The 57,671-nt window shown below is 33.5% G+C and carries 36 protein-coding genes (1 of these 36 running past the window's edge); 25 read left to right on the top strand and 11 right to left on the bottom strand.

Annotated elements, in window-relative coordinates:
• From F0000_RS15005 to porU, 5 genes are all read right to left on the bottom strand, one after another.
• Positions 1 to 62, bottom strand: the 5' portion of a protein-coding gene (locus F0000_RS15005) for a pyruvate dehydrogenase complex dihydrolipoamide acetyltransferase (protein WP_149625543.1). Its footprint begins 1,546 nt before the window's first position; only the first 62 of its 1,608 coding nucleotides appear in the window; it begins with the start codon at positions 60 to 62; the stop codon falls past the left edge of the window.
• A 3-nt stretch (positions 63 to 65) separates the two neighbouring features.
• Entirely contained in the window at positions 66 to 1,067 is a 1,002-nt protein-coding gene (gene pdhA, locus F0000_RS15000) for a pyruvate dehydrogenase (acetyl-transferring) E1 component subunit alpha (protein WP_149625542.1), read from the bottom strand.
• A 160-nt stretch (positions 1,068 to 1,227) separates the two neighbouring features.
• Positions 1,228 to 1,710, bottom strand: coding sequence for a cytidine deaminase (locus tag F0000_RS14995; protein ID WP_149625541.1), 483 nt, complete (start codon positions 1,708 to 1,710; stop codon positions 1,228 to 1,230).
• A 174-nt stretch (positions 1,711 to 1,884) separates the two neighbouring features.
• Positions 1,885 to 3,060, bottom strand: coding sequence for a type IX secretion system outer membrane channel protein PorV (gene porV / locus F0000_RS14990; protein WP_149625540.1), 1,176 nt, complete (start codon positions 3,058 to 3,060; stop codon positions 1,885 to 1,887).
• A gap of 41 nt (positions 3,061 to 3,101) precedes the next feature.
• A complete protein-coding gene (gene porU / locus F0000_RS14985; RefSeq protein ID WP_255452761.1) occupies positions 3,102 to 6,932 on the bottom strand; it encodes a type IX secretion system sortase PorU in 3,831 nt (1,276 codons plus the stop codon).
• 215 nt (positions 6,933 to 7,147) lie between these two features.
• Here porU and gldJ point away from each other — a divergent pair, with 215 nt between their 5' ends.
• The gene (gene gldJ, locus F0000_RS14980; protein WP_149625538.1) at positions 7,148 to 8,821 is read left to right on the top strand and encodes a gliding motility lipoprotein GldJ; all 1,674 of its coding nucleotides are present in this window, start codon (positions 7,148 to 7,150) and stop codon (positions 8,819 to 8,821) included.
• 85 nt (positions 8,822 to 8,906) lie between these two features.
• Positions 8,907 to 10,184, top strand: a complete 1,278-nt coding sequence (murF, locus tag F0000_RS14975) for a UDP-N-acetylmuramoyl-tripeptide--D-alanyl-D-alanine ligase (protein WP_149625537.1) — start codon at positions 8,907 to 8,909, stop codon at positions 10,182 to 10,184.
• 20 nt (positions 10,185 to 10,204) lie between these two features.
• On the opposite strand, the gene F0000_RS14970 is transcribed toward murF, so the two are convergent.
• Complete coding sequence (locus F0000_RS14970) at positions 10,205 to 11,278, bottom strand: DUF2652 domain-containing protein (RefSeq protein ID WP_149625536.1); 1,074 nt, start codon at positions 11,276 to 11,278, stop codon at positions 10,205 to 10,207.
• A gap of 282 nt (positions 11,279 to 11,560) precedes the next feature.
• On the opposite strand from F0000_RS14970, the gene F0000_RS14965 reads away from it, so the two are divergent.
• From F0000_RS14965 to F0000_RS14930, 8 genes are all read left to right on the top strand, one after another.
• The gene (locus F0000_RS14965; protein WP_149625535.1) at positions 11,561 to 12,424 is read left to right on the top strand and encodes a family 16 glycosylhydrolase; all 864 of its coding nucleotides are present in this window, start codon (positions 11,561 to 11,563) and stop codon (positions 12,422 to 12,424) included.
• Positions 12,363 to 15,311, top strand: a complete 2,949-nt coding sequence (locus tag F0000_RS14960; RefSeq protein ID WP_255452764.1) for a glycoside hydrolase family 2 TIM barrel-domain containing protein — start codon at positions 12,363 to 12,365, stop codon at positions 15,309 to 15,311. Before F0000_RS14965 ends, F0000_RS14960 begins: the two co-directional genes overlap by 62 nt.
• Positions 15,312 to 15,333: 22 nt before the next feature.
• The gene (locus tag F0000_RS14955; protein ID WP_149625533.1) at positions 15,334 to 16,419 is read left to right on the top strand and encodes an SGNH/GDSL hydrolase family protein; all 1,086 of its coding nucleotides are present in this window, start codon (positions 15,334 to 15,336) and stop codon (positions 16,417 to 16,419) included.
• Positions 16,416 to 17,360 carry a hypothetical protein gene (locus F0000_RS14950; RefSeq protein ID WP_149625532.1) on the top strand — a complete coding sequence of 315 codons (945 nt, stop codon included), beginning with the start codon at positions 16,416 to 16,418 and terminating at the stop codon, positions 17,358 to 17,360. Before F0000_RS14955 ends, F0000_RS14950 begins: the two co-directional genes overlap by 4 nt.
• Positions 17,361 to 17,369: 9 nt before the next feature.
• A complete protein-coding gene (locus F0000_RS14945; RefSeq protein ID WP_149625531.1) occupies positions 17,370 to 19,184 on the top strand; it encodes a beta-agarase in 1,815 nt (604 codons plus the stop codon).
• A gap of 340 nt (positions 19,185 to 19,524) precedes the next feature.
• Positions 19,525 to 20,256: a tol-pal system YbgF family protein gene (locus F0000_RS14940; protein ID WP_149625530.1), complete on the top strand. Its 732-nt coding sequence runs from the start codon at positions 19,525 to 19,527 to the stop codon at positions 20,254 to 20,256.
• Positions 20,257 to 20,275: 19 nt separating this feature from the next.
• Entirely contained in the window at positions 20,276 to 23,785 is a 3,510-nt protein-coding gene (locus F0000_RS14935; protein WP_149625529.1) for a CHAT domain-containing protein, read from the top strand.
• Positions 23,786 to 24,751: 966 nt separating this feature from the next.
• Positions 24,752 to 27,919 (top strand): CHAT domain-containing tetratricopeptide repeat protein, encoded by a 3,168-nt coding sequence (locus tag F0000_RS14930; protein WP_149625528.1) that lies wholly within the window; start codon positions 24,752 to 24,754, stop codon positions 27,917 to 27,919.
• Positions 27,920 to 28,037: 118 nt separating this feature from the next.
• Here F0000_RS14930 and F0000_RS14925 read toward each other — a convergent pair whose 3' ends face one another.
• From F0000_RS14925 to F0000_RS28525, 4 genes are all read right to left on the bottom strand, one after another.
• Complete coding sequence (locus F0000_RS14925) at positions 28,038 to 29,222, bottom strand: glycosyl hydrolase (protein WP_255452760.1); 1,185 nt, start codon at positions 29,220 to 29,222, stop codon at positions 28,038 to 28,040.
• Positions 29,223 to 29,282: 60 nt separating this feature from the next.
• On the bottom strand, positions 29,283 to 30,815 hold the full coding sequence (locus tag F0000_RS14920) for an alpha-L-fucosidase (RefSeq protein WP_149625526.1): 1,533 nt from the start codon (positions 30,813 to 30,815) through the stop codon (positions 29,283 to 29,285).
• Between the two features lie 257 nt (positions 30,816 to 31,072).
• Positions 31,073 to 31,762, bottom strand: a complete 690-nt coding sequence (locus tag F0000_RS14915; RefSeq protein ID WP_149625525.1) for a hypothetical protein — start codon at positions 31,760 to 31,762, stop codon at positions 31,073 to 31,075.
• Positions 31,763 to 31,794: 32 nt separating this feature from the next.
• Complete coding sequence (locus F0000_RS28525) at positions 31,795 to 34,494, bottom strand: T9SS type A sorting domain-containing protein (RefSeq protein ID WP_188112133.1); 2,700 nt, start codon at positions 34,492 to 34,494, stop codon at positions 31,795 to 31,797.
• A 405-nt stretch (positions 34,495 to 34,899) separates the two neighbouring features.
• Between F0000_RS28525 and F0000_RS14905 the strand changes: the two genes are divergently transcribed.
• The 13 genes from F0000_RS14905 to F0000_RS14845 all read left to right on the top strand — a co-directional run bounded on the left by F0000_RS14905 (position 34,900) and on the right by F0000_RS14845 (position 53,878).
• Positions 34,900 to 36,471, top strand: coding sequence for an alpha-L-fucosidase (locus F0000_RS14905; protein ID WP_149625524.1), 1,572 nt, complete (start codon positions 34,900 to 34,902; stop codon positions 36,469 to 36,471).
• Positions 36,472 to 36,578: 107 nt separating this feature from the next.
• Positions 36,579 to 37,586: a zinc-binding alcohol dehydrogenase family protein gene (locus F0000_RS14900; RefSeq protein ID WP_149625523.1), complete on the top strand. Its 1,008-nt coding sequence runs from the start codon at positions 36,579 to 36,581 to the stop codon at positions 37,584 to 37,586.
• 29 nt (positions 37,587 to 37,615) lie between these two features.
• On the top strand, positions 37,616 to 39,268 hold the full coding sequence (locus F0000_RS14895; protein ID WP_149625522.1) for a UxaA family hydrolase: 1,653 nt from the start codon (positions 37,616 to 37,618) through the stop codon (positions 39,266 to 39,268).
• Between the two features lie 42 nt (positions 39,269 to 39,310).
• Complete coding sequence (locus tag F0000_RS14890; protein ID WP_149625521.1) at positions 39,311 to 40,783, top strand: tagaturonate reductase; 1,473 nt, start codon at positions 39,311 to 39,313, stop codon at positions 40,781 to 40,783.
• A complete protein-coding gene (locus F0000_RS14885) occupies positions 40,780 to 41,610 on the top strand; it encodes an amidohydrolase (protein ID WP_149625520.1) in 831 nt (276 codons plus the stop codon). The genes F0000_RS14890 and F0000_RS14885 overlap by 4 nt, the downstream gene beginning before the upstream one ends.
• Before the next feature lie 15 nt (positions 41,611 to 41,625).
• The gene (locus tag F0000_RS14880) at positions 41,626 to 42,417 is read left to right on the top strand and encodes an SDR family oxidoreductase (protein ID WP_149625519.1); all 792 of its coding nucleotides are present in this window, start codon (positions 41,626 to 41,628) and stop codon (positions 42,415 to 42,417) included.
• A gap of 51 nt (positions 42,418 to 42,468) precedes the next feature.
• Complete coding sequence (gene fucP, locus F0000_RS14875; protein ID WP_149625518.1) at positions 42,469 to 43,797, top strand: L-fucose:H+ symporter permease; 1,329 nt, start codon at positions 42,469 to 42,471, stop codon at positions 43,795 to 43,797.
• A gap of 3 nt (positions 43,798 to 43,800) precedes the next feature.
• Positions 43,801 to 44,142, top strand: coding sequence for an L-rhamnose mutarotase (locus F0000_RS14870; protein ID WP_149625517.1), 342 nt, complete (start codon positions 43,801 to 43,803; stop codon positions 44,140 to 44,142).
• Between the two features lie 51 nt (positions 44,143 to 44,193).
• On the top strand, positions 44,194 to 46,689 hold the full coding sequence (gene galB / locus F0000_RS14865; protein WP_149625516.1) for a beta-galactosidase GalB: 2,496 nt from the start codon (positions 44,194 to 44,196) through the stop codon (positions 46,687 to 46,689).
• Positions 46,690 to 46,733: 44 nt separating this feature from the next.
• Positions 46,734 to 48,137, top strand: a complete 1,404-nt coding sequence (locus tag F0000_RS14860; RefSeq protein ID WP_188112132.1) for a glycoside hydrolase family 28 protein — start codon at positions 46,734 to 46,736, stop codon at positions 48,135 to 48,137.
• Positions 48,137 to 49,633, top strand: a complete 1,497-nt coding sequence (locus tag F0000_RS14855) for a glycoside hydrolase family 28 protein (RefSeq protein ID WP_149625515.1) — start codon at positions 48,137 to 48,139, stop codon at positions 49,631 to 49,633. The genes F0000_RS14860 and F0000_RS14855 overlap by 1 nt, the downstream gene beginning before the upstream one ends.
• Positions 49,578 to 51,110, top strand: coding sequence for a sulfatase-like hydrolase/transferase (locus tag F0000_RS14850; protein ID WP_149625514.1), 1,533 nt, complete (start codon positions 49,578 to 49,580; stop codon positions 51,108 to 51,110). The genes F0000_RS14855 and F0000_RS14850 overlap by 56 nt, the downstream gene beginning before the upstream one ends.
• 200 nt (positions 51,111 to 51,310) lie before the next feature.
• Positions 51,311 to 53,878 (top strand): T9SS type A sorting domain-containing protein, encoded by a 2,568-nt coding sequence (locus F0000_RS14845; RefSeq protein WP_255452759.1) that lies wholly within the window; start codon positions 51,311 to 51,313, stop codon positions 53,876 to 53,878.
• A gap of 336 nt (positions 53,879 to 54,214) precedes the next feature.
• Here the strand turns inward: F0000_RS14845 and F0000_RS14840 are convergent, their stop codons facing one another.
• Complete coding sequence (locus F0000_RS14840) at positions 54,215 to 55,843, bottom strand: S8 family peptidase (protein WP_149625513.1); 1,629 nt, start codon at positions 55,841 to 55,843, stop codon at positions 54,215 to 54,217.
• Between the two features lie 622 nt (positions 55,844 to 56,465).
• Between F0000_RS14840 and F0000_RS14835 the strand changes: the two genes are divergently transcribed.
• Both F0000_RS14835 and F0000_RS28135 read left to right on the top strand, forming a co-directional pair.
• Positions 56,466 to 57,110 carry a hypothetical protein gene (locus F0000_RS14835; protein WP_149625512.1) on the top strand — a complete coding sequence of 215 codons (645 nt, stop codon included), beginning with the start codon at positions 56,466 to 56,468 and terminating at the stop codon, positions 57,108 to 57,110.
• Between the two features lie 332 nt (positions 57,111 to 57,442).
• Positions 57,443 to 57,671 (top strand): hypothetical protein (locus tag F0000_RS28135; protein WP_223148907.1); only part of this gene is annotated, 229 nt, incomplete at its 3' end.

The raw sequence follows: 57,671 nt of genomic DNA, 5'->3' as shown, positions 1-57,671 counted from the left end.
TTCGCGACAACACCTTCTTCCATGGTATCGCTCAATCGCGGCATATTAATTACTGTAGCCATAATTTATTGTGGTTTGTGTGGTAAAAATGGGTAATCATCCTGCTCATATACAACATCGTACATCACATTCTTTTCTGGAAATGGCGATTCTTCTGCAAATTTTTGACATTCTGCAACTTTATCTTTTACTCCTTTATCAATAGCAGCAATCTCTTCATCTGTAGCATACCCATTTTCTTTAATCACATCCAAAACTTGTGTAATTGGATCGATTTTTTGATATTCTGCTACTTCTTCTTTTGTACGATATTTTTGAGCATCACTCATAGAATGTCCTCTATATCTATATGTTTTTAATTCCAGAAAAGTAGGACCTCCTCCTGTCCTCGCTCTGGTAATCGCCTCATCTAAAGCTTCTGCAACTTTAATTGGGTTCATAGCATCTACGGGACCGCAAGGCATCTCATACCCTAATCCTAATTTCCATATATCCGTATGATTAGCAGTACGCTCTACAGAAGTTCCCATTGCATATCCATTATTCTCTACACAAAATACAACCGGAAGATTCCAAAGCATTGCTAAATTAAAGGATTCGTGTAATGATCCCTGGCGCGTAGCACCATCTCCCATAAAAGTTAGGGTTACAGCATCTCTCTTATGATATTTGTCAGCAAATGCCAAACCAGCTCCTAATGGGATCTGACCTCCAACAATACCGTGACCTCCATAAAAACGATGTTCTTTAGAAAAGATATGCATTGAACCTCCTAATCCTTGAGAAGTACCGGTACCTTTACCAAATAACTCAGCCATAACTCTTTTGGGGTCTACTCCCATACCTATGGGCTGAACATGATTACGATATGCAGTAATCATCTTATCTTTTGTCAGATCCATTGCATGCAATGCTCCTGCCAAAATAGCTTCCTGACCGTTATATAAATGCAAAAATCCTCTTACTTTTTGTTGGATATACACTTGAGCCAGCTTGTCTTCAAACTTTCTCCAGAAAAGCATATCTTCGTACCACTGCAGGTAAACTTCTTTGGTTACTTTTTTCATTTAAAAAATGTAATGATATTTTCAAAATTAAGCCAGCTTTATTACTGACCTCTCTAACAATTACAGAACTTTTCTGCTTATTTCTCAATTAAGCGAAAAACAAAAATAATATATTCAGTACTAAGGAAAAAGGAGTTTCGAGATAAAATATACGAAAACGTTATAAATATGAATTATCAAAAATAAGAGGAAGTAAATTAGCCAAAGAATAGGATTTCACCACTTTTCCAGTCTCTCCCGTAAAAAATATCTCGATTGATTTTTTTTGTTTTAACTCATACTCTGCAATAGCCTGCCGGCAAGCTCCACAAGGTGGTGTTGGTGTAGTCAATCGATACTTCAGTGACTTGGCCGACAATGCCATTTTCAAGATAGGTTCATTCGGATAATTTGCTCCTGCATAATAGATAGCTGTTCTTTCTGCACATAACCCAGATGGATAGCACGCATTTTCCTGGTTATTTCCCAAAACTACCTTTCCATTTTCTAGTAACAATGCAGCTCCCACCAAAAATTCTGAATATGGGGCATACCCTTTATCTCTAATATCAAAAGATTGTTGCATCAATTGCCGGACATCTTCTGGTAATTCTTCTAATGAGTCATATACTTGTAATGTAGATTTAATCTCTAATTCTTTCATCTAAATCCTATAATTTATATACCCTTAACATCCCAAAATTACTCATTTCATATAAGCATTTTTTCTGAAGACAAAAATGAGAATAATTATCAAACCAATGTACTTTAAACAAAAAAAGTATCAAACATTAAGGATGCCTGATACTTTTTTTGTTCTTTTTAAAGAAATATTTTACTATCTGTCGTAATAGTCCTCACCAAAATTGAATGAAAGACCAAAACGCAATGTCCCTTCTAACGGACTTCTTACTGCCGAGGTAGAGAATAGATATGATAAATCAATATTAACGATCGTATATTTAAAACCAGCTCCTAAAGAAACAAATTTACGTGCTCCTTTTTCTTCAGCTTCATTAAAATAACCTGCTCTGAAAGCAAATACATCACGATATACATACTCTGCTCCTAAAGCATATGTAAATTCTTTTAATTCCTCACTAAAACCATCAGGAGCATCACCCCAGGAAGAAAATATAGCTCCAAATTCACTAATTTCATTATACTCCTGAATTGCTAAATTTTGTTCTTCTGATGTAATTTCTCCATCTCCATTAGTATCCGGATCCAGTGGTGTAGGCACTAATAATTTTGCCAATTCTAATGTTGGTGTAATTCTATTATACTCATCTAATAAGAAATCAAAACCAACCCCAGCTCTGAAAGTAGTAGGAAGAAAGTCCTCCTGACCTGCATCATCATACTTTATTTTGGGACCAATATTAGAAATATTCAGACCAGCTCTCCATCTACCATTAAATGAATTATAAGCTGTTTCCTCACTCTGGTAATATCCAGAAATATCAACTCCAAAGCTTGAAGCTGCAGTCGCCTCTGAAACTGCATCCAGTTTTAAATCAGAACGCAAATAACGCCCTGTAATACCCATTGAGAAATTAGGATCTAACTGTAATGCATAAGAAACATCAAAAGTCAATTCGTTTGGCTTTTGGATTAATCCCAAATCATTAGCATCTGTTCTAAATTCTATTTCTCCCAAACTAAAGTATTTAAAACTCGCAGAAATTGCACTTCTACCATCTTCTCCAAAACGATTGTAATATGTTAGGTTTCCCAGGCCTATATCATTTACAAGACTACTTAAATATGGTGTATAATTAACACCAACCCCCTGCTGTTTACTGACAAAAGCATATTTTGCCGGATTCCATTGTTGTGAAAATGCATCAGGAGCTGTTGCGACTCCTTGATCTCCCATTCCGGCAGCTCTTGCATCAGCAGCAATCAATAAAAATGGTACTGCTGTAGTTATTGCTCGATTTTGTTCTTGCGCTTGTATTTTAATATTAGATAGCGTTAAAAATACAAACCCAATGATTATGATCTTTCTCATATTGAAAATTGATTTTGACAAATATAAAGTTATTTAGTTTATTATAATATAACGAGTTTTTCGAATTTCTCAACCCGCTGATTTGTTAACGTCGATTTTACAGAAATCTTGTATACATACACACCTTTTCCTAATTTATCACCAAAATCATCTCTTCCATTCCATTGTATATCTTCTCGATAACTTGTCTTTCCCGAAAGAGCTTGATTCCTGGTCCAAACTACTTTTCCTGAAACCGTAAACACCTGAACCTGAACTTCCAAAAGATCACTTACAGAACCCGAATGCTCAAACCAAAACTCAGTTTGACTTATAAAAGGATTTGGATAATTAAGCACATTGCTTAAAGTAAAGCCTGCATCTTCGGCAACAACAAATTGTATCTCTTGTGTTGATGAATTATTATATACATCCCAGCCTTTAAATGTAAGCGTATGCAAACCAGGTTCTAAATCTCTGAATTTAAAATTAACAACTCCTCTGGTAAAATCATCTAATTCTGTTTCATAAAAATCATTCATAATAAACGGATTAGAATCATCGCCATCTAATATAGCAGAAATATCGTGACCAATCCCACTAGCTGTATTAATTCCGTTTTCATCCTGAAGTTTTGCTATAAGTATCGGTTCATCATTCGTGACTCCTCCTGACATAAAATTTTCATCATTCATAAACAATTCTATCTGAGGACCTTCATTATCTTCTGGAGCATTTTCATTAACATCGCCTACAAGAATTGTTTGGTCTGCTCCAGACTGGTTTTCCAAAGCTCCATTTTTTGACGAGTAAAAGCTTAACCGACCATTGCCTACAGGAATCCCTATATCTCGAGGGACAATGAACTCGAATTCAAAAAGTCCATTGGTAACAGAAGATTTCCCTCTAAATATTACTTCACCTAAGGACTTATAGTCTAATTTAATAATTTCATTAGCACTATTTCTCGTATTATCATTCGCTAAGGTGACTCGATCTATCTCTTTGTCATATATAGTAGTCTCTAATACTCCGTTATAATCTGATAGTAATGAGCCTGATTCATTCACTACCTCTCCAGAAATTTTAACCCTACTTAATGCCTTTAGCGTATCTATTTCCTGCGTAATAGGAACATCATTAACCTTTGTAAGCCTCACATTTGGTTTAGGAATCGCCATTCTCATTGCTGGATCACCAAAAAAGAAAACAACTCTTCTACTATTAGTTGTATAAGAGTTTTTCATTTGACGCACTGCCTCAGAAACGGTAAGATAATTGGATCCATCAGGAAATAAAAACCCAGACAATCTATCGTTTACTGAAATTCCGAAAGTAACGATGACATCCCTCGTTGTACTAATCAATCCTACAGCACCTCCTGTAGGATTCCAATACGTAAGTTCTCCTGCTGTATCTCTACAAGGATTATCAAACTTGGTAAACTCGCAGGTTACTGTTATAAAAATCGGGTATTTATTGGTGTTTTTAAGTTCGACAGCACTTGATTTGGTATATATAAATTCTTTTGCCAATCCATCTTCTCCTCCGTGACCAAAATAATCAATAGCGACTGCACCTGCTTCTATTGCATTAGAGACGGCTTCATTCACCCTGGGATATCTACTCCCTGATGCCGATGATTCCTGCTGAAAAGCATCTGCATAAATCTTGGTTAGATTAAAAAAAGGTTTTCTTTCGATAAGCTCATCTCCTAATTCATCAAGATTACGCTGAATAGTTTCTTCCCAATCCACATCTACATCATCTGCTATCAATAGAATGGAGTTTCGCCATCTTCCAAAAGACTGCTCACTATCATAATTAATAATTTTTGAAATCATTGCATCTGCCAACTGTGGTGAATCTGCTAATATTCTTCCCACTGCAATATCTAATTGATCACTTCCCACCATTGCTCCTTCCTCGGGATCCATTGATCCAAAGAAATCATCCGTCGCAAAAGAACTTACCAGAGAAAAGCTATTCAGACTTTGAAAAGTAGGAACTATATTGCTAAAACCACAATTCTGGTTTAACAATAATCCTCTATAATCAACAGATCCGTCTCCTAAGAGGCATAAATATTTTAGTTTTTCTGAAGGGTCCGAAGCATTATCGTATACATATCTTACTAAATTTCTGATAGCAACAATATCTTGTTTCCCACTACTAAATTCTTGATATATTTGATCCAATGGGACAACTTTTACATTATAATTATTTAATGTCCTATGATGATCTGCTAATCTGTTTGCTGCTCCCAACAAATCATTATTCGTAATAATCAGATAATCTATATCTTCAAATTGCCCTTGATTATTAAGAAAAATCGTTCCTTTAATATCCTGATTACTCACCCTCGTATTCTGATCTGTAAGAGGATCAAAATAATTAGCAGGTACGACTGTTATGTATTTTCTTGACTCTCCCAACGTAGCTTTAAAACTAAGAGACGAAGCATTATTACTATTCACTGATGATATAATCGCTGGATTAGTTACATCCCATATTTGGGATATTGAACTTGCATTAGACACATTGTATTGTCCAATACCGCTAGAAGTCGCAGCCTCTTCATAAAAGAATTCCATTTGTCCACCAACACCAGCAAGCGCTCTTTTTGCTTTAACACTTATAAAATCTAAATATGCAGTAGCAGAAGGGTTTCCATTATTGTTATACGAAAGCGTTACATTTATTTGATCAGAATTTGAAGTTACTGATTCTGTAATACTTCTTTCTGAACCAAAAGTCGTCCCTGTTATTGGTGAAAAATTAAGCGTTCCCACTTCTCCTCCATTAAAAGTTATACTCATACTAGAAGCTGCATTAGAGGTAGCCGCAGAAAAAACTCTTAATTCCACTTCTTCTGATGTGATCAAATTAGGGAAATCAAATGTGTAATTTCTAGTATTTTGGATATCAAAACGATCTCCAAACCATCGCCTACCAACTTTTACAATACTAAATTCATCCACTTCGTAGAATTGATAATCAGTATAGGAATTAATTTGCACTGTTGCAGCTCCGGACGGTTCTGTGTAATTAGTAATCCTTCTTCCGTTTGTTCCTCCTGCCGTCACATAATAATAAGACTTATCGTCATACAAGTTAATATTTGTTAAATTCTCCGGGCTATATCCTCTGGTCCCTTCTCCGTAAAACAAAATATAATCGTCTCCCGAAAAGACACCATCTCCACCACCTACAACCTGAATTGCATTTTCTCTTAAATCAAACTCCATATTATCCTGATTCACTAATGGCATCATTTGTCCACCATTACCATAAATTTTTATCGTGGCGGGATCTATTGTTGATACATCCATCCCTAAACTACTTAGAAATCCGGGTGTAATCCTAAAAACACCAGTCTTATCTACATAAAACCGAAACCATTCTCCTGTAGCCAAAACAGAATTAGTAATAGGAAAATTTTTAGAAATAGATTTTCTCCCTCCAATCTGATAAACAACATCAAATGAAATAACTTTCTTAAAAACATTTCCACTACGTATTATTGGGGACATCGTTAAAAAACCAGATTTTTTATTTCTGGCACTCGCAGATTTTATTTTAAAGCTTAAGTCTTTAGGGATCAGATTAGTATTCAGGTCTTTTAGTTCTGATCTAGACATATCCTGATATACAACATTCGCCAACTTTGCTGTCGCAGAATTAATATTTCCGGATTCTTCCCACCTCATTGTATAAAAAACACCCAGATTATCCTGATATTCAAAATTCTCTTCATTAAAACCAGGAATAGTAAAAATGGTGTTTGACGTGCTTATTTCCACATCTTTCCAGTCGATGGCAACCTTTATTGTTTGCTGTGCTGAGGCTAATACAGCACTCACAAATGCACATAAAATTATAATTTTCTTCATCATAGTGTATAACGGATTTAACACACTTTTAGTGTTCCGTTTTATTTTTGATTTTTATTCAAAAATAATAATAAACATAAAAATATTGCGTTAAACCAAAGTCAATAACAAAAACATTTTTTTGCTAATTGATATTATTTTAAAAATATTAGGGTAAATTTAACGTTAATTATTATATTGCAAGCCCTAATTTCTACTTTAACGAACTTAAAATTATGAGAAACGCGTTAGTTTTTAAGTCACTATTGGTTCTTACCATTAGTACTATGCTGATTAGTTGTAGCAAAACGGATTACAACAACAGTTCTAGAGCCACAGGCTGGAAATACAACTCCAAAGACGGTGGATTTCAGGTAAACACTAATTATAAAGAGCAAGAAACAGGACCTGGTTTGGTTTTTGTTGAAGGTGGTACCTTTACCATGGGACGTGTACAGGATGATGTGATGCATGATTGGAACAATACTCCAACACAGCAACACGTTCAATCTTTTTACATGGACGAAACAGAGGTTACCAATATTATGTATCTGGAATATCTGGATTGGCTCAAAGGTGTATATCCTCCTACTGAACTAAAATACAAGAACATATATCACGGAGCACTTCCTGATACGCTGGTATGGAGAAATCGTCTCGGTTTTAATGAAATGATGACAAATAACTATTTACGTCATCCTGCATATGCTAACTACCCAGTAGTTGGAGTGAACTGGATTCAGGCTGTAGAGTTCAGTAAATGGAGAACTGATCGTGTAAACGAAAGAATTTTAGAAGAAGAGAAAGTTATAAAACAGAATGCTCCTTTTGAGGATGTATCTGCAGAAAGTACATTCAATACAGAAACTTATTTAAACGCACCTTCTCAAACTTACGGAGGAAATGATGAAGCAACCCGAGGAGGTAGCAAATCAGAGCAGTATGCCAAAAGAAATGATTCTACCGGATTATATATCCAGCGTAAGGATGGTTTACTTTTACCTCAGTACAGACTTCCTACAGAAGCAGAATGGGAATATGCTGCTTTAGGTCTTGTAGAGCTTAGAAGTTACAATATTTACAGAGGTAGAAAAAAGTATCCTTGGAAAGGTCAATATACGCGTTCTGGAAAAAGAAGATCTCGTGGAGATCAATTAGCCAACTTTAAGCAAGGTGATGGTGATTATGGAGGAATTGCAGGATGGAGTGATGATGGAGCTGATATAACTGCTCCTGTAGCATCTTACAATCCAAATGACTATGGTCTTTATGATATGGCTGGAAATGTTGCCGAATGGGTAGCAGATGTTTATAGACCGATCGTAGATGATGAATACAATGATTTTAATTACTATAGAGGTAATGTATATACAAAAAATGCAATTAACCCTGATGGAACAGTAAAGATTGTTACTACAGATTCTATTATTTATGACACCCTGAGTAACGGTAAAATTGTTGCCAGAGTATTACCAGGAGGTATATTACAAACCCCAGTTGATGAAAACGAAACATATTTGAGAACTAACTTTACTCAGAGTGATAACATAAACTTTAGAGATGGAGATAAGAGTTCTTCCAGATATTATGAAGGGTTTCAAGACGAAAGCATTCCTAATAGAAGAATGTATAACGATCCTATTCATCAAGTAAGACCTAATGAAGAAGATAGTACTAAATTAGACAGAAGATACGATGAATCTAGTAAGAGAACTACGCTTGTAGGTAATGATAAAAGAGTTTACAAAGGTGGTTCCTGGAAAGACAGAGCATACTGGTTAGATCCTGCACAAAGAAGGTTCTTCCCTCAGGATATGTCTACAGATTATATTGGATTTAGAAACGCAATGTCTCGTGTAGGTGAGAAATCTAAAGTTAAGAAGACGCCTAAACATACAAAGCCAAAATAGAAATCAACTAATAAAGTTCGTTACAAAAACAAGCCCTGGCAGTATGCTCAGGGCTTTTTAATAAAAACTATCTCAGACATTGCATATGGATATTGCTAAAATACATCAACTATTTTTAGAAAGTAAAGGTGTTTGCACTGATACCAGGAAAATAAAAAAACAAACACTGTTTTTTGCCCTGAAAGGAGAAAATTTTGACGGAAATAAGTATGCTAATAATGCCTTAAAAGACGGAGCATCATACGCCATTGTTGATGACAAGGAACTTACGCTATCAGAAAACCATATTCTTGTTTCAGACGTCTTAGACACACTACAAAGCTTAGCTTCTTATCATAGAACGTATCTAAACACGCCTATAATTGCTCTTACAGGAAGTAATGGCAAAACAACCACCAAAGAATTAATCAACTGCGTTTTATCAACCAAATACAACACAACAGCTACCTCAGGAAATCTTAACAATCATATCGGCGTCCCTCTCACCTTACTATCAATGAATGAGGAAACCGAAATAGGTATTGTAGAAATGGGAGCTAATCATCTTAAAGAAATAGAGTTCCTATGTAATATCGCTAAACCCGATTATGGTTATATCACCAATATTGGCAAAGCACATCTTGAAGGTTTTGGAAGTTTAGAGGGCGTGTTACAGGGTAAAACAGAATTATATAGATACTTAAAGAAAAATGACAAGCTTATTTTCCTGAATGCAGAGGACAAAAAATTATCAAATAATTCTATTGGAATAAAAAAAATTTCGTTTTCTACAAAGAGTGAAAGTGATATCTCTATACAATTAGAAGAAATTGATCCAATGGTAAAAGTCAATTATAAAAACACTAATATTAATAGCAACCTAATTGGATCTTATAACTTTACCAATATTGCTGCAGCAATTACCATAGGTGCATATTTTAATGTTTCTCCAAAAAAAATAAAAACTGCGATTGAATCGTATACCCCTGCCAATAATCGTTCTCAGATCATAACCAAAGGCAAACTCACAATCATTCTAGATGCTTATAATGCAAATCCTACAAGTATGAGTGCGGCAATTGATAATTTTGAACAATTAGGTTATAATACTAAAACAGTATTCCTGGGAGACATGTTCGAGTTAGGCAAGGAGGCTTTTACAGAACATCAAAAAATAGTCGACCGTATCATTAACACCTCTATTCATACAATCTATTTGATTGGAGAAAACTTTTTACACACTTCTTGCGATGATCCTCGAGTAAAGAAATATAAAACTTTTACAGATCTTTCAGAAAATTGGATTTCAGAACAAAACCAAACTGCTATCCTTATCAAAGGATCCAGAGGTATGCAATTAGAACGTATTCTCAATTTAATGTGAAACGATACATCACTCTGATCTTAATCTTTACTGATATGTTTTTCTAATAGATCCAGCGCTTCTTTAGTAGATTTTTTCAACACCTTTTTGAGAAATAATGACGCAATTATTTTTTTGATAATCGACTTGGTTCCTGGATATATTTCTACAACAAGCTGGCAAGAGTTTTCTGAAATAGAGGTAATTATAAAAAACTGATACAAAGAATCAATAGGGACATCTTTAGTCAATTCTCCATATATTAATTGATCTGGATTAGCCTTTTTTGTAACTGTAGTAAAATTAAGTCTTTTTCCATCAATAACACATACATGTTCTGTACCCAATCTGGTTACTTCATCTGGGTCATATTCTAATTTATCAAGTCCTTTTACCCAATGATGACGATGCTTATAATTAGTTATATACTCTAATAACTCTTCTGCGGAAATATTGAATTTTTTCTCGATTACAATACTGGGAGAACTCGTAAATGTCACCTCATAAGGTGTTTCGTATGAAGTAAGCTTTAGTTTATCCTTATCTATTTCAGAGAAGATGTATTTAATACTTTCTCCATCATAGATGTCATCATTAGCAGAAAAGTTGAATAATTGACTCTTATAGCTATCCAAAATACCAATAATATTACTTACACGATCGCTAAGTAATACATAATTATCACTCGAAATTGAGTTTTTCAATAATCTATGGGCTTGTATAACTGATTGTCCAAATGGTTTTCGTTTTTTTTGCACAGTAATAAACTGTAACTCCCCACAATGCACAATAATTTTTAACTGAAGGTTTGAAGCCGTAGCACAAGCATTACAAGGACAAACACGATTTTTTTCTAACAGTTTCAAGTGGCTATAAAACCCTGTATACATAGTCTCTATCTGTGCCAATAATTTTTCTTGAGAAGGAATTTCATTTTCTTTAAAAAAAAACAAAGCATCACCCTCTATCTCCGCAAGATGTAATTTTTGAGTATTTGCCTTTATTAGAACTTCTAATAGTTCTGCTATAACATGTTGACTATGCTCCACTTCTGTAGTTTGCACAAATTGAGTATATCCCGATATATCTGGTATAAATAATAATGATTCGAACATAGTCATAAGATTATCAATGGAATGCTTAAAGCTAACAATTTCTACTCGGGCAGGAGTCTTTTCACAAATTAATTTTTTGTATACCCATAATTAAAAAAATGATTAACCGCATGTAGTACTTGTACAAAAAGGTTAAACCATTATTTTCCTAAACTAAAAGGTCAAAAGAATACAATACATCTTTCATATAAAAAACATTTGTTATACTCAAAAATACAATAGAATCTGTTTCGTACTCATAAATAGATAATTTTACTAAAAAAATCTAATCTATATAGGTATATGAATATTCTCAAAGCTCTTTTGATTGTATTAGTTATTCATTATTCTGGCTTTGCACAGGATTTGACCATCCCGCCAAAAAAATATATTGATTCTATAAAAATAGAAAATAGTATAGCCCGAATTAATAGTAACTACCCATTATCAGATCAAAAAAACAGAAAACAGTGGGAGTTTCTCAAAAAACATTCGGATGAGTTTACAACAAACATACTGGATACCAGCAAATGGTATGAAAATAATCCAAAATGGAAAGGAAGACCTCCCACCTATTTTCATCCATCTAATGTGAGCATAGAAAACGATGAATTAGTCATCCGGGTGAACCAGCATCAAAATGAAAAATTACCAAAAAACTTTACTCATACAACTGGCTTTATCAAAAGTAAAGAAAAGTTCTTGTATGGATATTTTGAAGCATCACTTAAACTGATGGATGCTCCCTGGGTTTCAGGTTTCTGGATGACTAATGTGGGGAAAGATTGGTGGACCGAAATCGACATCTGTGAAAATGCTCCCGGATTGACATATAATAGAAATGATCTGAATTCTAATTTACATGTATTTAGAGCCCCAAAAGGCAAAGGAGATGTGAAAAATCATTTCTCAAGAACCAAAAAATACTATTTCCCACAAGAATTACAACAAGATTATCACGTCTGGGGTTTAGAATGGACTCCCGAATTTATAAGATTTTACATAGATGGAATACTATTCAGAGAGGCAAAAAACACGCATTGGCACCAACCCCTGGAAATTAACATCAATTGTGAATCCAACAAATGGTTTGGAGCATTACCGGATGACAATCGCCTCAACGGGGAATATCACGTACAATATGTTAGAATATGGAAAAAAAAGTAGTAGAACACATATGAACAATGTACATTTTATACTATTCATTTTGGGGGTGTTTTCATGTGCTGTGCAGGGACAGAATCAGAATATGCTACAAGGTTATGCTACCACCAACAGGATAAAAACCAACCTTAATAATGGCTGGAAATTCCATCGAGGCGAAGTCCCTGAAAATCCTGAAAAAACTGAGTTTGATGATGCTAATTGGCAAAAGGTATCAATCCCACATACACTACAACTAGTATCCTATGAAATGGATAGTATTGGTGAAAATTGGGTTCAAAAAAAATATCTTAGAGATTTTGGTTGGTATCGTAAAAGTATTATGATTAACGCCTCCTCTTCTGAAAAAGTCTTCCTGGAATTTGAAGGAGTTCATAATGCTACTGAGGTATGGATCAATGGAAAACCTGTTGGCAATTATAACATAAATGGATACACTCCTTTCCATTTTGACATCACAGATTATGTGAATTTTGGTAAAGAAAACCTAGTTGTAATTAAAGCTGACAACCGTTTTGATGCTACTATTCCTCCTGATCCACATAGAACAGATTATGTCAAATTTGGAGGATTGTACCGGGATGTTTATCTCGTAACTACTAATAAATTACACGTAAACTACAATTGGGAAAAATTTGATGCAGGTGTTCATATTACAACTCCTACTGTGCATAAAAGAAATGGAACCGTATCTGTCAAAACAACTGTTACTAATGAGAATACTATTGCTAAAAACTGCAAAATTGTAACCAAAATAATTAACAATCAGGGATACGTTCTAAAAACACTAAATCAACAGGTTGATATCCCTGCTAATACTCAACATACATTCAGACAAACAACAACTATAGAAGATGATTTTCATCTCTGGTCACCAAACAACCCATACCTATACAGAGCCTATTCTATTATTTATGATGAAAATACACCAGTAGATTTTGTCGAAAATAAATTTGGTTTCAGAGAATTTAAACTGATACCAGGAACAGGTTTTGTTCTTAATGGAAAGCCAATTTTTTTAATTGGAGTCAACAGGCATCAAAACTATCCGAATATTGGAGATGCTGTTCCTAATTCCTTTCATTATAATGAAGCACTACAATACAAAAAAGCAGGAATTAACATTATCAGGTTATCGCATTACACACAAGATGATGCTTTTCTCAATGCCTGTGATGCATTAGGAATATTAGTGTATGAAGAACCTTCTACCTGGATTGAATGGGGCGATGATGTATGGTTCTCCAAATTAGAGTCAGCAACCAGAACAATGATCAGAAATCACAGAAACCACCCATCTATTATCTTTTGGGGAGCAGGAATTAATCATCGAGGTCCCGTACCGAGCATGCAACAGGTAGCAAAAGAAGAAGATCCTTTTAGGCTGACCGCCTCTGCATCCAGCCCGTGGAATGGTATTACCAATGCAGGGATTACAGACGTATATGCTACTATGGATTATAGAAGAACCGAATTTACTGAAAGTGATTTTGAAATGGTAATGGAACATGGGAGCTCTATCGATGCCGAGGTAAATCAATTTCATATTTCCAGATATAAAGGAAGTAAACAAAATATAGCAGCTATAGCCTGGTTAGGTGCTGACTACAACCATCTATTACCTACAGACAATCGCTGGAGTCGAGATTATATGACCAATTATGCAATACTGAGCCCTTACAGAATTGCAAAACCAGCATACTATTGGTATCAATCAGAATTGGTACCAACTCCTATAGTGCATATTGCCGATCAAACTGCCTCTAAAAATGGAAAGGTAAGAATCTATAGTAATTGCCAGGAGGTTGCGTTGTACCATAATGATATACTAATCAGTATTCAAAAATCAGATAGTGATATCACCAAATCCAATTTGGAACACCCATCATTTACATTTCTTTTTAATTGGAAAAAAGGTGCTCTAAAAGCTATAGGTTATAATAATGGTATACAAATAACAGAGCACAGCCGTAAAAAAGAAGAAACTCCGTATCAGATTAAAGTAGATTTCAATATCAATGACAAACCTTTGTATGCTGGAGGTTCTGATATGAGAATTGCTCACGCGTATATTCTAGATAAAAACGGAGAAATCGTAACTTCTGCCAAAAATAAAGTTTTATTTACTGTTTCTGGTGATGGAGAAATTGTAGACAATGGTAAAATTGGTGCAAATCCTGCTACAGTATATAGTGGTGTTGCTTCTATTTATATCAGAGCCAAAGATAAAGCAGGTACAATTACACTAAAAGCTACTTCAAAAGGACTTAAAGCTGGTAATGCCGCTATTGACACACAAGTATTTAATACAAACGAAATAGAACGAAATGCGCAACCTATTTTTGATTACCCTATTCTAAAAGTAGATATAGGAGGTGGTGAACAACTCATAGAACATAACTGGATCCCCTGGACAGGAGCATCAGATAAAAATCTTACCTATAAAAATAAAGTTTATGGAGGTTTTGAAATAAAAATAAGTAGTAGTGATTCCATCCATTGGCACAAAACGAGTGCTGTAACCGGAGCGTTAAGCTTTGTTTCTGCAGATGGAATATATACAAATAACAAAGAACTTACACTACAACTATCTGCCTTACAAAAAGGCAATTACATTCTGGAAACCTACCATCACGCCGTCAAAAAAGATAGTAAACTGATTAATGATATAGAGGTTCGTATAAAAGATAGTGATGGAGAGTTACTAAAAAAAGTAGATGATCATATTGTCGATTATTATAAAAATGCATCTACTGGTGAGAGAAAACCATTATATATACGATCAAAAATTAGTTCTAATGGTACAGACTCCATTATTTTAAATTTCAAAAATCTCAATAAAGAAGGAAATATGTGGATTAATGGGTTTATTCTCAAAAGAATACATTAATTTTTAAAAAGAAACAATACTTATGAGAAGATCATTCTATATAAAACTGTTAGTGATAAGCTTACTTCCAGGTTACATTACTCCTTCACTTGGGCAAACAACACTAGTCTCTTTTGATGATACTCATATTACTTATGAAGGGAGAATAGGAAAAAAAGAAACCACATCAGAAATTTATTGGTCTGGATCTTCTATACATATCAATTTTGAAGGAACGGCTATTAAGGCAACGCTTGAGGACGAAAATGGCACTAATTATTTCAATATTATAATTGATGGGCAAGTAGCAGTACTAAAACTTAAAAAAGGAAGACAATCCTATACACTTGCAGAACATCTGGACTCTGGAAAACACTCACTTTTATTAACTAAAAGAAATGAGTGGACTTATGGTATGACTTCTTTTTATGGTTTCGAAATAGATGATTATAAAGCCCTCCCACCTCCCAAAAAGAAATCAGTATTTATTGAATTCTATGGAGACTCTATCACCACCGGGCATGGCAATGAAGATACTTCTGGCAATGATAAACCCGACGGTAGTGTCACTAATAATTATAATACATACGCCGCCATGACAGCGAGATCTTTTCACGCAGACTATACCTGCATTGCCAGAGGTGGGATTGGAGTTATGGTAAGCTGGTATGATATGATAATGCCGGAAATGTATAATCGTTTAAACCCTAAAGATCCAAAAAGCATCTGGGATTTTAGTCAGAAAATCCCGGATATTGTAGTCATCAACTTATTTCAGAATGACTCCTGGATTGTAAATAAACCAGATAATCCAGAGTTTAAGAGAAGATTTGGAACTAAAAAGCCTACTAAAAATTTTATCATCACATCCTATCAATCATTTATAAAAAAAATTAGAAAACAGTATCCAAAAGCAAGTATTATTTGCTTGCTAGGAAATATGGATAGTACCAAAGATGATTCTGAGTGGCCTGAATATGTAGATACCGCTGTAAGATCCATGCAGGATGATCATATTTATACCTGCATTGTACCTTTTAAGAAAACAAAAGGGCATCCTAATGTTGAAGAACATAAAGTTATTGCAGAAAAATTATCAGAAATAATTAAAACAAAAATACAGCTATGAGGTTTTTAGTCACGTTGATTATTGTATTTCATTCACTTATTATATCTTCTCAGGAAGACAAATTAATTTTTGCAAAAGAAATACCAATTAAACTAAAAAGTCAATCTTCTTACTCGTTCCTTATTGGTTATGAAGTAAAAGAAAACAGCGACATTGCATTAGATTTTTCTGGTGGTCCACAAAAATTCTGGGCAGGAAAAACAATCCCTGTCACTAAAGGAAAAGGCATAATAACGTTTCAGATAAATTCTAAAAACAAACCAAAAATTGGTACTGATTATAAAGTCATTGTTGCTATTAGAAAATCAGGAGGTGACTGGAAAACAAATAAACTTGCACTCGTTATCAAAAATATCGAAGTTACCAAAGAAGAGCTACGGGTTCTTGATGATGCCAGTTTTTCACCTTTGACACCTGTAAAACAAGCTAGCAAAGATGTCTTTAGTTTTGAGATAAATTATATTGCTAGTCAGGAGCGAAAAATTAGTGTTGCCATTTATAATCAAAATCAATGGATTGGTGCCAGCAAAAATATCAATGTAGTTAAAGGCAAAGGAACCAAAAAAGTTCAAGTTCGTGTGAAATCACCTCCAGAAGGTAAGAAATACAAATATGTACTTTATTATGGCTCAGGAGATGGTTTTCCTGATAAAAATATTACCAGTAAAGAAATTAGTGGCGTTACTTTTACTGCGCCACAAAAGACATTAAGTCTCCACGAACTAAGAGAAAAAAGCATCATTCTTTCTTTAAATAAAACTTCGAATATTCTTACACTTCCCGGAGCTTTAGTCTATAACAGTATTCAAATCATTACTCCAAATGGCGAGATCATAAGAGAAGTAAAAAACACAAATTCTATAGAAATAACTGATCTCCAGAAAGGAGCATATTTTGTTGTTACAGGTAAAAATGAATATTATCAATTTGTAAAAATTTAAAAACAGATGATGAAGTATAAAATATCAATGATCGTTGCTTTTAGCATACTATCTACGGTTTTTTCTCAGGAAAATACAGTTACCATAGACCTAACTACACAAAAATATATCGGAGAGGAAAGCACCCTGAAGCGAGAAAAATATTTTAGCTATCACGGTTCTTTTGATTGGGAATTGGCATCAGAATCAACTTACCTATTCGATCAACTAGGAATTGAGTTTGGCAGATCGTTTGCAGGTCCAGCTCCTTTCAGAAAGTCTAAAACGACCATTCCCTCTCCTTCTGAAGCCCAAAAAAGAGGCGAAAACACTCTGAAATCTAAGCAAAATAGCTCCTTATACAAAAAGTACAAAACAGCTGATTTTATAATTACAGATCACCCTCGCAGTGCCTTTCAGCTAGATATGGATTATGATAAAATAGCGGCATACAATGTAGCATATATAAAAAGTGCATTCTCTGAGATACCAAAATATTATGAAGTAATGAATGAGCCATTTGTACATGCAAAAGATTATGTAGAAAGCTGGGATCAAACGGGTATGGTTATCTTAGAAATGTCTAAATTACATAAAGTTGTGGCAGACAAAATCCATGCAGAAATCCCGGGAATGATGGTGGGAGGTTACTCCTCTGCCTGGCCAGAAGTAGACCGAGAAAACTTTGACCATTGGAACAGCCGCATGAAATTATTTATGGATACTGCCGGGGAACACATGAAATTCTTTGCCACTCATTTGTATGATGGCAGAAATGTTACTGGAGATTTTAATTACCGATCCGGAAGTAATTCTGAAGCTATTTTGGACCTGATAGAAGCATATAGCTATAAAAAATGGGGAATTGTAAAACCCCATTTGATTTCTGAATATGGATACACAAGCAAAGGCTTACTGGGCAAACCATATTCTCCAACACTAAATGGTATCACTCTAACATCTTGTAATAATATACTAATGTCACTATTAGATAAACCAGATAGGTTATTAAAAGCGATACCCTTTATTGTAGGAGAAGCAAACTGGTTTTATAAGGATACAACTAAAAATCCTGAAGGGCATCCCTATCCCTGGGTAATCGTAAGAAGAACAAAAGATGGAGGAAAAAAATTCACACATCTTAAAAAATTTTATGAACTATGGAAAAACGTAGCAGGAGATAGAGTAGCCATCCATTCAAAAAATCCAGATATACAAGCCCACGCTTTTGTAAAAAAAAACAAAGCCTATATTGCAGTAAATAATTTACACGATAAAGCGCAAAAAATCAATCTGGATTTCCTGAATACCAGCAATACTTTTATAAAAAACATAACCTTACGTAGGTTGTACACAAATGCATCTGGCATTCCCAAGTTGATATATTTTACCAATTATGACCTTACAGAAAATATTACACTCAAAATTGGAGAAACGATCATTTTAGAATGTGATCTTAACGAAATCGCATTTAGAAATACCTTAACAGAAAACAACTACTATTCAAAGACATATTTACAAAAAATTGAAGCAAATAAGCCATTAAACTTTTTGATAGAAAAAGTGCAAACAGGAGCCAATGGAAAGGCTTTTATAAAAATGGGAATTGGTAGAACACATACACTAAGTAAAAAACCTATAGTGTCAATTAATGGTAATACAGTTGAGGTTCCTGATAACTGGGCAGGATATGATCAAGCTAATCGAGAACAGTTTTTTGGAGTTATTACTATTCCATTTGATATCAAACATACAATTCCCGGAGAGAACAAAATACAGCTTACTTTTCCTGATACCGGAGGATTTGTTAGTTCAGTAATTCTGAACATAGAACTTTTACAATAATCATATCAACACTACCAATTTATATTTAAAATAATCTATTCAGCTATGCTCATTTTCTTTTATCCTTTTCAAAATAAAAATTAAGCTTAGGCAAAAACATCCAGTTTTTTTGTTATGAATCAGGAATAACAACTCATTGTAATACAACACAGCTATTCACTTATAAAAAAAGTGTATTATCGATTAATTATAACATTTTACATCCCGAATTAGACAAAAGAGCCTTATTTATTAAAAAGCATTATTTGAGTTAAACGTTGTTGCAAGATTTTTGTCTCAAAAAGAAATATTTTTTTGTATCGAAACTGGGTTCATAGAAGTATAAAGCAATTTTTAAATAATGGACAAAGACACTGCACTAATTAATAAAATTGTCGATCTGGCATTATCAGACACAGAGTTATCCGCACTAAAAGAACGTTTATATCTTGATCCGGATTTCAAAAAAAAGGTATCCTGCTATTTAGAAAGTGAAGCGATTGTCAATCAGCATTATGAAACAGCCCAAAATCACGAACAGATCGCAACATGGAAAGAAATACTTGATATAGAAATTACATCAACAAGGAAAAAAAATACCTGGAAATGGATTGGAGGGATTGCTGCAAGTTTCTTACTCTTTTTTGGTATCTTGCAAACAAGCTTGAATATAAAAAATCCTGAATTAACTGTTATTTTAAAAGAATCCTGGAATAAAAAAATAGGACTGGATTATAACACTTTGAGAGGTGCTGATAAAAATCTTCTCAAAACAAGAGTACTCACCGCTTTTAGATATTATGAAAATAAGGAATATGATAAAACAATACAAGAGTTAAGTGAATTAAAAACAACAATGCCCTATTATGAGGATGCTCTATTATTAAGAGGACTTTCATTGTTTAAAATTGGAAATATCGATGAAGCATTAAAAACTCTGGATACCTTATCAAGATATCCAACGGGTAAAAAGAACAAAGAAGCCTTATGGTATAAAGGGCTTATCCATTTAGAACTAGGGAATATAAAACTGGCTAAACGATTTCTAAAAATACCAGATAAAAAGAATACAGAAATAAAATTAAAGAAATAAAAATCGATCATACAACTTCATGTTACAAAAACATTTTTTTTATTTACTTATAATATTTTTTATCCCTTCTTTAACTTTTTCAAAGACTTTAAATGACACCTTAGTAGCCTCTCAATATTATCATACAGGAGATTCTTTATTGACAAACTGGGAATTTGAACCCTCTATATCCTTTTTTAAAAAAGCTCTTTTTATTTATGAAAAAACGTGTACTTGGGAGAAGGCTGCAAAATGCTACAATAAGATTTCTGAACTTAAAAGACATGTAAATGAATATGAAAAATCAATATCGTTTGCTCATAAGGCATTAAAAATAGATACTAAGGATTTTACAAAAAACAAAAGAGAAGACGCAAATGCTTATGATAACATTGGAAGTTATTATGAAACCTACAAATCGGATTTTAAAACCGCATTGCATTATTATAAAAAAGCTTTTGTAATAAGAGAAAGAGAAAAGTATGATACCGAAATTATAATTTCGTACCTGAATATTGGCAAAATAAAGCAAATACAAGGACTCTATAGTCAAGCATTAAAAGATTTTGAAACTGCTCTTGATATTAGCATACAGTCTTTTGATAAAGATCACTACAGCAATGCAACCATATATCTCGAAATTGGAAATAATAATTTACATAATTGGAAGTTTGACAACGCTTTAAAATATTATCAAAAGGCTTTTGATCTGCGTTCTCAGAAATTTGGTGAGGACAATCTAAAAACACTTGAAGCTTATGATAAAATTGGAATTATCCATTATCAAAAAAGAAAAAATGATATTGCCTTACAATTTTTTGAGAATACGTTAGCTCTTAAACTAAAAAAATTAGGGAAAAACCATTCTATAGTAGCGACGACTTATTCGACCATTGGAGATATTTATAAAGAAAAAGGAGATTATAACAAGGCATTGATATATCAAAAAAAAGCGTTAGAAATAAAACAAAAAATATTAGGAGAATATCATTTTGAACTTTCTGAAATTTATTTCGCATTAGGAATTATATACTATCGAACCGGAATTTATGACAAAGCCCTGGAATTCTATTACAAAGACATTTTAACTAAGAAAAAAGTACTGGGAGATAACAGCCTGAAATTAGCCACCACATATAATAATATCGGATTAGTATTGGTGCTAAAAAACTTATACAAAAAAGCAGAATCATACTTTAAAAAATCCTCTTCAATAAAAGAACGAATTTATGGAGAAAATCACATAGCTATTGCAGATTCGTATAACAACCTGGGACTCACATATAATAAGCAAGAAAATAAAGAAAAAGCATTGTTTTATTATAAAAAATCTTTAAACACACATGAACAAACCTACTCAAAACATGAATTACTAAGAAGTAATTCCCTTAAAGAAATAGGGCGTATTTATTTAGCAGAAAGGAAATCAGATAGTGCTCTGTACTATTTTAAAAAAACATTAAACATAAAAGTAAAACTATATGGTAATGACCACCCTGGCACCTCAACGATCTGCAACCTAATTGGTAATGCTTATCACAATAAAAAGGATTATCAGAATGCACTGTATTATTACAATAAAGTTCTAAAAATACAGGGAGAAATTTCAGAAAAAAACGATCTTATTGTCGCTAGTTCTTATAATTTGATGGCTAACACATATACGAAGATAAAGGATTATAAAAAAGCACAGCTATATTATGAAAAAGCAGTAAACATAAATATAAAAAAGGATCAATATAATACTAATATATTTGATCCGACCAAGTATTCTTATCCAGAAATTCTGATGGATACTTTTTATAATAATGCGAAGATGCTGCAAACTTTTCATTCAGAAAACCAAAATGCCAGCCTCTTAAAACAGAGTATCATTCTTTACCAGAATATAGATATCCTGATTAACTATATCCGAAATTCTTACCAAAATTATCTCGATAAAGTATCTTTTTCAAAGAAAGCAAAAGAAATTTATGGCGATGCTATAAAGGCGCAATTATCAATGTATTTTGAAACTCAAGAAAAAAGGGAATTAAAAAAAGCATTTTACTACTCAGAGAAAAGCAAAGCCAATACGCTCAAAGAATTATTAAATGATGCTAATGCTAAAAACTTTGGTCAATTGCCTAATACATTATTAGATGTTGAGAAAAATATAAAAAAAGATCGTGCTATTTATCAATCGTTACTTACCAATGAAAAGTCAAAAAAAACTACTGATCTCACAAAGATAAGACAATACGAAAATTTATTATTTGATATTAATCAAAGACAAGATTCTATTATATTATTATTTGAAAAAAAATCCCAAAAATATCAACAACTTAAGTATCAAAACAAGGTAGTATCTGTATCAGAAATTCAACAAAAGTTAGATAAGAAAACCAGCTTATTGGAGTATTTTGTTATTGATAACATCACTTATATTTTTACTATATCTAAAAATAACATTACGATAAAAAAATTACTAATACCAGAATTGACAGATAAGATCAAACGGTTACAAGAAGCTATAACTATAGAAAACAATGCGAGCTATAAAGACCTGGCATATACATTATACCAAAAACTAATCCATCCAATTGCCAGTGAAATCAGAGGAGATCAACTGATTATTATTCCAGACGGATCATTATGGCATCTTAATTTTGATCTTCTATTAACTCAAAAAGAAAACAACACTACTAAGCCCAAAAATTTATCATACTTATTAAGAAACTATGTAATTTCATATGCTAACTCTGCTACATTATTATTCAACCCTCTGAACAATTATACGAAACCATCAGATGTTCAAAATAAATGCCTTGCTTTTTCTTTTTCGGACACTACTAAAACCTTTACTACGAACACCCAATCATTAACCACATTAAGAAATAGTGGAGATGATCTACCTGGAACACGTGAAGAGATAAAAGCCATTGCCAACATTATTGACGGGCAATTTTATTCTGGAAATCAAGCTATTGAAACTAACTTTAAGCAGCAGGTAAGTAAATATAACATTCTCCATCTGGCATTACACGGAGAGGTCGATAATGAAAATCCGGAAAACTCCAGACTTTATTTTACTAAAACCAGGGATTCTATAGAAGACAATCTATTATATAGTCATGAATTGTTCACCCTAAATATACCCGCAGAATTAGCGGTATTAAGTGCTTGCAATACAGGTGCAGGCAAAATTGCTAAAGGAGAAGGTATTATGAGTTTAGGAAATGCTTTCCAATATGCTGGTACAAAAAGTTTACTACTCAGTAGCTGGGAAGTCTCTGATAAGGCGACTCCAGAACTTATGAAATACTTTTATACCAATCTTAAAAAAGGCATGAACAAAGCCAAAGCATTACAACAGGCAAAACTTCAATACCTCCATACAGCAGAAGTTTTTTATACCAATCCTTTTTATTGGGGAAGTTTTTATCTGATTGGCGATACAGCTCCCATTGACTTTCAGAATAAGACATACACTATCTATTGGAGTATTGGGCTGATTATTATAGGATTTCTGGGCTTGTTTTTCTTTATAAGAAATTCAGATCAGAACTGATAATATTGCGTGCTAATGATTTAGATGCGAAAATATCAGTTTTTTTGTTATGAATAAAGAAATACTACTCATAGTAATATAATACATCTATTTAATCATAAAAAAGTGTATTAGAGATTATAACATTTTACATTCTAAATTAGACATAAGAATCTTATAATTCTTAGATGAAATCATCGTAAGCTGAATCAAATTATTTTTTAATTCTGACGAGAAAGAAAAATTCATAGATAGCAGCGCTATCGATGCTTTTTATTTCGAAGTGTGAAACAAAAGAAATTATTTTAACAAGTAATTTATTTTGAAAATTGAATTATTAAAAAAATTCTATTTGAGAGTAAACTACCTCGGGGCAAGCCCATGAGGCATTTATTGGAAAAAACATGTTGATTTCGAGGCAAGCCTCGGAGCATTTATATCTCGATTATCGAGTAATACGATTTGTGATTAAAAAATTCGTATAAATTCATTGAATTATTTTTTCTTTATGCAAGGCAAAAAAATCAAGCATAGCTATAGCTACGGTTTATTTTTTAAACAAAGTAGAAAGGAAAAAGAAACGATAAATATGCGAAATTTTTAGTTATAAATCGTATAAAACATTATTGGACTTTTGTCTCTAAGAGAGCTATTATTAATCAGAATTATGAAACAGCACAGGATTGTGATCGCATCACAAAATGAAAAAAAAACACTTACTATAGAAATTACATCAACAAACAAAAGGGATCCCTAGAAATTAAGTGGGACTATTCTCTCAAATTTCTTATACTTTTTTGGCACATTAAAAGCAGAGCTGGTTTCAATACCATGAAAGGTGCTGATAAAGACATTCTTTAAATCAACAATGCACTATTATTAAGAGCATTTTTTATTATATAAACCGGTAGAACAATATCCAAAAACACCTGCTATCAGAGATCTAACAATAAAACTTAGAGCATAAAACCCAAAAAATGTATATTTATGATGTTGCGAAAACAATTTTTAATTATATTTTTTTTTAGTATTCATTTGATTTTTTCACAAACTCCAAGAGATACCTTAGTAGCTCAACAATACTTCAAAAAAGCAGATTCTTTATCTGAAATAGGTAAAAAACATAAAAAATCTATTGTATTTTTTAAAAAAGCATTATCCATATACAAACAACATAAACTGTGGAAAAGAGTCGCTATTTGTTACAATAAAATATCAAAAAACCAAAGACATATTAGACAGCTCGAAGAATCAATTGATAATGCTCAAAAAGCGCTAACTATTTCTAATAAACACTTAAGTAACAATAATAACCAGAAAGCAGATGCCTATGACAATAAAGGGCTTTATTATGATTTGATTCCGGAATATGACAAAGCATTTTCTCTATTTCAGAAAGCACTGGTCATAAGACGTAAAATAGACGATGAAGATAGTTTAAGAGTAGCTATCTCTTATGGGAGGCTCGCAAATGTATTTTATGGCAAAGAGATGTATGATGAGGCTTTAACGTATTTTGATAAAGTGATGCATATTAAACTAAAAAAATATGGCGAAAATGATAAAAAACTTTTGGCTACTTATAACGGATTGGGGATAGTTTATAAAAGAAAAGGTAACTATGATAAATCCTTACTTACCTATAAGAAAGCTATTGACATAGTTAAAAAGCAACCTATAAACAATAAAAATCAATATATTATCGCTGCTCTTTATTTTAATACGGGTAATGTACTATCGGAGAAAAAAGAGTATGAAAATGCTTTACAATATTTTAGAAAATCAATGCGAATTACTAAGCATTTATATGGCGAAAATCATATTAACTTATCACTCATTTTATCAAGTATTGGAATAATTTATGGCTCCAAAAATGATTTTAATTCATCAATAAAATATTTTAAGGAATCATTATTGCTTAAACAAAAATTACTTCCCAAAAATCATCCTTTGCTAGCTTTAAGCTATACTAATATTGGCGTAAGTTTATTGAGAGAGGAAAAATACAATGAATCATTAAAGTATTTACAAAAGACATTATCAATAGAATTAAAAAAACCAGAGAAAAAGAGTCTTAGTCTCGCCTCTGCATATACTAATATTGGTCGTGTTTTTTTTAAGAAAAAAGAAAATACAACTGCACTTCATTACTATCAGAAATCATTAGAAGTATATAAGAAAGCTTTAAGGAAAAAAAAACACCCATTACTTGCCAAAGCCTATAATGAGATTGGTGACATTTATTTAATCAAAAAAAAATATGAGACCGCTCTGTTGTATTACAAAAAAGCATTAACATCTAACAACACAGTAATTCTCAATCAACACTTTGATTTTACTAAATACATGGATTGTAATGTACTTTTGTATTCCTTAAGAAAAATTTCAAAATCATATCATGATCAATACATAAAACTTGGCCATAATAATCTTTTAATAAACAGTCTGAAATACTATAAAACAACAGATAGTCTGATCGATTATATGAGACAAAATTTAAATTATCTTAATGATAAAATATTTTTAGCAAAAGAGGCTAAAGAAATTTACACTGAAGCTATCAAATTACAGTTACTTCGATATAAGAACACAAGAGATAAACAGGATTTAGAGCTAGCTTTCTACTATTCTGAAAAAAGCAAGGCTAATGTATTAAAAGAGTTATTAAATGAAACTAATGCTGAAAAATTCTCAGGGATTCCCAGTTCAATACTAGAGCTAAAACAAAACCTTAAAACAGATCGTGCTTTCTATCAGTCAAAAATTAATGAAAAATATTCTAAACAGAGTATCGATTCTCTTGATTCTGATATAATTTCTTATAAAAATAAGCTTTTTAAAATCAATACACGACAAGATTCTATATCTAACATACTACAAAATGAATACCCAAAATATGATCTATTAAAATATAAAAATCAAGTTATTTCTATTTCAGAAATTCAAAAAAAAATAAATGAAAAAACAAATTTATTGCAATTCTTCACTTCTGATAGTATCACTTTCGTTTTTGTAATCTCAAAAAATAATACTATAATAAAAGAGCTAACCATTCCAAACTTAAAAAATAAAATAAAAAAACTACAGGAAGCAATCACTATTGAAAATAGTATTCATTACAAAGAATTGAGTTATACCCTATATAAAAAACTAATCCACCCAATTGCTAATGAAATTAAAGGAGATCAACTGATTATTATTCCGGACGGATCATTATGGCATCTTAATTTTGATCTTCTATTAACTCAAAAAGAAAGCACTACGACCAAATCCGAAAATCTATCATACTTATTAAGAGATTATGCAATTTCATATGCCAACTCCGCTACATTATTGTTTAATTCTTTAAAAAGTAATATACAGCCAAAAACACAAAAGCAGTGTCTTGGTTTTTCATTTTCTGACAATACTAATAATAGTAACACTCAATCTATATCTTTTACTAAATTAAGAGATACAGAAGATGATCTTCCTGGAACACATAAAGAGATAAAAGCAATTGCCAATATTATGGATGGACATTTTTACTCTGGAAATCAAGCTATAGAAACAAACTTTAAGCAACACGCAAATAAATACAATATTCTGCATCTGGCATTACACGGAGAGGTCGATAATGAAAATCCGGAAAACTCCAGACTTTATTTTACTAAAACCAGGGATTCTATAGAAGACAATCTATTATATAGTCATGAATTGTTCACCCTAAATATACCCGCAGAACTAGCGGTATTAAGTGCTTGCAATACAGGGGCAGGCAAAATTGCTAAAGGAGAAGGTATTATGAGTTTAGGAAATGCTTTCCAATATGCTGGTACAAAAAGTTTACTACTCAGTAGCTGGGAAGTTTCTGATAAGACGACTCCAGAACTTATGAAATACTTTTATACCAATCTTAAAAAAGGCATGAACAAAGCCAAAGCATTACAACAGGCAAAACTTCAATACCTCCATACAGCAGAAGTTTTTTATACCAATCCTTTTTATTGGGGAAGCTTTTATCTGATTGGCGATACAGCTCCCATTGACTTTCAGAATAAGACATACACTATCTATTGGAGTATTGGACTGATTATTGCTGTGTTTCTAGGAACCTTCTTCTGTAAAAGAAAAACAATTTCAAGTTTCTTTATCCGATCAAATAGCACATCTTGACTTTTTGTTCTGCAACTACTAATTAATATCATTCCTGGTCCTATACTTTTTTAGAACAACAGACTCATATGGAAATCTCTATGACTCGAATAGAATTACCACATATATAATAAACTCTCTAATCACTTTTTATGTGCTTTAAATCAAAGCGCTTGATATATTGCCAATCACGACTTTTATATTGATGCGTAAGTCCCCATTTTAAGACACTTAAGGGATTCTTATTATTATCTACTGATTGATCTAAACCTGCTGCTGGAGGACCCCATTTTATATGCGATTTAATTTCAAAATTAATACCATCGGGAGACCATTGTATTGTATTTCTTTCTGGTCCGTCTGTAATGATCAATGCCCCAATACCACCTTTATAAGGCCAGACACATAATTCATGTCCACTATTAGTAATAGGGTTATATGCTGATTTTATATACGGCCCCTCTAATTGATCAGCTATAGCAACTCCCCATTTTATTTCTCTTCCTCCAAAGGTTTTATGTTCGCCCATACGTTCACCTTTATAGTACAAGTAAAACTTATCCTTAAAATATACTAAGGTAGGATCATGAACTTTATGACTGTCAAAAGATCCTTGTTTTTTAACATTGAAGCGGTTATCTTCATCACCCAACCATTCACCATCATCAGCAGGAGATAAGATTGGTTTCTTAAGTTTTATAAATGGTCCTTCAGGGTTATCACTAATTGCCATTCCCACTTGATTCTTCACACGATTATTGTATGGAGCCTTTACTGTTTGATAAACCAATACATATTTTTCTTGATATTTCATTACCTGCGGAGTAAAAACAGAACGGTCGTCATAGGATCCAGAATCCCCTCTACCAACAGCTAAACCTTCTTCTTTCCATGTCCAGCCATCACCAGAAGAAGCATACCAAACTTCTGTCTTATCCCAGGGAAAAACCTTCTTTTCTGGATCACCAGTCCCAAAACCATATGTTTTTCCAATCGCTTTAGAATAATACACATAATACGTACTGTCTACCAATATGATATCACTTGGATCCCTACGGGTAACACCTTCTTCATAGACAAAATCTCCTTTCAATTCTTGTGTTTTGAATTCTCCATACCATTCGGGACCTTGTGCATAACCTCTTTCTAAAGCACGCTCGGAAGCAGCACTTAATTTACCTCCCTTAGGAATTGCTAAAAAATCATAAACACTATCCGGATATTTTTCTTTTTCTGAGATTCGTGGATCCTCATTAGATATAGACACTATGGGGTCAGATTTTACAACTGTATTACAAGAATTTAGGCATAGTATCGCTAACATCAAAATTATGTAAAAATTTTTAAGCATATTTTTAAGCATTATTATTAATAAAATTCATTTTTAATTCTTTAGGTAGATACCTTCTGGAGCCTTTTCTAATTCAATTTTGAAAGCAAAAGCATAGTCTCCCTTTTTTTTCTTTGGAGATTTAATAAGTAGCCCTTTATGATTTCTTTTCCAATCAATTTTTTCTTTAGAACCCAACAAAGAAATATTCTTAATAGGATCACTAATTGAAGCCAAAAGAGTTGAAAGAGATGTTATTAAAATATCCTCTGTAGGCCAATCCAAAACAAAAGCATAAATTGTGTTGTCTTTTGAGGTAAACCTAATATCTTTTTGTGTCATTTCCTGAGTTACATACTCTGTATGATCACCTGTTTTTGATCGATTTACTCCTTCTCCATACAATATCCAGGGACGTGTTTTATATATCGCCTCTCCGTTTACCGATAACCACTTCCCTATTGTCAATAATACTTTTTGCTGATCTTCTGGTATGGTTCCATCTGATTTGGGACCGACATTTAATAATAAGTTTCCATTTTTACTTACAATATCTATCAATTCATCGATTAGCTCTCCAGCAGGTTTATTTTGCCAGTCTCTTACATATGACCAGGAATTGCGCCCAATAGACGTATCTGTTTGCCAGGGTAATTTTCTAATTCTATCAAGTTTACCTCGCTCTATATCCAGCACGGCAGCACCCTTGGGAATTGGATTCCATCCCATTCTTTTATAATTTAAAACCACTTCTTTATTCCATGTAGTAGCCAAGTTATAATATTCACTAAGTATTTTTAATCTGTTTTCTTCATACTCCGGAGCACAGAACCCGAAATCAAACCACATCAGGTCTAACTGATACTTAGTAATCATTTCCATGGTTCTTTTATAAAAATGTGTTAAAAACTCCTTTGTTGGTGCTTCAAGGTATGCATGAGGTTTTAGATATAATCCTTCATATTGAGGATCGGTAGTATCAAACTTCTTATCATAAGCCCACCATTTATATCCAAAAGCCAAATGTGATGAACTTCCTACCTTTAATCCACGTTTACGTGATTCTAGAGCGAGTTCACCCAAAACATCCCGTTTTGGTCCCATCTCTACAGAATTCCAGTTGGTTTGTGAAGATTCATACATGGCAAAACCATCACAGTGTTCACCCACTGGTACTATATATTTAGCACCAGATTTCTCAAAAAGATTGATCCATTCTTGAGCATTGAATTTTTCTCCTTTAAACATCGGAATAAAGTCTTTATATCCAAATTTTTCAGGACCTCCATATCTTTTTTGATGATATAAATAGGTAGGATTATCTTCTTGATACGTTTCTCCAGTGAGATGATTTGTTTTTTTCTCTCTATACATATGAAATCCATACCATTCACTCCCATATTCTGGAACAGTATATACTCCCCAATGAATAAATATCCCCAATTTAGCATCTCTAAACCAATCTGGGCACTTATATTGTGACAGTGACTCCCAGGTAGCTACGTATTTTTTTTCTTGTGGATAAAGCCCCCCTACACCAAAAAACAAACATATTGTAATAATTAAGCACCTAAAATATTGACTCATAAGTTTTAGAATTCTAAACTCAACCTGACTTTCTTCGATAAAAGTAATATAAACCAAATAAAAAGACTGTCTGAAAATTTTTATAATCCCAACAAATAACTATCGTATACTATATAATGTTTAGGTTTGATTTAACACAAATAATAACACCTAATTCTCAACCTTTAAAGTATGAAAAACATTATAGTTTCAGGATAACAGACAGTCCTAATTTTGTTTATGTTTACATAAAAAATGTGTTCTTTATTATTTACTTTTTAATCAGTTTTAAATTCAAATACAGATGATTTCGTCGAATTACTATGATGATCTTTAGTAATTACCTGCCAATAATAAACTATATCTGATTGTAGTTGGACATTGGCAATACTAGTATCAGTAAGGGTATTTAGCAGTGTAGTTGGCGGCGTATCGGTTCCCATATATATTTCATACTCTTTTATATCGTTATCTACATCACTTCCTTTCCAGATTAAATCTATAGTATTCCCTGAAACCGTTAACCCCATTGGCGGACTAATAAGCTCTGCAGGAAATGGAGCATAATTCTCTATGCCCGGACCCGCATTATAGAAGTTCCAAGTCTCACTTTCTGCTATTTGTGAAGAACCATTTACCCTGGAAATTACATTCCATGAATACGGTACTCCTCTTTGTAAAGTAATAGCAACCTGGGTTGTATTACTATTAAAATTTTCTTGAGTATTTGTAATAAGATTAGTTAATGAAACAGTATAACTAACTGCACTCATTGCCTCATTCCATTCAAAAGTAACTATACTTTCAGTTTCAGATACTATTTCACCTTGATTACATTCAGCATCTTTTAACGGAAAAACTAATGTAGCCGCATTAGCAACAACAGTACCACCATCATCACTACTACTACAGCTACATAAAAAAATAGCTGCAGAAACTATCAAAATAAATATTTTATTATTTTTCATACGCTTATGTTTTCTAAAATACTCTAAAAATATTATTCTTTAATTAACTGTTTATATACTATTGTCTCAGGGGTTGTAATTTTAATAAGGTAGCTTCCTGAAGTAAGAATAGAAGTATCTGCAATGACACTACTTCCTGCAAGTTTCTGTTTCCCTTGTTTTACTAATTTGCCTTGATATGAAAAAACTTGCCACAACACATCTCCTGACTTCGTATTAGAAATATCAATAGCTAATTGATTATTAAAAGGATTAGGATATATATAAATTCCATCTTCTATATTAATATTCTCTGTATATTTTCCTTGACAATCTATATTAGTGCTAACTAGTAAGTCATTTTTACCATCTTTAAGTTCTAAAGTAATTGTATTTTTATCTGTAACTGTAAGCACTCCATTGAGCTGTATTCTATACAGTTCTCCCCCACTTAAATCTAATTCGATTTTCTTGGCAGAAGCATTGACTATTGAAGAAACCGTTAGGTTTTCGGGGGCAGTTACTACCAGTTCAAAACATTGTTTATAAGAAGGCTCTTCTGCAATTGTTATACAGACAACATAGGTGCCTTCTGATAATTGATCAAAAAGAGTTTCTGTAGTAAAAGCTTGTGTCAGGTTGTTTCCTTGTATGACTGCTGTATAATTTTGATTTTCATTGGTTTTTATAAAGATACTCCCATTTTTGGCATCTCTGCAGCTTTCTCCAGTAACAAGCACGATAAAATTATCAGTAGGTAATGTAAAAACAGTGCACCCATTACTATCTACGGTATCATTCACTGGAGTATCAGGGCAAATATCATTTGCATCACTTACACCATCATTATCTGCATCCTCTTCTGGCAACAAAATACAATCTTCACCTGGCAATCCATAACAACCTTGACCTGTAGGACCTAGTAGTGGATTCCAGCTAATACCCGCAAACCAATCATACCCTTCAAATTCATAAGCACCTACATCAGGATTTAAACCTGTATAATCATCTGTAATTCCAATAATAATTCTACCTGCATCTATTGGGGATGACCCTGCTCTTAATGTAAAATCTCCATTCGTTGTATTAGAAAAAGCTTCAGAACCTACCACCAGATTATTCTGTTTATCAGATTGTGGTTCCCACTTATCATTGTCTCCCAGATTGTTCCATACTTTTACATTAGTAAATGAAGTCCCTTCTTTATGCCAGGCTCCCATAACTTCAGAATTATTCCAGAATGTATTATTAAATACGTCTATATCTTTACCATCCCAATTGATTTGTACTCCTGTCCATTCTGTATTCCATACCACATTGTGATGTACAGAAAAAGCTTCTGCATCATTATCTAAATAAATCCCTGCTGCCTTAAATTTATCTCCTCTTGAGGCAATATCATGAAACCAATTATGATGTATTTCGGTATTCTGAGGGCCTCCTACTGTATAAAAAGTCCCACAATCATCATTAATCAAATTACTTTTATAAACATCATTGTAAGCAATTTCACAGCGATTCCCAAAAAAACTAATACCATCTCTTCCTCCATTGAATATTGTATTTCCTGTAATTTTATTATCATCCCCTCCTCTAGCCATCAGTGGAGCATCATAAGATCCTAAATAATCAAAATCATGTATCGAAGAATTTTTTAATTCATTAAAACTACCTCCTAACCTAACTCCTGTAGCTGCCCCAAAGGCTATTTCACATTTTTCAATCACATTTCTGGTACCGTTTACTTCGATACTGGGTTTATTAGCAGAAAAGCCTGTAAAAACTCCTTGCGTATGATTGCCATAAAAGGAAGAAACCCCATATATGGTATTATTATTAGAATTTGTTTTTAATTCTATACCTCCACCAAAGACAGCCATATTTCTTATTTCAATATAACTTCTATTATTAAGGTCTATCGTTAATCTCCTTCTGCGCATTTTTACCAGATCATCCTGAGGCATCGATCCATTAGGCAATTGTACAAAAAGTTCATTGGTTGTAGTATCGTACCACCACTCATTTTGATAGTCTAATGCACCTTTGACACCTTCCAGGTAAAAATCTCCAAGATCTTTGGGGGAATGGAATGTTCTAATCCAACTTGGATTTTTATTCAATTCAAAAGTGACTCTTCCTACAGAACTATTAGATATAAGAGCTTTCCAGGCTATCCATCCTGCACCAGATTTATCTCCGTAAAAAAACACAGCTCCACCGGTCCAATCTATATTCGGTATTTCTGAAGATTCTAAAAATGCATTATTTATCACATCAGGACCACTCCCTCCTGTATTCCTCCTGGAATTAAGTGTGAAAGGTTTTTCGTCATCATTATTAGGCCATCTAGCCAAGTCTAATGCCACGTTTCCATTCATTACAAAATTATCTTGCTCCAGAGAGGGGAAATCAATTACAGTTTTGTAAATAGATCCCGAATCATTGACCCATCCATTAAGAGGTTGCATCGCAGAAACAATGACTCTTTCACCTGGAAAAGAGGTGAAAATAATTGGATTTCCTGCTGTTCCTGAGTTCGCAGGTTTCAATATTTCTTCATAGGTTCCTTCTCTAATAATTACAGTGTCTCCTGCGACAGCTTCAGAAGCAGCTTTAGTAATGGTTAGAAATGGGCTATCAATCGTTCCCGTATTGGCATCACTTCCATTCTTTGCTACATAGATTTCTTTTGCAGTTATCTTTAATGACGCCACAACACAAAACAAAAAAAATATAATCGCCTTACCTTTCATAATTTTTTTTTACAAAAATACTTACGAAAAACTATTCCACTTATGACTTATGATTTTAAAGAAATAACAAATGGTTAATCTCTAATTTAAAACAAAAAAGCTATACCTAAAGAAACAATATTAGAATTTACAAACATTTTCAGTGTAAAAAAATTTATAAATTGATACGTAAATTTTAAAACAATAATTATTCGAGTAAAATGAACATTATCTTTTTTGAACATTATTATATAAGTATAGTACATCTACTCCGGTAAAACAGTACTTAAAAGGAATCTATACGCCTTTTTTTTTAAAATAACCATTTGTTCTATTGTTTGGATCATTCGTCATTTTCGTTACTTTGTAAAAACATGACTTTTACATATGAATAATTAATATTCTGTGTAATAAAATATATGATCTATGATTGTGAGAAAAATAACTTTATTAATCGCTCATTTTTTTTGTATCCTACTTTTAATCTCGTGTGGATCGGATAAAAACAAAAAGATAGCTCAGGAATCTCCTGTTCCAGAGGTAATTGATACACTACAAAAAAAATATGAACCTAACTGGGAATCAATAAAGAAAAAATACAAAGATCCAGAATGGTTTAATAATCAAAAATTTGGAATTTTTATTCATTGGGGAGCCTACAGTGTTCCTGCTTTTGGTTCAGAATGGTATCCAAGGCAAATGTATATGGATAGTGCTAATTTTAGTGCTGGTCTGGAACATCATTATGATGGCCCGACAAAAGAGTTTAAACATCATAAAGAAAAGTGGGGAGATCATAAAAAATTTGGGTACAAAGACTTTATTCCGATGTTTAAAGGAGAAAAATTCAATGCTCAAGAATGGATAGATTTATTCAAAAAGGCCGGAGCAAAATATGTAATCCCTGTTGCTGACCACCACGATGGTTTTGCAATGTACAAATCGAATACAACCAGATGGAATGCCGTTGATATGGGACCTAAACGGGATGTTCTCGGAGAGTTATTTAAAGAAGGACGAGATCATGGTTTAATTATGGGAACATCTTCTCATTTTGCCTTTAATTGGTCTTTTTATAACAAAAAAGATCATTTTGACACCGTAGATCCAGAATACGCAGACCTATATAGCTCTAAAGGCAAAAACCTTACTGAGCCAGTTTCTGAAAAATTTAAAGAAAGATGGTGGTTACGAATTAAAGATATTATTGACAACTACCAACCCGATATCCTATGGCTGGATTTCTATGTGGATATTCCGGATTTTGAAGAATATCGTCCAAAATTGGCAGCATATTATTACAATAAAGGAATTGAATGGAACAAAGAAGTAGTATTACAAGATAAAAATTTTAGCCACGAAGCCTTTCCAGAAGGAACTGTTATTTATGATCTGGAAAGAGGAAAACTACCTGGGATTAGAAAATTACCCTGGCAGACAGATACCTCTATTGGTAAGAATTCTTGGAGCCACGTAACAAATTGGGAATCCAAAGATGCAAATCAATTGATAGATGACCTTGTGGATATTGTAAGTAAAAATGGAAACCTGTTATTAAATGTAGGTCCCAAATCTGATGGAACTATACCGCAAGACCAACAAAAAATCTTATTAGAGATAGGAAATTGGCTATCGGTAAATGGAGAAGCTATTTATGATACAAAATATTGGAAAACTTTTGGCGAAGGTCCTACCAAGGTAGAAAAGGGACATCATTCAGAAAAAAACAATAAAGGTTTTACTGGACAAGACATCCGATTTACACAAAAAGATGGCAAACTTTATGCAATCATGATGGATTGGCCGGAAAATGGAAAATTAGCTATCGAATCACTTGGTAAAAATTCTGAATATGCTAAAAATGTAAATATCAAAAATGTTCAGCTACTCGGCAGTGATACCACATTAGAATGGTCTCATAAAGATACAGCACTGCACATAACGCTACCTACCAAAAAAATAGGTGATTATGCACACGTAGTTGCTATTAGTCTTTAAAAAAGCCATAGATTACAACAGATAAAATCAACGAGATTAAACATACTAAAAAATGGTTATTATTATCAAAGATTACATCTTATCTCTAAAACAATTAATATACATAAATGAAATACATCGTTTGCCAGAAACCTGGAATGTTTCTATTAGAAGAAAAAAAAACACCTATCCGAAATAATGATGAAGCCCTTCTGAGGGTAAAAAAAGTAGGGATTTGTGGTACCGACCTTCATGCATATTCTGGAAATCAAGCATTTTTCACTTACCCAAAGATTTTAGGTCATGAATTAGCTGCAGAAGTTATAGATATAGATAAAAACGCAAGAAATATCAAAAAAGGTGATAAAGTAGTTATCATGCCGTATGTAAGCTGTGGTACTTGTATCGCCTGTAGAAAAGGTAAAACCAACTGCTGTACTAATATAGAAGTACTTGGGGTACATACAGATGGAGGAATGCAAGAGCAAATCACCGTTAGAACTGATTTGTTGATTCCTGCAAATGACTTATCATATGATGAAATTGCGATCGTAGAACCACTGGCAATTGGAGCACATGCTATCAGAAGAGCAGCCATTAAACCAGAAGAATTTGTAGTCGTGGTGGGTTGCGGTCCAATCGGAATCGGAATTATAAAATTAGCCCAAATCCAAGGTGCAAAAGTAATTGCTTTAGATATGAATGATACGCGACTGGAATATGCTAAAAATGAAATTGGAGCAGATTATGTAATTAACGTCACAAAAGATCCTGTTTCCAAAATTTCTGATATTACAAATGGGGATATGGCAACTGCGGTTTTTGATGCCACCGGTTATAAAGGAGCATTAGAAGCAGGACCAGATTATATGGCTCATGGCGGTAGATACATCCTTGTAGGATTGTCAAAGGGTGAATTGCAATTCGCCCATCCCAAAATCCACGCAAAAGAAACAACACTGATGTGCAGTAGAAATGCAACTATTGAGGATTTTGAACATGTAATAAAAGTTTTACCCCAATTCCCGACCGGATCTTTTATCACTCATAATGTTCCTTTTTCTGAAATGATTTCAAATTTTGATAGTTGGACAAAACCTGAAACCGGAGTAATAAAAGCAACTATTGACTTTTAATTAGATTACAAAAAAATAAGCCCTTTCACGTGTCAAAAAGTTATACCCAAATAGACCCAAGAGATAATATTATTGTTGCCATACAATATTTACCAGAAAGCACATTGATTGATATTGCAGGAACTACCTTTACGCTAAAAGAAAACATAAAAGAAAAGCATAAATTTGCCCTAAACAAATTCGAAAAAGGTGATTCCATATTCATGTATGGCGTACTCATCGGCAAAGCTATTCTTCCTATTGATCAAGGTTGTGCTATAACAACAGAGAACACAAAACATGCTTCTGCAACGTTTAATACCAGCCAGGAAAGTCTGGAATGGACAAAACCTAATATCACAAAATTCAGTACTAAAACGTTTGATGGATATTATAGAAAAGATGGTAGTGTAGGAACTCGTAATTATTGGTTAGTGATCCCACTAACTTTTTGCGAAAATAGAAATCTGGAAATTTTGGAAGATGCTTTATTAGACACATTAGGATATCAAACCCAAAAAGATTTTGGAGTAGATACAAATACTCTAATCGAGAAATATAAATCTGGCGCCACATCTGAAGAGTTATTAAATACTACCATTACTTCATCTCAGAAAACATCTTCTAAAAACCGTTTATTCTCTAATGTGGATGGAATCAAGTTTTTAAAACATGATGGCGGTTGTGGTGGTATCCGGCAAGATGCTGAAACATTATGTCACCTGCTGGCAGGATATATTACAAACTCCAATGTAGCTGGTGCAACCATTTTTAGTTTAGGTTGCCAAAATGCACAAATAGATATGTTGCAAAAGGCTATTGAGTTAAAAGACCCCAACTTTTCAAAACCTATCCATTATCTGGAACAACAAAAAATTGAAAACGGAGATTTACTTATAGAAGCAGCAATTAAGCACACGTTTGTTGGATTAATTGAAGCGAATAAAATTGAAAGAAAGCCAGCTCCCATCAGTAAACTTATCCTTGGATTAGAATGTGGAGGATCTGATGGCTTTTCTGGGATTTCAGCGAATCCCGCATTAGGATACACATCTGATCTATTGACAGAATTGGGTGGAACTCCCATTTTAGCTGAGTTTCCTGAGTTAAATGGCGTAGAACAGGAATTGATTAACAGGTGTCTGCAAAAGAAAGATGCAGAGAAATTTGCATCTATTATGAAAACCTATGCAAAAAAAGCTATAGAAGTAGGATCTGGATTCGAGAACAATCCTTCTCCAGGAAATATTAAAGATGGATTGATTACAGATGCCATGAAATCGGCTGGAGCAGCAAAAAAAGGAGGTACTTCCCCCGTGACTGCTGTATTAGATTACACAGAAAAAGTAACTACATCAGGATTAAACCTGCTTTGCACGCCCGGAAATGATGTAGAAAGCACTACAGGACTGGCAGGAAGTGGTGCTAATATAATTGTGTTTACAACTGGACTGGGCACTCCAACAGGAAATCCAATTACACCTGTTCTTAAAATGTCTAGTAATACAAGATTGTTTCAGCAAATGAATGATATTACGGATCTCAATGCCGGTACTATTATTTCTGGAGAAGATACCATAGAATCCATGGGAGAAAAAACACTGGAATATATCATAAAGGTTGCCAGCGGAACTATTGAAACAAAAGCCGAAAAAAATGGTCAAAATGACTTTATCCCCTGGAAAAGAGGAATATCGCTATGATATAATGCTAAAAACAGTTAAAAAAAGGTAGTACAATAACGAATGAAAAAACAAGAAAAAACCATCTCAACAAGAAAAAAAGCTCCCGAACGCATTTTACAGTTTGGAGGAGGGAATTTTTTAAGGGCCTTTACCGACTGGATGTTTCATGTACTCAATTCAACCACTGATTTTAACGGGAGTGTTGTAGTTATTAAACCTACAGAAAAAGGAGAGTACCAAGAACTAAAGGAGCAGGACGGTCTTTTTCACGTAGCCTTGGACGGTTATAAAAATGGCAATCTCGTTTCTGAAGTGACTCTTATTAAAAGTATTAGCAGAACTATACATCCCTATAGACAATGGCAGAAGTATCTAGAGCTGGCAGAGCAATCAGAAATGCGTTTTATTGTTTCTAATACAACAGAGGCTGGTATACAATTCTCAGACACTGATGCACTGGATCATGCACCTCCCAAAGAATTTCCTGCCAAACTAACACGCTGGTTATACCATCGTTTTCAATATTTTGAAGGTGATACCAATAAAGGATGTATCATACTCCCCTGTGAACTGATTGAGCAGAATGGAGACAGATTAAAATCTGTTGTTTTACAATATGCTGAACATTGGAAACTAAAAACCAAATTTGGCAACTGGATAAAAGAACATAATTATTTTTGTAATACACTAGTCGATAGAATTGTATCAGGCTATCCAACAGAAAGAGCAGAAAAAATAAGAGCTCAAATTGATTTTGAAGACAAACTCCTGGTTGCAGGAGAACAATATCATAGTTGGATTATACAAGGAGCAAACGATGCAACCCAAAAAGAATTACCCTTTCATAAGACAAACTTACACGTCCAATTCGTAGATGACATTACTGAATATCGGGAAATGAAAGTACGTATTCTTAATGGAGCACATACAGCTATGGTTCCTGTAGGATATTTATCAGGAGTACGCACCGTAAAAGAAGTAATGAACGATACTGATATAAGTACTTTTGTTGAGGAATTACTGAGTAATGAAATTATTACTACACTTACCAATCTCCCACAAGATGAAGTACACAAGTTTGTAAACGATACCTTAGATAGGTTTCGCAACCCTACATTAAAACATTTTCTTATTAATATTTCACTTAATAGCTGTTCAAAATTTGTAACACGCTTACTTCCAGCTATTAAAGAGTGTGTTATAGAAAATGGACAGCTGCCAAAACGTATTGTATTTGCATTTTCATGTTTAATAAGAATGTACAAAGGGGAATATAATAATGAAAATATCAATCTAAACGACAATACTGAAATACTAGATTTTTTCAGAAATAATTGGAAAAAAAAGGAGGATAAACTTATTTCTTATGAAGAATTAGTGTTAGTTTCTCTTAAAAATTCAGATATCTGGGGAGAAGATCTGGATAAGATACATGGATTATCAAAAGAAGTAGTCCAAAATCTACAGTTTATAGAACAGCTTGGAGTAAAGGCTACAATGAAACAAATTACAGACCACAAATCACTAGTATGACCATAGATTCTCATCAACATTTTTGGCAATATCATCCAGTAAAACACAGTTGGATTAATGATCAAATGAAAGTATTGCAACAAGATTATCTACCGGAAGATCTTTATCAAGTATATCAAAAAAATGGAATAGACGGATGCGTAGCAGTTCAGGCAGATCAATCTGAAAACGAAACTGATTTCCTTTTGAGTCTTGCAAAGAAAAATAGTTTCATAAAAGGAATCGTCGGATGGGTAGATCTACGTTCAGAAAACCTGAGAGAACGCTTGCAGCATTACGCCCAATATAAAATAATAAAAGGTTTCAGACATGTAGTACAGGATGAAGCTGATCCTAATTTTATAATTGGCGAGCAATTTAAAAAAGGGATCGCTTTATTAAAAGAATATGGGTTCGCTTATGATATTTTAATATTCCCTGCACAACTAGAAGCTACAGTGCAATTGATTAATGAATTTCCGGAACACCGTTTTGTTATAGATCATATTGCAAAACCAAATATAAAAGAAGGACATATAGAAGATTGGGAAAAATATATGCGCCAAATAGCAGTACATAAAAATGTGTATTGCAAAGTTTCCGGAATGGTTACAGAAGCAGATTGGAAAAACTGGAAATATGATGATTTCGTTCCTTATCTAGATATAGTTTTCGAAATTTTTGGAACAGATAGAATTATGTATGGTTCAGATTGGCCGGTTTGCCTTTTAGGAGGAACATATCAATCTGTAAAAGGAATAATTGACACCTATATCAGTACGTTTACCAACGAAGATCAACAAAAAATTATGGGAGGCAATGCCGTTGAATTTTATCAGCTGCACTAGACCAAAAAATATATTATGGATTTAAAATTAAAAGATAAAGTAGTTGTAGTTACCGGTGCTGCAGGGATCAAGGGAAGTATTGGAGAAACTATTGTACAAACATTAGCAGATGAAGGAGCAATACCTGTCATTGTTTGTAGAAATGATCGTGGATTTGGGTATGAAAAAGAGCTACAAGAGAGAGGTATCAATTCCATCTTTGTAAAGACTGATCTTTCTGATGCTGACCAAATTGAAATGGCTGCAAAAAAAATTGGTGACACATATGGCAGAATTGATGCTTTGATCAATAATGTGGGGGTTAATGATGGCGTTGGATTAGATGCTTCTATTGATGATTTTATGTACTCCCTTAAACTCAATATGGTAAGTTTTTTTGCAATGACTAAATTTTGTCTTCCTTATATCAAAAAAGTAAAGGGAAACATTCTAAACATTGGTTCTAAAGTAGCGCTAACAGGACAAGGGGGTACCTCGGGATATGCCGCTTCTAAAGGAGGTGTCCTGGGATTAACAAGAGAATGGGCTGTAGATTTAATTAAAGATGGAATTCGATCCAATGCAATTGTTATTGCAGAAAGTTGGACACCTGCCTATGATAATTGGATCAAAACCTTAGAAAATGGTGAAGAAAAATTACAAGCTATTGTAAAAAAAATACCATTAGAAAATCGTATGACCTCTCCACAAGAAATTGCAGATACCTGTCTTTTTGTGATTTCAGAAAAATCTTCCCATACTACCGGGCAATTTATTACTATTGATGGTGGATATGTTCATCTGGACAGAGCATTATTGACAGAATAAATAATCAATATAGAATCTAATATTATTAACACTAACAATACCTAATAGATTATGGAAAATATCAAAAAAACTCCTATTGTAAGTAAGGAATTACTAGTCCCTTTTATTGTTATTACGACTCTTTTTGCTTTATGGGGTTTTGCAAATGATGTTACAAATCCAATGGTTACTGCTTTCAAAAAAGTAATGCCGGAACTAAGCTGGTTTCAAGCCTATCTGGTTCAGTTTGCATTTTATTTTGGATATGGATGTATGGCATTACCTGCAGCCTTATTTATTAGGTGGAAAAGTTATAAATCTGGAATAATCTTAGGATTACTATTATATGCATTTGGAGCATTTATGTTTTTTCCTGCTTCCAGTTTAGAGAGTTATGGTTTCTTTCTGTTGTCACTTTATATTATCACTTGTGGTTTAGCTTTATTAGAAACTACGTCCAACCCTTTGATTCTATCTTTGGGTGCAAAAGAGACTGCCACACAACGATTAAACCTGGCTCAATCATTTAATCCAATTGGATCTTTATCAGGTATGATGATTGCTCAATTTGTTGTACTAGGGCAAATACAATCCGCTAAATATAATGAAGAATCTTATGCTGCTCTTGATCAAGCAGCAAAAGCATCCATAAAGACTGAAGATCTAAGTATCATAAGTTATCCTTATTTAGGTATTGGTGTAGTTGTTTTGATTATTTTAGGGTTAGTTTTAGTGACAAAAATCCCAACTGTACAAGAACAAGTATCATTAACTTTTAAAGAATCTATCAAAAAAATATTTGCTAAAAAAGCTTTTTTTCCAGGTGTTATTGCCCAAATGTTTTATGTAGGTGCCCAAATCATGTGCTGGACAGCTATATACCAATATGTTCAGTATATCAATGAAACAGGAGCTGCTGGCAGAGAATTAAATGCTACTTATTGGAACATGATTGCTATGGGGATATTTCTCGGAGGTCGTTTTCTTGGAACTGCACTCTTAAGTAAGCTCAAAGCTCCCAGACTACTTTCATTATTTGCGCTATTAGCTATTATTTGCTGTACCGGTGCAATCTTAATGCCAGGTATGCCGGGACTGATATCATTAGTATGTATTTCTGTTTTTATGTCTATTATGTTCCCAACAATCTATGGTATTGCACTAAAAGATATGGGTGATGAGGCAAAAGTAGGTTCTGCCTTTTTGGTAATGGCAATTGTAGGAGGAGCTATTTTTCCTCCAATACAAGGGTTGATTATTGATATAGGAGGAGACCAGTTAGCAGACACCTTAATCCTTGGAATTCCAGAAGTAAAATTCTCATTTATTATGCCTTTAATATGTGTCGCTGTAGTGGGGCTTTACGGTTTATATGTTTCTAAAATTCAAAAAAACAGTTAAAAAATGAATACCAAAAGATATTGTCTATCCTGTGATCTAAAAAACGATCCAAAACTGATAGAAACATATAAAAAATACCATGCCGCTGGTAATGAGTGGCCCGAAATCACTAAGAGTATTAAAGATGCGGGAATTGTAGATATGCAAATTTATCTTACCGGAAATCGACTCTTTATGATCATGGAAGTGGATGACACCTTTGATCCGGTAAAAAAAGCCGCTATGGATGCTGAGAATCCAAAGGTTAAAGAATGGGAAACTTTAATGGATACATTCCAACAAAGATTACCTTGGGCAGAAAACGATGAAAAATGGGTGCCGATGGAACAAATATTCAAATTATAATAGTATTCCCTGTTTAAAATCAAGATTTCAACCTAACCAAAAGCAAAGCACATGAATCTAATTAAATCTCCAATAATTTCAATATTATTCTGGTTATTACCATTATTTACTGTATGTATTTCTTGCTCAAAAAACATAGAAAAGTTACCACCTGTAGAGGATCAAAACTTCAATAAAAAGTGGCTTTTTAGTAAAGGAGTAATTGAAGGAGGCGAAACTATCGGTCTAGATGATTCTAAGTGGCGTAGTCTAAATTTACCACATGATTGGGCGATCGAAGGACCTTTTGATAATAAATACAATGCCAGAACTGGTGGGCTTCCTGTTCATGGCACAGGATGGTATAGAAAACATTTTACTATAGACAAGAAACATCAAAATCAACAAATTTCTATAGAATTTGATGGCGCTATGAACAATGCCAAAGTCTGGCTTAATGGTAATTATATTGGCGAAAGACCTTATGGATATATCGGTTTTGAATTTGATTTAACCCCTCATATCAAATTTGGAGAAGATAATGTCATCGCTGTTCAATTATCCCCAGAAGATCTTGCAGCAAGATGGTATACAGGAGCAGGAATCTATCGCAATGTCAGGCTAAAAATTAACAATTCAGTTCATATTTCTCAATGGGGAACCTATATCACTACGCCAGAAATAACAGATCAAAAAGCAATTGTTAGTATAAAAACCAAGGTAAAAAACGTAGGTACACCTTCTAATGTAATACTAGAGACTATTATAAAAGATGCTAACGGAAATGTAGTAGATTCTACTTCTTCTACTGTAGCGTTAACACATGGATCAGAAAAATCTGTTGCACAAACTATAGAAATATCAAACCCTAAATTGTGGGATATTCATACTCCGTATCTCTACACAACAGAAAGCAATCTAAAAATAGATAAAAATCTAATCGACTCCTATAAAAGTACTTTTGGAGTACGTTCTATTCGTTTTGATGCAAATAAAGGATTCTTTCTAAATGACACCCCTGTAGAACTTAACGGGGTTTGTATGCATCATGATCAGGGAGCCTTAGGAGCTGCCATAAGCTATCGAGCAAAAGAAAGACAGATGCAAATTATGAAAAGTATGGGAGTAAATGCATTGAGAACAAGTCATAATCCTCCTTCACCAGAGCTATTAGAAGTTTGTGATCGTCTTGGGATTGTTGTCATTGTAGAAGCTTTTGATGAGTGGAAAAAAGGGAAAGTCCCTAACGGATATAATAAATACTTTGACAAATGGCATGAGAAAGATTTACGAGATATGATCAAAAGAGATCGTAATCATCCTTCGGTTATTATGTGGAGTATTGGAAATGAAATTTTGGAACAGGCAGAAAAAGATGGTTGGATACTTACAAAGCGACTTAATGATATTTGTCACAATGAGGATAATACCAGGCCAACAACTATTGGATTTAATTATTACCCGGCTCCTTTTGTTAATAAACTAGCATATCAGGTGGATGTCGTAGGGATTAACTATCACCCAGCTAATTATGCAGAAATTAAAGAGCAAAATCCCGAGATGATTATTTATGGATCTGAAACCTCATCACAAACCAGTAGCCGTGGAGAATATCAATTTCCTATACAAGCATTACACCAAAAAGAAACCGGACATGTATCCAGTTATGATGTAAATACCGGACCTGTATGGGCATATCCTCCTGATGTAGAATTCGATTTTCAGAAACAAAATCCTTTTTCATTGGGAGAGTTTATCTGGACAGGATTTGATTATCTTGGTGAACCCACTCCATATGGAGGAAGAGATAACTCTACGGATGGGTATTGGAATGATGACTGGCCTTCAAAATCATCTTATTTTGCTCCAGTAGATCTTTGCGGTTTTCCTAAAGATCGATATTACTTATACCAAAGTCAGTGGACATCTGAACCTATGGTTCACGTATTACCACATTGGAACTGGGAAGGCAAAGAAGGAGATAATATCCCCATATACTCTTACACCAATTGCGATGAGGTTGAGTTAATTGTAAATGGAAAATCCTTTGGTAAAAAAATAAAAGGAGTAGACACAACAAAACTCCCTGCAGAATTTCATGGATTCAAAAAAGGAATGTATACTTCTAAATACAGACTTTCCTGGAATGTACCCTACCAACCTGGAAGTATTAAAGTTATTGGATATAAAAATGGTGCCGCAGTTGTCGAAAAAGAAATTAAAACTGCCAGTGCTCCTGCTAGAATAAAATTAATTGCTGACAGAACAGAAATCAATGCCGATGGAGAAGACCTTTCCTTCATTACCATAAGGATAGAGGATAAATCCGGAAATCTATGTCCCAGAGCAAATAATAAAATACAATTCGAAATATCAGGCGCAGGAGTTCTAGCTGCCGTAGGAAATGGTGATCAAACTTCTTTAGAATCTTTTCAGGCTAATTCTAGAAAAGCATTTAACGGACTGTGCCAATTGATTGTTAGATCTCAAGAAAAACCCGGCAAGATTACTATAAAAGCTACAGCAGATGGTTTGACTACTGAAACGATTGTACTCCTGTCAAAATAGAGAATACAAAACAATATTAATTGCAAATAATAAAACAAATAGTTATGATCAGATATAATGAAAAATTAATAATGATTTGTTTCTTATTTGCAGTTTCATGCTGTTTTTCTAAGGAATATAACGTATTGGATTTTGGTGCCATCGGTAATGGAATCCATAAAGACACTCAAGCAGTACAGAAGGCAATAGATACTGCTACAAAAAATGGCGGAGGTACTGTATTAATACCTGCTGGCAAAAAAGTACTTGTTGGCACTATTTTTTTAAAAGACTTTGTTACACTGCATATAGAAAATGGAGCAATCTTATTAGGAAGTCCTTATATCAAAGATTATTCTGATAATACACATAAGAATATGTATAAAAACGAACCTCATATGGATCGTTGTCTGATCTTTGCTGATGGAGTTAAATCAATAAGTATTGAAGGATATGGAACTATTGATGGAAATGGTCACCCTAAGAATTTTAATAAAGAAACAGGTCGCCCCATGCTCATTCGGTTCATGAATAGTACGGATATACATATAAGAGATGTACAGATTATTAACCCTGCTGCCTGGACTTCTGCATTTTTATATTGTAACGAAATTGTTGTGGATGGAATCAAGATTCATAGTAGGGTTAATCATAACGGAGATGGTCTCGATTTTGATGGATGTTCTAATGTGCGTGTATCAAATAGTTCTTTTAATACCAGTGATGATTCTATTTGTTTACAGGCTTCTCAACCTGATATTCCGTGCAAAAATGTAGTGATTACCAATTGTACTTTCCAAAGTAAATGGGCAGGTATGCGGATTGGGCTTCTCTCCAGAGGGAATTTTGAATCTGTAACCGTGAGTAATTGTACCTTTAGTGATATTGATGATACCGGCTTAAAAATACAGATGAATGAAGGTGGTAAAATGAAAAACATGGTGTTCTCTAATCTGATTATGAAGAATGTTCCCCGACCTATTTTTATGACTTTTGCGCAACAGAAAGCTTGCGTAGATGCACCAGAAGAAATGTATCCTATGAAATCTATGCGAGACTTTATATTCAGTAATATGGTAATAGATAATCGTGATCTGAATAAAGACGCTGCTATTTTTATAACCGGAATAACGGATCATTATATAGAAAATATAACACTTTCAAATATTAGAATGACTGTTTCTGGAGAAGGAACTGTAGAAGATGCCAAAAAAACAGTTCTTAAAGAATATACACTTGACGTCTTAAAAAATTGGTGGCCAGAGTTTCATCTGATAGGCACTTTGCCTTCTTATGGAATCTATGCAAGACATATTAAAGGATTGTATCTTGATAATATACACTTAACCACTATAAAAAAAGATGCAAGGCTACCCATTATTTTTGATGATGTCATAGACGGAGAAGTTTCTAATGCATATGCCAATAGAAAACCAATTGCTAACAGCTCAGTTAAAAGGAATAATTAATGAATTTTAGAACTATTATTTTTATTTGGGGAATTCTCATATCGGTTATTTCCTGTACTAACGTGATAAAAGACGGACAATTTGACATTCGTGATTATGGAGCTGTTGGGGATAGTATACAAATTAATACCCGTTCGATCCAACTGGCAATTGATGCCTGCCATAAAAAAGGAGGAGGAACTGTAGTTATCAAAGAAGGTATATATATCAGTGGTACTGTTTTATTAAAAGATAATGTAACTATACATATTAATGAGAATGCCAGCTTGATAGGGAGTTCTAATCCTAACGATTATCAGAGTATTGATACGTTTGTAGATGCTACGGGGCAAGAACGTGGTAACTGCCTAATAGGTGCGGTAAATGCTTCAAATATTAAAATTATTGGAAAAGGGACTATTGATGGAAATGGAACCGCATTTTTACATAAAAATATCGTTGTCAAGAAAAAAGAACTGGGTATTGATGACACTGACAAAAAATTTGGCATCAATCGCCCATTTTTATTACGATTTGTAAAATCGTCTACTATAACAATCAGAGATATAAAATTACGTCAACCAGCGGCCTGGACCTGTCATTTCTATCAGTCTCATGATATTATGGTGGATAATATCTCTATCTATAGTCACGCACATCATAACAATGATGGTATTGATCTGGATTCTAGTTTTAATGCAACCATCAAAAACTGTTCAATTGATACGGGAGATGATGCTATTTGTTTTAAAACCACCAGTCCATTACCAACCCATACAATTAAAGTAACTAATTGTACGCTAAAAAGTGAATGGGGGGCTTTAAAATTTGGCACTGAATCGATGGGCGATTTTTATAATATTCAAATTAGAGATTGCCAGATCAGAGATACACGTGGCGGTGGCATAAAAATGTTGAGTGTTGATGGTGCTAATATTCATGATATTGATATTGATGGCATTAAAATGGATTCTGTAGACATGCCTGTTTTTATTCGTCTTGGTGAACGACTCAGAACATATAGAAATGCCTCCAGGCAAAAAGTAGGTTCTATACACAATGTAACAATTAAAAATATAACTGGCTCTACAAGAAACCTGAAAACATCAAGGATATCGCCTCCTTCAGGAATTTTTATAACCGGAACACCTAATCATAAAATAGGAACTATAAAACTTCAAAATATAGATATCACACTCCCTGGAGGTGGTATCTCTTCAGGAATCAAAGAGGTTAGTGAACAAGTTGATAAATATCCTGAATATAGTTTTTTTGAGGTATTACCTGGGTACGGAATCTTTGGAAGACATCTGGAGTATCTGGAGATGTCTAACATACATTTTAAAACTGACACCAACGACCAACGACCACCCATTTTTTTAAATGATGTAAAAAAAAGTATCAAAGATGGCATTGAAAGCACACAAGATCAGCAAAAAGTTAAAATCATTTCTAATAAGAATGGTGCTATTATTAGTTTCGATGAACTCAATAAAAGCACAAAAACACATCTCTGAAAGTAATAAAAAACCAAATGTTTTAATTATATACACAGACGACCATAGATATACAGGAGTTCATGCACTCGGTGGTCAACAGGTTGAAACTCCCCATATGGATAGCCTTGTAAATGATGGAATCTCTTTTACCAATACATATTTAATGGGATCTTTTTCGGGAGCCACCTGTGTACCTAGTAGGGCCATGTTGCTCTCTGGCAGAAATGTTTTTCAGTTAAAGGGTCAGGGACATGTAATCCCAAAAGAACATAAAACGATCGGTGAGACTTTTAAAAAAGCTGGGTATTACACTCATATTGTTGGAAAATGGCATCAGGATAATGCATCTTTAATCCGTTCTTTTGATTCTGGAGATAAGATTATGGGTCGTGGAGTTTATTTAACAGACCATTTTAGAATGCCATTATGGGATTGGGATAAAAAAGGAGCGTTTAAAAAAGAAGATGCTTATTTACTTACCTATGACGAAAAAGGTAAGATTACTCGAAGATCACTGAACAAAGACGATAAAAAAGGACCTACTGGAACAGAGCAGAATGGTCCTCATACCTCTGAAATTTTTGCAGAAAGTGCTTCTCTATTTATAAAAGAATACCGCAAGAAAAAACCATTCTTACTATACCTTGCATTTCATGCTCCGCACGACCCGAGACAAGCTCCCGAAAAATATCGTGCCAAGTATACCCCAAAAACTATGACGCTTCCACCATCTTATATGTCTCAACATCCCTTTGATAATGGACATATGGTATTGAGGGACGAAGAATTAGCACCCTGGCCCAGAACTAAAGAAATTGCGAAACAGCATCTGGCAGATTACTATGCTATTATTACACATCTGGATACTCAGATAGGTAAGGTAATCTCTGCTCTTAAAGAAAGTGGAAATTATGAGAATACACTTATTGTTTTTGCGGGAGACAGTGGACTCGCAGTGGGAAATCACGGATTAATCGGAAAACAAAATATATATGATGAAGATGGAGTTCATGTGCCTTTTGTTATGGCGGGAGGTGTCATAAAAGACAAAGGACTTAAAATAAACTCGTATACTTATATTCATGATATTTTTCCTACTATATGTGACATTACCCAAATCAATAAACCCAAAACAATTACAGGAAAAAGCTTACTACCTAGTATACAAAACAAACAAACGCAGCATCGTGAATACACATATCACGCCTATAAACAGTTTCAGCGGGCATACCGAAAAGGAGATTATAAGTTAATCGAATATGTAAGGGCTAAAAATTTTAACAAAAACAAAGGAGAATTCATAACAGGGTCCAGAGTTACTCAACTTTTTAATTTTAAAAAAGACCCCTGGGAAACAATTGATTTATCTTTTCAACCACAATATAAAGCGATATTAGAAACTATGAAGAATGAAATGAAAAGTAAGGCTTTAGAATTAGGTGATAAAAAAGAGAATATCTCTGGAGAAAAATACGATTTTTGGGAGTATTATTAATACAAACTCCGCACTCGCTATACTGATCATTTCTTCATTCAACAAGGGTTTTACGACCATAGCCATTTATTTTGAAAACACTACTTCTAATGAAAAACAGATCTGTAAAATGGTTCAAAATATTTCATTTCATACAATATACTAATGACATTACGTTCATTATATAAATGCAAACGTCAACCAATTAAAAAAATATTATTATGAATCAAAAATGGGGACTCTTCAGCTTCTTTTGTATGCTAAGTTTACTTAGTTTTTCGCAATCACTAGAGCAAGAAGCTCGATCAAAAATTGATGAACTTACCATATTAATCAATACCGCAGAATCAGAAGGTATTGATACTACTCAGGAAAAAATGGGAATACGTGTGGCAGAAATCTTTCTGGTTTGTGCAACCTGGGATGAAAATAATAAAGCCATAAACGAAGCTGAGTTTGCTGCTCACAATTCGATTCCCGTTGGAGTACCAAAACCTACTCCTGCAGAATTAGCAGAAAGAATACCTGAATATGAAAGAGAAGAAATTATAAAAGTTTTAGATCAGAATATTAGGAAACTGACCCAGCTGATCAACAAAGAGGAAACCAGAAAACCAACACCTGAGATACAATGGGATCAATTAGAAATTAACGGTACAAGAATTACCCAGAATGGTACTCCTGTATTTGTTAATGATTGGAATTTCAAAAACAATTCGTTGGATTCCTTTAGTCTGACTGAGTATTTTGGTGATCTTGGAGGTGATTTCTTTGATCTGAGGATGTTAAGAAAATCATCAGACGGAACTCTTGTAACGAACCCTAATTTGGTAAACTGGTTAACTAATAATCTTAAAACAGGGAATTTTGGATCTCCTTTTTTAGGACAATCTCTCATCCCAGATTTTATACTAACAGATTACCCTGATATTCAGGAAGGTCGCTCAGAATTCACTGCTTTTGATATTGATCATCCACAGGCAAAAGTAATGCATGAAGTATTATTCAAAGATCTGGTTCCTATTTATAAAGGTAAAAACATAAGTAAGTTAGGATATATGCTTACTAATGAACCTCACTGGAATACTGTTGGAACCTGGGATATCGTAGATATTACTCCTTATACCAAAGCAAAATTTGTTGATTGGTTAAGAGTAAAACACACTTCATTAGCTACTATGAATGCTCTTTGGAACTCCTCATTTAATTCTTTTGAAGCTGCCGCAAATTCTATAGTTACACCAATACCTGCTGATCTTCGAGGAAACCCTAAATGGTATGATTTTATGCGATTTAACCAAAACCGTGTTACAAATTGGTTTACATTTTTACACGATGAGATCAAAAAATATGATGAAGAAGCAAAAACACATATAAAATTGATTCCTGGACAGTGGTCTGGCAATGCGCGCGATAACGGACTTGATTTTGAGTCATTAACAAGTCTTACTGAGATTATCGGTAATGATGCATCTATGAAAAATTCTTTGCTTTGGGGTACTTTACCATGGCAGGATTTCTATACGATGGAATGGCTGGGAGCTACTATGTCCTATGATTTTATGCATTCTGTGAATCCTACTGCCATAAATTATAATTCTGAAGCACATTTTCTTACAAATGTGAGGTTCACCGATTCTTTTCTGGAACCTTCATATGCCAGAGCCTCTCATTGGCTGGCAACTATTCATGGATTAGATGCTACTACCAATTGGGTATGGCTTCGTGACACAGATGGTTCTATTACCAAACCTAATTTTGTACACGCAGGTACCGTTGCACAGCAACCCAGTATTTTTAATGAAATTCAAGCCACCATTATGGATCTTAATTCTTATGGTGAGGAAATTTCACTATTACAAGAGCTTGAAAACCCAATAAGGATTTTCTACTCTGAGACTTCAGCTATTAATAAAGACAATCATATGTCGCAGATTAGTAATCTATATGAATCTATCTATTTTGAAGGATATCGATTGGGGTTTGCTACCGAAAATATTATCAAAAACCAAAACAATAGAGATTGGGAGTTTATTGTCATAAGCAATACTGAATATGTTACCATTGATGAATTAAATACCTTACAACAATATCTTAATGATGGAGGAACTATACTTCTGGATCCGCTAAGTCTTAAAAAAGATGAATATGGTCGTAATCATACAACTACATTAACTCCCGCTGAAGGAACAATTATAAATGTAAGTGCTAATGGAATTAAAGATCGTACAATAACTTTGGTAAAAGAAAGAGGTCACAATCTTGTTGTAGAAGTTACAGAAACCAATACCGCAGTTGCTGATTTTAAAGGTGTAGCCCATAGATCAATCAAAACAACTGAGAGTAAAAACATTCTTTCTTTAGTGAATTTAGGTCTAACTGATGCTACTATCAACTTATCACTACAAGGTGATGATACTGATATCGAAATTATAGACTTATTAAAAGGAACAACGCTGACCAATAATTTTGTAATTGCTTCAGAACAGGTTTTGTTATTAGAAGTTAAGAAAAATACTTTATCCACAGATGAGCACACAGATACTTCTAGTTTTCCTATCAAAATATACCCCAACCCTTTTAATGATAAAATTGTGGTTCATACAAATTCAGAAAAAGATGTTGGATTTAAGATCTATAGCCTTCAGGGGGCGCAATTGACACAAGGAATTTTATCAGGTAATAATCAAAAAATTTCACTTGATTATTTATCAAATGGTGTTTATTTTTTAGAAATACTAGAAGAACAAAGAAACTTAAAAAAAATCCTTAAAATTATCAAGAAATAATTTCCTTAAAGCAGGTCTTATTTTTTACGTAATAAAAAAAGAAAAAGGGTTCTAAAAATGAATCCTTTTTTCTTTTTTAATACTTGTTGTCATACGATTTACGAATAAAAATTTCGCATCTAATGACATTCTTTTTCTACTATATTTTCTTCATAAAATGAAACAATAGCTATGGCTATTCTTTAATTTGATTCATCAATCTAGCGAAAAATCCTTGCCATTATTTTTACGAAATTCTCACCCGTAAATTGTATCATATAAATCTACTGGAATAAAATGCTCTTTTTATCTTAGTTTCAGAATAAAAATATCCCCTGCTATGCGGAATGTTTCTTCTTACCTTTTTAAAAATAGGGTGTACTTAAACTCTCTAGCACCCTTTAATTGATATCGTATGATATAAGACCCTTTACTTAAATCAGAAATATCTGCGCTACTACTATTTTCATATGACTTAATTACTTTCCCTTTAGTGTCATGAATAACAACCGAATTTATGGTAGCGTTAGACCTTGTTTTAAAATTAATTAAATCTGTTGCCGGATTTGGATACAAAATAAGTTCATCACTAAATACAGTTTGTACATCATCAATAGGAAATACTTGGTCATCCATAAGTGCCTGAAGGCTTTTGAATGTGTTTAGTCTACCTCCGGTCACTGTAATACCGTCTAGGCTAGTATTAGGGTCTGTATTTTCAAGAATATAGCTTTTTACTTTTCTTGCAGCTTCCTCTGGGTCTTGTATCGCCAGATTAGCAAAATCAACACTTGGAGCTGCATATAATAAAGCTATGGTTCCTGCGACATGTGGAGTTGCTCCAGATGTTCCGCCAAAGGTTGCATAACTATTTCCTGATGCGGTAGTATAAACTCCTTCTCCTGGAGCGCCCAAATCTATGGTTTCTGCTCCATAGCCAGCTTCACTTAATTTAATATCGTCTTGCGCTATATTTGTTACAGAAATAAGAAATTCACTCGGACAAGAAGTAGGCAGGTCTCCTACAACATCTACATTTTCCTCTTCATTGATAGTCGCACCAGCATTCAGGATTCCATGTTTCCCCAGTGTATCGTATAATTCGCACCACAATGGAGCATCCTCTGGTTTTCCGAAATCAACACCAAAAGATGCATTAGTACACACCACAAAAGCACCTTTGGCTCCATTAGTTTCATTATACAACTTTCTATTGTCTAAAATATACGTGTATGCTTTTATCGCACCCTCTACATTCCCTACATCCACATTTCCTATTTCTACAACCATTATTTTTACATCCCAATTCACTCCAGAAACACCAATACTATTATTTCCTTTGGCACCAACAATTCCAGATACTGATGTCCCGTGTCCTCCATCTTTTATATCATCATTATCTGTAATAGTACTCCATCCTTTTACATCATCAATATAACCATTCCCATCATCGTCTATATTGTTTCCTGGTATTTCCTGACTATTCGTCCAGAGATTATCAACCAAATCTGGATGATCAAACTGCATACCATCATCAATAACAGCTACAACAATTTCACGACCATCAGCAGTGGTTCCTCCGGTAGTAATATCCCAAGCTTCATCCGCATCTATATCTTTATCATTTGACTGAAAATATTGCCATTGTCGACGATACCCCACATCATTAGGCGTTGTAGATCGTTTTTTGAGAATATGATTTGCTTGTACTATTACAGCTTTTTTGTTCTTATAAACTCGTTGAATCATTTGATCAATATCCATTTTATTTTGATCGAAACTGAATTTCCAGATGTTCAAACTTTTTGAAACAAGAATAGATTTATGTATTGGTAAATGTAATTTTTTAGAATCCTCAAGTAATGATTTTCCGGTGTAATTCCCTTCTAGCTTAACCAGGATTTCTCCAGGAATATGTTTTGGTTGTTGCGCCTGTATCCACGTATTCAATAATACAATTGCGATTAGAATAATTATTTTTTTCATGATTCCAAGTCTTACAATTAAGGTTTTAATAGATTAAATGATCAAGAACAGTTTCTACAAAAAAGCACGCTCTTCGCAAATTGTACATCGTCATATTTGTCTTAATACCATAAACACATGAAATTGATAAAACCCTACTTTTTTTTATTTTTTTGATAAATTATAAAAAAAAGGATACTATTCTGGATATCAAAATACGCATAGAAGTAATAGTCCCTTAAACCCATGTTCTTGAAACATCTTCTCTATGATAACTCTCAGAAAAACTGATAAAACAATGTTGCTATCTGCAATGACATATAGTATATAGAAATCTATATAATTCATACAAAGAATTACAAAAAGTAACTTAAATACAGATTCAACCATACATTAGCACCTTTAATCAACATAACTATTTTCAAATCAAAAATTAAAAAACAAATACAATTATTTTTAAGAAATTATCTCCTGTAAAAAACAAAAAAACTTTTGTAATATTTATGATAACTCCCTGTAAACAGGGCAAATAACAATCACTGAATTCAGGGAATTTATAACTTTATTTTATGAATAGATTTGACTAAAATTAAACCGGTTTTCTTTAAAAAAAATAATATTAAACTTTTTAAAACCTTAAAAAATGAAACATTTATTTTTATGTATTGCAGTACTTGTATCAGTAGTATCATGTACTAAAGACGATACAGTTATCGAGAACCAGGGAATCGAAAGTCAGGAAAGAGAAATTTCTTTTATTTTTAAAAACCAAGCGTTTAAAACAACGGTAGACAAAAACGGAGCACTTAATCGGTCATCGCTCAGCGATGAAGTTGAAGGGTTACTAGAACAAGGAAACACTTTGGAGCTAGGTGATCCCGACAAAATCTATTTATTTGAAAACAAAGAAGATCTTGAAGAGTATATTCAGCAATATAATGTAGAAGTAAAAAACAGTACGCCTGAGCGTAAATTAGCTTCTCTGGATGTTCTTTCCTTACTGTATGATCATCCAACTGCACAAGGTGGTGCACTTATTGGTAGAAATGCATTCTACTACCCTTTTATAAAACAAGCTCCACATCGATTTGATGATCGCATATCTTCTGCAAAAGTTGAAAATTATTCAAATCGTAATTATGTTTTAAAGGCTTATGAGCACCCAAATAAAGCAGGCAGAGTACATACCATAATTGCTATACGTAATCAAATTACAAATTTTGCCAATTTCGCACCAGTAGGATTGGACGATAGAATCTCTTCTGTAGAAGGCTATTTTCTTGATTAATTAAAAAACTAACAGATTCCTCAAGGCTTAGGTCTTGAGGAATTCTATACAGCTTTTGAAGACGTTCAATAACGTCCTCGATATTTTGGCCAGGAGGTTAGACCATTTCTGATTCCCAAAAAAGATAAAAAACCATCTAAAATATTATTTAGATGGTTTTTTAAAACTTTTCAACGCTCTTTCTTAGAATTAAGGATCATTGTTACTGAAGTTTAGCACCTAGTATTTATCGGTTTTCAAGGAGGTTAAAAAGAGGGAAAAGTAGCATGAAAACCTTGGTAAACCCTTGATTTTATTGTATTTTTAAGTTATAAGACAAACAAATACAAAATATGCTACCTAACAAAGATATCGCTAAAATTGAAGAAATAAAAGGGATTTTTGATCGCAAATGGATCAATTCTGAATATCTCTCCAGCCACTTAGAGATTTTAAGAGTATGTTTAAAAACCCTTCTGCCTGCTGGTCATTACTTTGACAACCTTGACTTTACTTCAAATAAGCAACATATCTCGATATGTCGTCGATTTGAAGTGTCGTCAGAATACCAAACTACTGACA

This window comes from Aquimarina sp. RZ0, from assembly GCF_008370685.1.
Taxonomy (GTDB): domain Bacteria; phylum Bacteroidota; class Bacteroidia; order Flavobacteriales; family Flavobacteriaceae; genus Aquimarina.
Note: the sequence above shows the minus strand (reverse complement) of the source record. Positions and strands in the feature narration are given on the sequence as shown.

What these genes read in the sequence shown, in the direction of transcription:
- F0000_RS14930 (WP_149625528.1), top strand. Translation starts at nt 24,752, where the DNA reads ATGATGTTGCGAAAACAATTTTTAATTATATTTTTTTTTAGTATTCAT.
- gldJ (WP_149625538.1), top strand. Translation starts at nt 7,148, where the DNA reads ATGAGAAACGCGTTAGTTTTTAAGTCACTATTGGTTCTTACCATTAGT.
- porU (WP_255452761.1), bottom strand. Translation starts at nt 6,932, where the DNA reads ATGAAGAAAATTATAATTTTATGTGCATTTGTGAGTGCTGTATTAGCC.
- F0000_RS14940 (WP_149625530.1), top strand. Translation starts at nt 19,525, where the DNA reads ATGGACAAAGACACTGCACTAATTAATAAAATTGTCGATCTGGCATTA.
- F0000_RS14835 (WP_149625512.1), top strand. Translation starts at nt 56,466, where the DNA reads ATGAAACATTTATTTTTATGTATTGCAGTACTTGTATCAGTAGTATCA.
- F0000_RS14925 (WP_255452760.1), bottom strand. Translation starts at nt 29,222, where the DNA reads ATGTTAGCGATACTATGCCTAAATTCTTGTAATACAGTTGTAAAATCT.
- F0000_RS14845 (WP_255452759.1), top strand. Translation starts at nt 51,311, where the DNA reads ATGAATCAAAAATGGGGACTCTTCAGCTTCTTTTGTATGCTAAGTTTA.
- F0000_RS14920 (WP_149625526.1), bottom strand. Translation starts at nt 30,815, where the DNA reads ATGAGTCAATATTTTAGGTGCTTAATTATTACAATATGTTTGTTTTTT.
- F0000_RS14995 (WP_149625541.1), bottom strand. Translation starts at nt 1,710, where the DNA reads ATGAAAGAATTAGAGATTAAATCTACATTACAAGTATATGACTCATTA.
- F0000_RS14955 (WP_149625533.1), top strand. Translation starts at nt 15,334, where the DNA reads ATGAGAAGATCATTCTATATAAAACTGTTAGTGATAAGCTTACTTCCA.
- porV (WP_149625540.1), bottom strand. Translation starts at nt 3,060, where the DNA reads ATGAGAAAGATCATAATCATTGGGTTTGTATTTTTAACGCTATCTAAT.
- F0000_RS14900 (WP_149625523.1), top strand. Translation starts at nt 36,579, where the DNA reads ATGAAATACATCGTTTGCCAGAAACCTGGAATGTTTCTATTAGAAGAA.
- F0000_RS14840 (WP_149625513.1), bottom strand. Translation starts at nt 55,843, where the DNA reads ATGAAAAAAATAATTATTCTAATCGCAATTGTATTATTGAATACGTGG.
- F0000_RS14935 (WP_149625529.1), top strand. Translation starts at nt 20,276, where the DNA reads ATGTTACAAAAACATTTTTTTTATTTACTTATAATATTTTTTATCCCT.
- F0000_RS14880 (WP_149625519.1), top strand. Translation starts at nt 41,626, where the DNA reads ATGGATTTAAAATTAAAAGATAAAGTAGTTGTAGTTACCGGTGCTGCA.
- F0000_RS14870 (WP_149625517.1), top strand. Translation starts at nt 43,801, where the DNA reads ATGAATACCAAAAGATATTGTCTATCCTGTGATCTAAAAAACGATCCA.
- murF (WP_149625537.1), top strand. Translation starts at nt 8,907, where the DNA reads ATGGATATTGCTAAAATACATCAACTATTTTTAGAAAGTAAAGGTGTT.
- F0000_RS14850 (WP_149625514.1), top strand. Translation starts at nt 49,578, where the DNA reads ATGGTGCTATTATTAGTTTCGATGAACTCAATAAAAGCACAAAAACAC.
- F0000_RS14915 (WP_149625525.1), bottom strand. Translation starts at nt 31,762, where the DNA reads ATGAAAAATAATAAAATATTTATTTTGATAGTTTCTGCAGCTATTTTT.
- F0000_RS14945 (WP_149625531.1), top strand. Translation starts at nt 17,370, where the DNA reads ATGAAGTATAAAATATCAATGATCGTTGCTTTTAGCATACTATCTACG.
- F0000_RS14890 (WP_149625521.1), top strand. Translation starts at nt 39,311, where the DNA reads ATGAAAAAACAAGAAAAAACCATCTCAACAAGAAAAAAAGCTCCCGAA.
- F0000_RS14965 (WP_149625535.1), top strand. Translation starts at nt 11,561, where the DNA reads ATGAATATTCTCAAAGCTCTTTTGATTGTATTAGTTATTCATTATTCT.
- F0000_RS14960 (WP_255452764.1), top strand. Translation starts at nt 12,363, where the DNA reads ATGACAATCGCCTCAACGGGGAATATCACGTACAATATGTTAGAATAT.
- galB (WP_149625516.1), top strand. Translation starts at nt 44,194, where the DNA reads ATGAATCTAATTAAATCTCCAATAATTTCAATATTATTCTGGTTATTA.
- F0000_RS14950 (WP_149625532.1), top strand. Translation starts at nt 16,416, where the DNA reads ATGAGGTTTTTAGTCACGTTGATTATTGTATTTCATTCACTTATTATA.
- F0000_RS14885 (WP_149625520.1), top strand. Translation starts at nt 40,780, where the DNA reads ATGACCATAGATTCTCATCAACATTTTTGGCAATATCATCCAGTAAAA.
- F0000_RS28525 (WP_188112133.1), bottom strand. Translation starts at nt 34,494, where the DNA reads ATGAAAGGTAAGGCGATTATATTTTTTTTGTTTTGTGTTGTGGCGTCA.
- pdhA (WP_149625542.1), bottom strand. Translation starts at nt 1,067, where the DNA reads ATGAAAAAAGTAACCAAAGAAGTTTACCTGCAGTGGTACGAAGATATG.
- F0000_RS14905 (WP_149625524.1), top strand. Translation starts at nt 34,900, where the DNA reads ATGATTGTGAGAAAAATAACTTTATTAATCGCTCATTTTTTTTGTATC.
- F0000_RS14970 (WP_149625536.1), bottom strand. Translation starts at nt 11,278, where the DNA reads ATGTTCGAATCATTATTATTTATACCAGATATATCGGGATATACTCAA.
- F0000_RS14860 (WP_188112132.1), top strand. Translation starts at nt 46,734, where the DNA reads ATGATCAGATATAATGAAAAATTAATAATGATTTGTTTCTTATTTGCA.
- fucP (WP_149625518.1), top strand. Translation starts at nt 42,469, where the DNA reads ATGGAAAATATCAAAAAAACTCCTATTGTAAGTAAGGAATTACTAGTC.
- F0000_RS14855 (WP_149625515.1), top strand. Translation starts at nt 48,137, where the DNA reads ATGAATTTTAGAACTATTATTTTTATTTGGGGAATTCTCATATCGGTT.